This is a genomic window from Bacteroides sp. AM16-13 (genome assembly GCF_003602705.1).
Lineage (GTDB): Bacteria > Bacteroidota > Bacteroidia > Bacteroidales > Bacteroidaceae > Bacteroides > Bacteroides xylanisolvens.
Genome location: NZ_QTLK01000015.1, coordinates 116,782 through 162,743, shown reverse-complemented (window position 1 = coordinate 162,743; position 45,962 = coordinate 116,782). Strand labels below are relative to the sequence as shown.

The 45,962-nt window shown below is 40.8% G+C and carries 43 protein-coding genes, 2 tRNA genes and 1 pseudogene (1 of these 46 running past the window's edge); 25 read left to right on the top strand and 21 right to left on the bottom strand.

The features are described from left to right. Positions 1–380: 380 nt before the first annotated feature. A complete protein-coding gene (dapA, locus tag DW173_RS14150) occupies positions 381–1,274 on the bottom strand; it encodes a 4-hydroxy-tetrahydrodipicolinate synthase (RefSeq protein ID WP_004312921.1) in 894 nt (297 codons plus the stop codon). A gap of 59 nt (positions 1,275–1,333) precedes the next feature. Next, complete coding sequence (ligA, locus tag DW173_RS14145; RefSeq protein WP_008022364.1) at positions 1,334–3,334, bottom strand: NAD-dependent DNA ligase LigA; 2,001 nt, start codon at positions 3,332–3,334, stop codon at positions 1,334–1,336. Positions 3,335–3,409: 75 nt separating this feature from the next. Here ligA and trmD point away from each other — a divergent pair, with 75 nt between their 5' ends. Then, positions 3,410–4,087, top strand: coding sequence for a tRNA (guanosine(37)-N1)-methyltransferase TrmD (gene trmD / locus DW173_RS14140; protein WP_004312919.1), 678 nt, complete (start codon positions 3,410–3,412; stop codon positions 4,085–4,087). Between the two features lie 215 nt (positions 4,088–4,302). On the opposite strand, the gene DW173_RS14135 is transcribed toward trmD, so the two are convergent. The 5 genes from DW173_RS14135 to DW173_RS14115 all read right to left on the bottom strand — a co-directional run bounded on the left by DW173_RS14135 (position 4,303) and on the right by DW173_RS14115 (position 9,559). Continuing rightward, positions 4,303–5,214, bottom strand: coding sequence for a dihydroorotate dehydrogenase (locus tag DW173_RS14135; protein WP_004312918.1), 912 nt, complete (start codon positions 5,212–5,214; stop codon positions 4,303–4,305). Next, positions 5,202–5,978: a dihydroorotate dehydrogenase electron transfer subunit gene (locus tag DW173_RS14130; RefSeq protein WP_004312917.1), complete on the bottom strand. Its 777-nt coding sequence runs from the start codon at positions 5,976–5,978 to the stop codon at positions 5,202–5,204. The genes DW173_RS14135 and DW173_RS14130 overlap by 13 nt, the downstream gene beginning before the upstream one ends. A gap of 76 nt (positions 5,979–6,054) precedes the next feature. After that, positions 6,055–6,525: a helix-turn-helix domain-containing protein gene (locus tag DW173_RS14125; RefSeq protein WP_009041041.1), complete on the bottom strand. Its 471-nt coding sequence runs from the start codon at positions 6,523–6,525 to the stop codon at positions 6,055–6,057. Positions 6,526–7,738: 1,213 nt separating this feature from the next. Then, on the bottom strand, positions 7,739–8,758 hold the full coding sequence (gene holA / locus DW173_RS14120) for a DNA polymerase III subunit delta (RefSeq protein ID WP_004312915.1): 1,020 nt from the start codon (positions 8,756–8,758) through the stop codon (positions 7,739–7,741). Between the two features lie 24 nt (positions 8,759–8,782). Further along, a complete protein-coding gene (locus DW173_RS14115) occupies positions 8,783–9,559 on the bottom strand; it encodes an AMP nucleosidase (RefSeq protein ID WP_004312914.1) in 777 nt (258 codons plus the stop codon). Between the two features lie 63 nt (positions 9,560–9,622). Here DW173_RS14115 and DW173_RS14110 point away from each other — a divergent pair, with 63 nt between their 5' ends. After that, positions 9,623–10,072 carry a type I restriction enzyme HsdR N-terminal domain-containing protein gene (locus tag DW173_RS14110; protein WP_008022371.1) on the top strand — a complete coding sequence of 150 codons (450 nt, stop codon included), beginning with the start codon at positions 9,623–9,625 and terminating at the stop codon, positions 10,070–10,072. 169 nt (positions 10,073–10,241) lie between these two features. Here the strand turns inward: DW173_RS14110 and DW173_RS14105 are convergent, their stop codons facing one another. The 5 genes from DW173_RS14105 to DW173_RS14085 all read right to left on the bottom strand — a co-directional run bounded on the left by DW173_RS14105 (position 10,242) and on the right by DW173_RS14085 (position 18,251). After that, positions 10,242–13,394 (bottom strand): efflux RND transporter permease subunit, encoded by a 3,153-nt coding sequence (locus DW173_RS14105; RefSeq protein WP_049702821.1) that lies wholly within the window; start codon positions 13,392–13,394, stop codon positions 10,242–10,244. 140 nt (positions 13,395–13,534) lie between these two features. Then, entirely contained in the window at positions 13,535–14,668 is a 1,134-nt protein-coding gene (locus DW173_RS14100) for an efflux RND transporter periplasmic adaptor subunit (protein ID WP_049702820.1), read from the bottom strand. 34 nt (positions 14,669–14,702) lie between these two features. Further along, complete coding sequence (locus DW173_RS14095; RefSeq protein WP_049702819.1) at positions 14,703–16,100, bottom strand: efflux transporter outer membrane subunit; 1,398 nt, start codon at positions 16,098–16,100, stop codon at positions 14,703–14,705. 220 nt (positions 16,101–16,320) lie between these two features. Next, on the bottom strand, positions 16,321–17,151 hold the full coding sequence (locus tag DW173_RS14090; RefSeq protein ID WP_004312909.1) for a zinc ribbon domain-containing protein: 831 nt from the start codon (positions 17,149–17,151) through the stop codon (positions 16,321–16,323). A 5-nt stretch (positions 17,152–17,156) separates the two neighbouring features. Next, positions 17,157–18,251, bottom strand: a complete 1,095-nt coding sequence (locus DW173_RS14085) for a Nif3-like dinuclear metal center hexameric protein (protein WP_008022379.1) — start codon at positions 18,249–18,251, stop codon at positions 17,157–17,159. 280 nt (positions 18,252–18,531) lie between these two features. Here DW173_RS14085 and DW173_RS14080 point away from each other — a divergent pair, with 280 nt between their 5' ends. Both DW173_RS14080 and DW173_RS14075 read left to right on the top strand, forming a co-directional pair. Further along, positions 18,532–19,035, top strand: coding sequence for an RNA polymerase sigma factor (locus DW173_RS14080; RefSeq protein WP_004312907.1), 504 nt, complete (start codon positions 18,532–18,534; stop codon positions 19,033–19,035). Positions 19,036–19,267: 232 nt separating this feature from the next. Further along, positions 19,268–19,681 (top strand): DUF4891 domain-containing protein, encoded by a 414-nt coding sequence (locus DW173_RS14075; RefSeq protein WP_049702817.1) that lies wholly within the window; start codon positions 19,268–19,270, stop codon positions 19,679–19,681. A gap of 53 nt (positions 19,682–19,734) precedes the next feature. Here the strand turns inward: DW173_RS14075 and DW173_RS14070 are convergent, their stop codons facing one another. Genes DW173_RS14070 through DW173_RS14060 form a run of 3 tightly spaced genes read right to left on the bottom strand, consistent with a single transcriptional unit; the run spans position 19,735 to position 21,476 of the window. Beyond that, complete coding sequence (locus DW173_RS14070) at positions 19,735–20,013, bottom strand: hypothetical protein (RefSeq protein WP_049702816.1); 279 nt, start codon at positions 20,011–20,013, stop codon at positions 19,735–19,737. After that, positions 20,010–20,804, bottom strand: a complete 795-nt coding sequence (locus DW173_RS14065) for an ABC transporter permease (protein ID WP_009041047.1) — start codon at positions 20,802–20,804, stop codon at positions 20,010–20,012. The genes DW173_RS14070 and DW173_RS14065 overlap by 4 nt, the downstream gene beginning before the upstream one ends. Before the next feature lie 51 nt (positions 20,805–20,855). After that, positions 20,856–21,476: an ATP-binding cassette domain-containing protein gene (locus DW173_RS14060; RefSeq protein ID WP_004312876.1), complete on the bottom strand. Its 621-nt coding sequence runs from the start codon at positions 21,474–21,476 to the stop codon at positions 20,856–20,858. Positions 21,477–21,631: 155 nt separating this feature from the next. Between DW173_RS14060 and DW173_RS14055 the strand changes: the two genes are divergently transcribed. The 9 genes from DW173_RS14055 to DW173_RS14010 all read left to right on the top strand — a co-directional run bounded on the left by DW173_RS14055 (position 21,632) and on the right by DW173_RS14010 (position 29,180). Further along, positions 21,632–22,543: a helix-turn-helix transcriptional regulator gene (locus DW173_RS14055; RefSeq protein WP_008022385.1), complete on the top strand. Its 912-nt coding sequence runs from the start codon at positions 21,632–21,634 to the stop codon at positions 22,541–22,543. Positions 22,544–22,565: 22 nt separating this feature from the next. Further along, positions 22,566–22,805 (top strand): hypothetical protein, encoded by a 240-nt coding sequence (locus DW173_RS14050; protein ID WP_008022386.1) that lies wholly within the window; start codon positions 22,566–22,568, stop codon positions 22,803–22,805. 369 nt (positions 22,806–23,174) lie between these two features. Next, positions 23,175–23,348 carry a hypothetical protein gene (locus DW173_RS23980; protein ID WP_008022387.1) on the top strand — a complete coding sequence of 58 codons (174 nt, stop codon included), beginning with the start codon at positions 23,175–23,177 and terminating at the stop codon, positions 23,346–23,348. 501 nt (positions 23,349–23,849) lie between these two features. Then, entirely contained in the window at positions 23,850–24,701 is an 852-nt protein-coding gene (locus DW173_RS14035; RefSeq protein WP_004312880.1) for a hypothetical protein, read from the top strand. A gap of 33 nt (positions 24,702–24,734) precedes the next feature. Further along, positions 24,735–25,400 (top strand): hypothetical protein, encoded by a 666-nt coding sequence (locus DW173_RS14030; RefSeq protein WP_004312881.1) that lies wholly within the window; start codon positions 24,735–24,737, stop codon positions 25,398–25,400. 135 nt (positions 25,401–25,535) lie between these two features. Continuing rightward, positions 25,536–26,288 (top strand): restriction endonuclease, encoded by a 753-nt coding sequence (locus DW173_RS14025; RefSeq protein WP_004312882.1) that lies wholly within the window; start codon positions 25,536–25,538, stop codon positions 26,286–26,288. Positions 26,289–26,520: 232 nt separating this feature from the next. Further along, positions 26,521–27,063: a ferredoxin domain-containing protein gene (locus DW173_RS14020; protein WP_008022389.1), complete on the top strand. Its 543-nt coding sequence runs from the start codon at positions 26,521–26,523 to the stop codon at positions 27,061–27,063. 87 nt (positions 27,064–27,150) lie between these two features. After that, positions 27,151–28,266 carry an agmatine deiminase family protein gene (locus DW173_RS14015; RefSeq protein WP_120144586.1) on the top strand — a complete coding sequence of 372 codons (1,116 nt, stop codon included), beginning with the start codon at positions 27,151–27,153 and terminating at the stop codon, positions 28,264–28,266. Positions 28,267–28,295: 29 nt separating this feature from the next. Then, a complete protein-coding gene (locus tag DW173_RS14010) occupies positions 28,296–29,180 on the top strand; it encodes a carbon-nitrogen hydrolase (RefSeq protein ID WP_015531126.1) in 885 nt (294 codons plus the stop codon). Positions 29,181–29,479: 299 nt separating this feature from the next. On the opposite strand, the gene DW173_RS14005 is transcribed toward DW173_RS14010, so the two are convergent. From DW173_RS14005 to DW173_RS13995, 3 genes are all read right to left on the bottom strand, one after another. Continuing rightward, positions 29,480–29,869, bottom strand: a complete 390-nt coding sequence (locus DW173_RS14005; protein WP_032811763.1) for a GtrA family protein — start codon at positions 29,867–29,869, stop codon at positions 29,480–29,482. After that, positions 29,866–31,629, bottom strand: coding sequence for an aspartate--tRNA ligase (gene aspS / locus DW173_RS14000; protein ID WP_008022394.1), 1,764 nt, complete (start codon positions 31,627–31,629; stop codon positions 29,866–29,868). The genes DW173_RS14005 and aspS overlap by 4 nt, the downstream gene beginning before the upstream one ends. A gap of 108 nt (positions 31,630–31,737) precedes the next feature. Further along, the gene (locus DW173_RS13995) at positions 31,738–32,763 is read right to left on the bottom strand and encodes a diacylglycerol/lipid kinase family protein (protein WP_165861535.1); all 1,026 of its coding nucleotides are present in this window, start codon (positions 32,761–32,763) and stop codon (positions 31,738–31,740) included. A gap of 219 nt (positions 32,764–32,982) precedes the next feature. On the opposite strand from DW173_RS13995, the gene spt reads away from it, so the two are divergent. Both spt and DW173_RS13985 read left to right on the top strand, forming a co-directional pair. Next, a complete protein-coding gene (gene spt / locus DW173_RS13990) occupies positions 32,983–34,167 on the top strand; it encodes a serine palmitoyltransferase (RefSeq protein WP_004312889.1) in 1,185 nt (394 codons plus the stop codon). 68 nt (positions 34,168–34,235) lie between these two features. Beyond that, positions 34,236–34,397 (top strand): annotated as a pseudogene (locus tag DW173_RS13985) (ATP-binding protein); the annotation flags it as partial. Positions 34,398–34,460: 63 nt separating this feature from the next. Here the strand turns inward: DW173_RS13985 and DW173_RS13980 are convergent. Beyond that, positions 34,461–34,655 carry a hypothetical protein gene (locus tag DW173_RS13980; protein ID WP_008022408.1) on the bottom strand — a complete coding sequence of 65 codons (195 nt, stop codon included), beginning with the start codon at positions 34,653–34,655 and terminating at the stop codon, positions 34,461–34,463. Positions 34,656–35,547: 892 nt separating this feature from the next. Between DW173_RS13980 and DW173_RS13975 the strand changes: the two genes are divergently transcribed. From DW173_RS13975 to DW173_RS13950, 5 genes are all read left to right on the top strand, one after another. Next, on the top strand, positions 35,548–36,300 hold the full coding sequence (locus tag DW173_RS13975) for a class I SAM-dependent methyltransferase (RefSeq protein WP_120069716.1): 753 nt from the start codon (positions 35,548–35,550) through the stop codon (positions 36,298–36,300). Positions 36,301–36,414: 114 nt separating this feature from the next. Then, positions 36,415–36,489, top strand: a tRNA-Pro gene (locus DW173_RS13970). A gap of 34 nt (positions 36,490–36,523) precedes the next feature. Further along, a tRNA-Pro gene (locus DW173_RS13965) sits at positions 36,524–36,598 on the top strand. A 130-nt stretch (positions 36,599–36,728) separates the two neighbouring features. After that, positions 36,729–37,091: a membrane lipoprotein lipid attachment site-containing protein gene (locus DW173_RS13960; RefSeq protein WP_008022411.1), complete on the top strand. Its 363-nt coding sequence runs from the start codon at positions 36,729–36,731 to the stop codon at positions 37,089–37,091. Between the two features lie 259 nt (positions 37,092–37,350). Further along, entirely contained in the window at positions 37,351–37,719 is a 369-nt protein-coding gene (locus DW173_RS13950; RefSeq protein ID WP_008640183.1) for a hypothetical protein, read from the top strand. A 65-nt stretch (positions 37,720–37,784) separates the two neighbouring features. Here the strand turns inward: DW173_RS13950 and DW173_RS13945 are convergent, their stop codons facing one another. Next, positions 37,785–38,495 carry a tRNA1(Val) (adenine(37)-N6)-methyltransferase gene (locus DW173_RS13945; protein WP_008640182.1) on the bottom strand — a complete coding sequence of 237 codons (711 nt, stop codon included), beginning with the start codon at positions 38,493–38,495 and terminating at the stop codon, positions 37,785–37,787. Between the two features lie 215 nt (positions 38,496–38,710). On the opposite strand from DW173_RS13945, the gene lon reads away from it, so the two are divergent. Genes lon through DW173_RS13930 form a run of 3 tightly spaced genes read left to right on the top strand, consistent with a single transcriptional unit; the run spans position 38,711 to position 43,404 of the window. Further along, positions 38,711–41,176, top strand: coding sequence for an endopeptidase La (gene lon / locus DW173_RS13940; RefSeq protein WP_120144585.1), 2,466 nt, complete (start codon positions 38,711–38,713; stop codon positions 41,174–41,176). Beyond that, positions 41,173–42,303, top strand: a complete 1,131-nt coding sequence (tgt, locus tag DW173_RS13935) for a tRNA guanosine(34) transglycosylase Tgt (RefSeq protein WP_004315350.1) — start codon at positions 41,173–41,175, stop codon at positions 42,301–42,303. The genes lon and tgt overlap by 4 nt, the downstream gene beginning before the upstream one ends. Before the next feature lie 3 nt (positions 42,304–42,306). Next, complete coding sequence (locus tag DW173_RS13930; protein WP_004315349.1) at positions 42,307–43,404, top strand: LptF/LptG family permease; 1,098 nt, start codon at positions 42,307–42,309, stop codon at positions 43,402–43,404. 250 nt (positions 43,405–43,654) lie between these two features. Here DW173_RS13930 and DW173_RS13925 read toward each other — a convergent pair whose 3' ends face one another. Further along, positions 43,655–44,158 (bottom strand): thioredoxin family protein, encoded by a 504-nt coding sequence (locus DW173_RS13925; protein ID WP_004315348.1) that lies wholly within the window; start codon positions 44,156–44,158, stop codon positions 43,655–43,657. Positions 44,159–44,424: 266 nt separating this feature from the next. Here DW173_RS13925 and serB point away from each other — a divergent pair, with 266 nt between their 5' ends. Next, a complete protein-coding gene (serB, locus tag DW173_RS13915; protein WP_008017556.1) occupies positions 44,425–45,654 on the top strand; it encodes a phosphoserine phosphatase SerB in 1,230 nt (409 codons plus the stop codon). 46 nt (positions 45,655–45,700) lie between these two features. Further along, positions 45,701–45,962, top strand: the beginning of a protein-coding gene (locus tag DW173_RS13910; protein ID WP_008022427.1) for a DEAD/DEAH box helicase. It continues 1,001 nt past the right edge of the window; only the first 262 of its 1,263 coding nucleotides appear in the window; the start codon lies at positions 45,701–45,703; its stop codon lies beyond the right edge, outside the window.

Genomic DNA, 45,962 nt, shown 5'->3' with positions numbered 1-45,962 from the left:
TATGCATGAAGGGAATTGACTAAACTTAATCCCCCAAGAATTACAACTGAGCCAAAGCAGAGCTTTCGATAGGCTAAAGCTATGCTTTTCTATGTCTAAAGCGCCGCTTTACAGAACAAAAACAACCTATATCATCTACGCAAGCTTAGAGGATAACGCAAAATATAATCCACCACAACAAACAACAGCTTTTAAGAAGCTCCTTCATCTCTAAATTCCTTATTCATAGGCTATTCAGAAGAAAGATGAAGGAGAGAATAAAAATAAAAAAATCATAGGCTGATTTAAAATAAATATCCCAATGATTGAATTTAATCATTGGGATATTTATTTTAAACACTTCGATGTTTATTATGAACTAGTCAAGAGTCCATCTTTTTTCAGCATTTAATATTTAATTCATTCAAAACCTTACGTATTGCCTCAAATGTAGTAATACGAGTAGGAACCAGCGGCAAACGAAGCTTATTTTCAATCATCCCCATCGCATTTAACATTGATTTTACGCCTGCCGGATTTCCATCGACAAATAACAGGTTAAATAATTCCGTAAATCGATGATGAATAGTCAACGCATTGGCAAAGTCTCCTTGAAGCGCCAAACGTGTCATGCGACTAAATTCACGAGGAAAAGCATTACCAATCACCGAAATCACACCAACAGCACCTAATGTTATGAGAGGAAAGGTAATACCATCATCTCCAGAGATTACATTAAAGTTTTCCGGTTTATTTTTAATAATATCATCCATTTGCGTGATATTGCCGGATGCTTCTTTAATAGCAACTACGTTATTGAAATCACGGGCAATCCGTAACGTAGTTTCAGCAGTCATATTTACTCCCGTACGTCCCGGAACATTATACAATACGATGGGGAGCTCCGTAGCTTCCGCAATCGCTTTATAATGCTGATAAATACCTTCTTGAGAAGGCTTATTATAATACGGCACCACAGACAATATCGCATCAACCCCTGTAAAATCATCGTTTTTCAATGTTTCTACAATAGCGCGAGTATTATTACCACCTACACCCAACAGAATAGGAATTCTTCCGTTGACGCGGTCAATTACCATCTTTTTTATAGTTTTCTTTTCTTCCTCGGTCAGAGTCGGTGTTTCAGCTGTAGTTCCCAGCACACACAAGAAATCCGCATTATTCTGCAATAGATAGTCCACCATACGCATCAACGCGTCATAGTCAACGCTCTCATCCTCTTTGAAAGGAGTAATCAGTGCTACCCCCATTCCTTTCAATTTAGTCTGTATCATGAGTTTTAATTATAATCTCTAATTTATTTAGCCGCAAAAGTACGAATATTTTTCTTATCTTACGATATAAGTTTCAGAAATTCGTCTTCGCTTAATATGGTTATTCCAAGTTTTTTTGCTTTTTCGAGCTTTGCAGGTCCCATATTATCTCCAGCCAGTATAAAACTCGTTTTCGCGGAAATGCTTCCAACATTTTTTCCTCCGTTTTTCTCGATAAGTTCCTTATATTCGTCACGCGAGTGATGGATAAACACACCGCTGATAACAATAGACTGCCCTGCCAACTTATCAGTGTATCCACTCAAATCTTCCTCTGTGCGATAAAGTTGCAATCCAGCCTCCTTTAGCCTGTTAACCAACTCACGATTAGACTCATTAGCAAAATAAGCAAGTATACTTTGAGCTATTTTTTCTCCGATTTCATCGATACTTACCAATTTTTCAAGATCTGCCTGCTGTAAATCATCGATATTCTCAAACGACTTCGCAATCTTTTTAGCCACAGTCTCACCAACAAAGCGGATTCCTAAAGCAAAGATTACACGCTCGAAAGGAACTGTTTTACTTTGCGCAATTCCCGTTACGATATTCTCTGCCGATTTTTCACCCATACGATCCAAACCTTTTATATCATCAACTGTAAGTTTATACAAGTCGGCCGTATTTTCAATTAATCCCAAACGATAGAACATATCCACCGTTTCCGGCCCTAATCCATCAATATTCATAGCCTTTCGACTAATAAAATGCTCTATTTTGCCTTTGATTTGAGGAGGACACGCTGTTTCATTCGGGCAATAATGAGCAGCTTCTCCTTCATATCTGACTAGTTTACTGCCACATTCGGGACAATTAACGATGAACCGAACCTTCTCACCAAGCATAAAACTACGTGCATCTTTATCAACCCCTGTAATCTTAGGAATAATTTCACCGCCTTTTTCTACATAAACCATGTCTCCAATATGCAAATCAAGCCCCTCGATAATATCCGCATTATGCAAGGACGCACGTTTTACAACCGTCCCTGAAAGCTGCACAGGATCCAGATTAGCTACTGGTGTAACAGCTCCGGTTCTTCCTACCTGATAAGTCACCTTATTCAAACGGGTCAACGCACGTTCTGCCTGGAATTTATAAGCAATAGCCCATCGAGGAGATTTAGCCGTAAAGCCCAAATTCTTCTGCTGCCTCAAACTATTCACCTTTAAAACAATCCCATCTGTGGCAACCGGCAGATTTTTACGCTCTACATCCCAATAATTGATAAATTCAAAAACCTCCTCTAATGTCTGGCACTTACGCGTCAAATCAGAGATTTTAAAGCCCCATTTTGCCGCTTCCTGAAGATTTTCATAATGTCCGTCACAAGGCAGGTTATCACCCAGCAAATAATACAAATAAGCATCCAGTTTGCGGGAAGCCACAATAGAAGAATTCTGCAACTTCAATGTACCGGAAGCCGCATTTCTCGGATTGGCAAAAAGCGGCTCTTCACGCGCTTCTTTCTCTCGATTCAACTCTTCAAACACTTCCCATGGCATAAGAATTTCTCCACGTATCTCAAAAGAAGCAGGATAATTATCACCATGCAATACAAGCGGAATAGAACGGATCGTTTTCACATTATCCGTCACATCATCCCCCTTTTCTCCATCCCCACGGGTGACGGCACGAACCAACTTTCCATCTTCATAAGTCAGCGAAATAGAAGTACCGTCATATTTCATTTCACAACAAATCTCGAAATCCTCATTCAATGCCTTACGGACACGGTCGTAGAAGTCCGTCACTTCCGCTTCCGAATATGTATTTGCCAATGACAACATAGGATATTTATGAGCCACTTGCGTGAAATTCTTGTTTAAATCGCTACCTACACGCATCGTAGGCGAATTTTCATCTTTATATTCCGGATGTGCCTGTTCCAAATCCTGAAGTTCACGCATCTTGTCGTCAAACTCTTTATCTGAGATTTCAGGAGCATTCAACACATAATAATTATAATTATGCCGGTGAAGTTCGGCACGCAATTCCTCTATTTTTTCCTTTATATCCATATTTATTCGATTGTTTAAGGCAAAAATACATGTTTATCTTTGAATATTTGTACTTTTGCGAAAAATTAAAAGATTATGCGTATTGATATTATAACAGTTTTACCCGAAATGATTGAAGGTTTCTTCAATTGTTCTATCATGAAACGAGCTCAAGATAAAGGACTTGCAGAGATACATATTCACAATCTGCGTGATTATACCGAAGATAAATATCGCCGTGTCGATGATTATCCTTTTGGAGGGTTTGCCGGAATGGTTATGAAAATAGAACCCATCGAGCGTTGCATCAATGCTCTGAAGGCAGAACGCGACTACGATGAAGTTATTTTCACGACCCCCGACGGAGAACAGTTCAACCAGCCGATGGCCAACAGCCTCTCGTTGGCACAGAATCTCATTATTCTTTGCGGACATTTCAAAGGTATCGATTACCGCATCCGAGAACACCTGATTACTAAAGAAATCAGCATTGGAGATTACGTATTAACAGGAGGAGAATTGGCAGCAGCGGTGATGGCGGACGCCATCGTACGTATCATCCCCGGAGTCATTTCTGATGAACAGTCCGCACTTTCCGATTCTTTCCAGGATAATTTGCTGGCAGCACCTGTATATACACGACCTGCGGATTATAAAGGTTGGAAAGTCCCCGATATTCTCTTATCCGGTCATGAAGCAAAAATCAAAGAATGGGAACTGCAACAATCCCTGGAACGTACCAGAAAACTTCGTCCCGACTTATTGGGAGAATAAAATAAAGTGTAAATAAAAACGACGGTGAAGAATATGTAAATCTTCACCGTCGTTTTTATTTTGCCTTCAGTTTATAAAGATCTTGCTGATAGCTAATCTTAAACACAGACCTATTTTTCATCCGCTGTTTCCAGCCTGCTTATTCTTCCTTTATTCAAAAGACAAATAGCATTTTTCTCGCAGACTTAGTGCGAATGGTTATTGTATGTTTTCAATTACACCTCAAGTGCACCAATAATTTCCTTTACAGACTTACACCCGTGTCTTTCCAGGTAATTATTTATACCATCTTCCACTTTAATAGTGACAGCAGGATCTATGAAATTTGCCGTACCAATCTGGATAGCCGTTGCACCTGCAAGCATGAATTCGACAGCATCTCTCCAGTCCATAATACCCCCTAAACCAATGACAGGAATATTTACCGCCTTAGCAACTTGCCACACCATACGCAATGCGATAGGTTTTACGGCCGCTCCCGACATTCCTCCTGTTATCGTTGATAAAATAGGGCGTTTACGTTCCGCATCAATCGCCATACCCAGCAATGTATTGATTAATGACACGCTATCTGCACCACTTTCTTCTGCCGCGCGAGCTATTTCGGTGATATCCGTAACGTTTGGGGAGAGTTTTACGATAAGTGTCTTTTTGTAAGCAGAACGCACTGCTTTCACTACTTCTGATGCCCCTTTTGCTGACACACCAAAAGCCATACCTCCTTGCTTCACATTGGGGCAAGAGATGTTTAGTTCTATAGCAGGAATTTTGTCAAGTTCATTAATGATTTCAGCCGTTTTTACATAATCTTCGATCGCAGACCCCGAAACGTTTACAATCATATTCGTTTGAATGTCTTTTATACGAGGATATATATGCTCCACGAAGTAGTCAACACCCTTATTTTGCAGTCCTACAGCGTTTAACATACCAGAAGGAGTCTCTGCCATACGCGGATAAGGATTCCCTTCACGTTTGTGAAGAGTCGTTCCTTTTACAATAATACCACCTATTCGCGTTATATCAATGAAATCAGAGAACTCTTCACCATATCCAAATGTACCGGATGCCGTCATTACCGGATTCTTCATTTGTAATTCACCAATGTTTACACTCAAATCTGCCATAGTAGTTTATTTATATTAAAAACAGGACCTTCTTTACATACACACAAGTGACCTTCTGTCGTATTTTCCACACAGCACAAGCATGCTCCGATACCACAAGCCATTGTATTTTCCAAAGAAACTTCACATTCTATCTGATTACTTTTGGCATATTTTGCCACAGCCACCATCATTGGTTTAGGACCACAAGTGTAAATCTGCTCAAATCGTACCTTATTTAATATAGAATGTTGAGTTACGTATCCTTTTTCGCCATGGCTACCATCTTCCGTAGTAGTATACACCTCTCCATATTTAGCAAACTCTTCCAGCTGCAACAAATCTTTGTCGCTACGGGCACCTAACAAGAACGTAGGTTTGTGGCCTTTTTTAGCCAATTGTTCACCTAAATACAACATGGGAGCTGTTCCGACACCTCCACCAACTAATAAGAGCTTATCAGAAGCCTCTTGAGGCATTGTGTATGCATTTCCCAGCGGAAGCACCACATTAATTGTATCACCAGAATTAGCCTCTGCCAGACGTCTTGTTCCATCACCAACCAGCTGGATCAGAAACCAGACCTCATTTCGCTGTTTATCTACAAAATTAATAGAAATAGGACGACGCAAGAATGTAGTAGGCGAACCGTCCACCCGGATTTCTGCAAACTGCCCAGGTAACATTTCGGGCAGTAATGACTGAGACGTCAATTTTAGCAATACATAGTTTGCATTCAATCTGATATTCTCGGTCACTGTCAGATCTAAAATAAATTTCTTCATGTATGGATATAAAAGTATAAATTCGTATTCCGGGTGCAAAGATACAGGAAATTGCTCAAACCACCGATTTTACTCTTTATTTTTCAGGCCTAAACGTCTCATAGGTATTATCATCAAAAAATATTCTTATTTCCGTGATTTTCCTGGCAGGCTTTTCTATATACCTAATCTCTTGTTTTACAATCTCTTTAGGGGAATTTTCAGCGTTTCTTAATGGCATTTCCTTGCGATTTTCCGGAATAGCCGGCTCTTTGGACGAATTTATGAGATTCTCGTCGAATAAAGAAGGCAGATAATCGCTATTAGAAGAAGAAAAAGATGTCTCTTCTTCAGATACCATCATTTCGCCCTCTCCATAAAGCAACCATTCAAGATTTACATAGTCATACTTTTGATGAACCTTCATTATGACATCTAAACTGGGTTTATTCCGGCCATTTAAAATATGAGAGAGAGTAGATTGTTGTACTCCGATTGTTTTAGCAAAAACTTTAGGAGGAACTTTTTCTCTCTCCATTATCATTCTGATTCTGTCTTTTATCTCCATACTACCTTCTTTTTAGTACAATTGTATGTGTTATGCACCTGATTCACAAAAACACGTATTACATCATTGATAATACAAAGGTAAATATTTAGATTCACAAAAGCAAATTACAAATATAAAAATATTAATATCACAAAAATACACCGTTCTATACAAATCGAATATTACGTTTGTATATCAAACAAAAACAGTAAATACAAACATAAATCTTTAATTAAATAAATATATATAAAGTGCAGATATATAGATGTATAACTGATATACATATAAGCCAAAATAAAGTTATTCACAAATATACACACCACCTAAAAGAAGCTTTTATAGTATAAATTGATGTAATAATACATATCATACTGAATTACAACAAAATAAGCGGACATTTCTTATTTGTTAATTGTCATACAACTACATTTGTATATATAATATTAATATTGTAAACGCACAAATACACTATTGTGAATAATCCTTTTGGATTACATTTGTATTGAATTCACATTCCTGTATTACACATTGGTAACATGCTAAATGTACAAAAGTAAATATCGATAGTTGCAAAAGCAATAAAAGGAAGGAATCAACCCATACTTTACCAATGTATATTACTATTTTTGTCTAATCATCCTTTACAATTTTCTCTAAAAAGCAAATCCTTGCGATATTTCTGTACCAATCTCCAGATATTTATTTTTTTTCGATTCTAGAAGGCTTATTTTTCGCATAAATAAATGATATACAAGAATTTAAGCCCAATAAAGTGAATCTATATTTCTATTAAACTAGAAAAAAATCATGCTGTAACAATCCAATATAGTCTGAACTATCAAAATGACATTAATGGGCAGCTTTAGAAAAAGAGAAAATCTCCATTCTCACTATAAAATGGTAGCATCAAAATCTAAAATGCTTTTTTGATAAAACTCAAGGATCAGTAAACTTTTCTCGTTAAAAAATTCAAGCTTTAGATTTAATGAAAATGTATTTTCTGAAAAGATAGGGCAATATAAAATTAAAAAAACTGTTTGTGTGATTAGCCAAACAGTAACTCTATAAAACGATGAAATAACTAATTTTATTTGTAAAAATAATCACAGAAAATAGTGAGAGGCCTTTTTGAGATAAGTATAATTGCGGGAATATAAAAAAGACATATACTCCCCATTTCTATCTATGGTAAAAGTATATGTCTGATGATATATGTAATTCTTAATTCGAGTTAATGCAAAATTTTAAACACCAGCTCGCGAAGAATATCTCCATCTGTCATAGAACTGTTTTGGACTCCTTTAGATTTTGCATCAGCATATCGTATTTCTCCAACAATTTGCATCGTCTTTACTCCACTATATTTTCTCATTGCCGCCATATAATCCCGAGCCTGCCATGGAGTTCTTAATCCTAGCATGTTTGCAATTCCTTGCTCTGATTTATCCGGCGCATAATAAGTCAACATCAAGTTGGAGTAAAAGCTAAATAATAGAGACAGCGTCATTTGGATTGGATTTGTTTTCGGATTTTCCTCAAAATATTTTATTATTTTGTTCGCTTTCAATATATCCTTTTCCACTAAAGCACTGCGCAATTCAAAGTTATTATAGTCTTTGCTTATGCCGATATTCTTTTCTATCTGTTCAGGAGTAACACGTTTTTGTCCGGCAGGTAAAGTGATAATCAGCTTTTCAAGTTCTCCGGTCAGACGACTTAAATCCGAGCCTACAAAATCAGCAAGCATAGAAGTTGCCTTCGGTTCCATATCAACCCCTTTTCGTTTCATATATGAAGCGATAAAACCGGGAAGTTGCGCATCTTTGATTTTTTTAGACTCAAACAATACACCCGTTTTTTCCACCTCGGCAGCTAACTTCTTTCTACGATCCAAAGTTCCATGCTTATGGCATATCACTAAGATAGTGGAAAGTAAAGGCTTTTGAAGATAATATGACAACTCCTCCATATTACGCACGGCCTGTGCTTCCTTAACGACTACTACTTGATGTTCTGACATCATGGGATAACGCTTTGCGGCATTTATAATCGTTGCCACATCCACGTCAGCACCATACACAACAGTCAGGTTGAATTCTTTTTCCGTTTCACTCAACACATTATCCGTTATGTAATCTGCAATCAAGTCGATATAATACGACTCTTCTCCCATCAGGTAATAGACAGGGCGATACTGCTTTGCTCTCAATTCCTTGAGGATGTCATCACAGGTCAATTCTTGTTTTGCCATATATATTTTTTCAGAAAGACCGGATTACCAGTCGAATTTCAAGTGTTTAACAGTTTTCTTTTCATCAATAATCATACGCAGAGAAGCAATGCCAATTTCAACATGCTCTTCTACATAATTTCTGGTCACCAAATTATCGCTTTTATCCGTTTTCACTCCATCGGGAGTCATTGGCTGATCGGATACCAATAATAATGCACCGGTAGGAATATGATTGGCAAAGCCACAACTAAACAGAGTTGCAGTTTCCATATCGACTGCCATAGCCCGTGTCTTTGTCAGATATTCTTTGAACGCATCATCATGTTCCCAAATACGACGGTTAGTGGTATATACAGTACCGGTCCAATAGTCGCGGCCTTTGTCACGAATGGATGAAGAAACGGCACGCTGCAACATAAATGCAGGCAACGCAGGAACCTCGGGAGGAAAATAATCATTGGAAGTTCCCTCCCCACGGATAGCCGCAATAGGAAGAATCAAGTCACCAAGCTGGTTTTTCTTGTCGATACCACCACATTTTCCGAGGAATAAACATGCTTTGGGGCGAATAGCACCCAGCAAGTCCATGATGATAGCAGCGTTGGGACTTCCCATACCGAAGTTAATCATTGTGATACCTTCGGCAGAAGCAGAAATCATATTTGCGTCCCTTCCTAAAATAGGAACATTAAACTGATTTGCGAAAATCTCAACGTACTTGTTGAAGTTAGTCAACAGAATATACTCTCCAAAATCCTCCAGGTTACGTTTTGTGTAACGCGGCAGCCAATTAGCTACGATTTCTTCTTTTGTTTTCATAATTATCTATTAAATTTGTGCTCCCAATAATGGGAACCATTATTTAACTTACAAAAATAATAAATGTTATCGTTAAACCTACCAGTATTCGACACTAAAATAAACGTACGAAACGGAAAAAATGTAATTTTCGACGTTATTCGTAAACGATATGTCGCCCTTACCCCTGAAGAATGGGTACGGCAACACTTTGTTCACTTTCTTATTGCACACAAAGGATATCCGACTACCCTTCTTGCCAATGAAGTAATGGTGAAGTTGAACGGTACTACCAAACGATGCGATACAGTACTTTACCGGAGGGATTTATCAGCCCGGATGATTGTAGAATATAAAGCACCACACATTGAAATAACACAGGCCGTTTTCGACCAGATCACCCGGTATAATATGGTACTGAAAGTAGATTACCTGATTGTCAGCAACGGAATGCAACATTATTGCTGCCGTATGGATTATGAACATCAGAGTTATACGTTCCTCCAGGATATTCCTGATTACCATTCTTTATAAAATAATCTGCTGTATTCGCCTTTAAAAAACAGCCTTGCCGACAAGAATAAAATAGCGTCACTATCCTGAGGGGATAGTGACGCTATTTGCCTACTATGGTGACGCTATCCCGAACAGATAGCGTCACTATACCAACTACCCTTTCAGACAGTCTTCAAACAGCTTTTTACTACTGCGTTGCAGCATCTTTCCCACTACCATCATCTGCTTTCTTTTTACTGAACCGCTCTTGCAATTTCTGCATCAATTCGTAAAAATTAGGAATATAAATGGTAGCCAATAAAGTATTCATAGCCATACCAAACACAACAGCGGCCCCCAATGCTATACGACTTTGCGCACCTGCGCCGGTAGCGAACAACAACGGCATCACTCCTAGTACAAAAGCAAAAGATGTCATCAAGATCGGACGCAAGCGGACATGTCCCGCTTCAAAAGCAGCTTCCCGAATCGAATTACCTTCGGCACGGAAATCACGGGCAAATTCCACAATCAAAATACCATTCTTTGCCGAAAGCGCAACAAGCAGAATGATACCGATTTGCGTATAAATACTGACCGGAGTTCCCATAATCAGACAGCCAATCATAGCACCCAATAATGCAACCGGCAATCCGATAACGGCTGCCACCGGGCTGGTCCAACTCTCATACTGTGCAGCAAGTACCAGGAAAGCAACAATTAGAGCCATCACGAGTACAATGGTAGTTGTATTTCCTGCCTGTGTTTCCTGATAAGCCACAGAAGTCCATTCATATCCAAACTCATCTCCCAGCTGTTCCTTAAATAATGCTTCCACTTCCTGTATGGCCTGCCCGGTGCTACTTCCCGGAGCAACATTACAAGTCAGAGAAGCAGTCGAGTACATATTATAACGGTTTATTTGATCCTGTCCTAACTGTTCCTCCACTTTGGTGAAAGAAGAAAAAGGTACCATCTCTCCTGCCGCATTCGGCACACTTAGTTTCAAGACATCATCAATCACGCGCTGTGCCTGATCCCGTGCCTCAATCTTCACTTGATAGATACGGCCGAATTCAACAAAATCATTCACATAAGCCGCTCCCATATAATAGCCCAATGTAGAGAAAACATCATTCAAGGCAATCCCCATAAACTGCACTTTATCACGATCAATATTCAAGAAATACTGCGGAACATTTGCCTGATACTGACTGGACACAGATCCTAAAGCTGGCTTAGAATGATAAGAAGCAAGCAACGCATTGATAGCTTGTTGCATTTCCGTCGGTCCCAGGTTACGCCGGTCTTCCAACTGAAGTTGCAAACCGCCGGAAGCACCCAGTCCCGGAATAGCCGGAGGAACCATCGCAAATACTTCCGCAGCCTGAATAGTCATATACGCTTCACCATTAAAACGGTTGACTACGGCAGCAGCCGTATGCTCCTTCCCTTTCCTTTCATCCCAGTTTTTCAGTACCACAAAATAAGTTGCCGAGTTGCTCTGCTCGCCGCCACCCATTATCGAGAAGCCGGAAATGCCAATATAATTCTTCACTTCCGGATAAGAATCCAGAATTGCATTAACCTTATCTCCCACTGCCTGCGTACGTTCAAGGCTGGCTGCAGGCGGAAGTTGAACAACAGCAATAAAATATCCGTCATCCTCGTCCGGAATGAAAGTAGACGGCCAATGCATAAAGAGCAATACAGCAATAACAGTCAAGGCACCGTAGGAAACAAGAGCCATTCCGGGACGCTGAAGCAACCATTTGACAATCTTGTCATACACTCCTTGCGTCTTGTCGTATGCTTTATTGAAACCTTTGTATATAAAGAAGTTAGAAGGTTTGCTCTTTTCAAGAAACAACGCACAGAGCGCAGGAGTCAACGTCAACGAATTGAAACCGCTCAACACGGTAGAAGCGGCAATGGTCAATGCAAACTGCTTATACAACTGCCCTGAAATTCCACTAATCATCATCGTTGGAATAAACACAGCCAGCAATACAAGCACTACCCCGACAATCGGGCCTGTAATCTCTCCCATCGCTTTCGTTACCGCTTCGCGGGGGGAGTACTGCCCGGTTTCCAGTAACCTCGAAGCATTCTCCACCACCACTATCGCGTCATCCACCACAATGGCAACTGCCAGAATCAGCCCGAACAACGTCAGTGTATTGATAGAGAAACCAAATGCCGCCATCACGGCAAATGTACCAATCAACGATACCGGGATGGTAATACAAGGAATAATCACAGCCCTCCAATTCTGCAAGAACAGGAAAATAACGAGAATCACCAGCAAAGTCGTTTCAAAGAATGTGACCATCACTTCATCAATAGAAGCATGGATCACATCGGTCGTATCCAAAGTGACATTATACGAAACTCCTTTCGGGAAACTTGCCGCCAATTCCTCCATTTTAGCCTTCACTCCTTTGGATACATCCAGCGAATTGGAACCCGGTTGCTGATAAATAGCAATGGCAGCCGTAGGTTTTCCATTCAATCGTGACACTACGCTATATGACGCAGAACCCAAGTCGATGCGTGCAATATCCTTCAGGCGAAGCATCGCTCCGTTCTGTTCGCGGCGGATAATAATATCGCCGAACTGTTCTGGAGATTTCAATCGCCCCTGGACATTCAATGTATACTGAAAAGCATTATTATTATCCTGCCCGATAGGTTGACCGATATATCCGGCAGATACTTCCACATTCTGCGACTGGATGGACTGATAAACCTGTTGCGGTGAAATATTCCGTATACGCATAGCCTCCGGATCGAGCCAGATGCGCATCGAATAGTCCCCCGCTCCCATAACATTCACAGCACCCACTCCGGGCACACGTGTCAGCTGGTCTACTAAATTCAGTTTGGCATAATTAGTCAGATACAGGCTGTTGTATACAGAATCCTGCGAAGTCATTGTCAGGAACATCACAATGTTCGAAGACTGTTTCTGCACAGTGACTCCTTGCACTACTACCGGTTCCGGCAGTGATGATTGCGCGATACTTACCCTGTTTTGTACCTGCACAGTTGCCATATCGATGTCCGTACCGACAGCGAATGTAATGGTCAGAGAATACGCTCCCGAAGAGGAAGAATTGGAAGACATATAAAGCATACCATCTACACCATTCACCTGCTGTTCGATAGGAATACCCACTGTTTGGGCAACAGTTTCAGCATTTGCCCCGGGATAAACGGCAGAGACCTGCACCGTTGGCGGCGTGATCTCCGGAAATTGCGCCACAGGCAATATATTGAGTGTGACCAGACCGGCTACTACAATAAGCAGGGCAAGGACAGTAGCAAATATCGGTCGGTTGATAAAAAACTTAGAAAACATAATATATAGGTTTAAAAGCAGCCTCTCCACAGCCTTCTCCCAAAGAGAAGGAGCAAGAAAGTTACTTTTGTTAATTAATCGGTTTTAAGTACATCACCTTTATTGATTTCATTTGTTAATCAATCAGTTAGCAAAGGACTTTACTTTCCTCTCTTGGGGAGAGAATCAGGGAGAGGCTTTATCTTCATTCCGTCTCTGACTTTCATCAAAGCCTCTGTGACATACTGTTCTTGCGGAGAAAGTCCTCCCACTATCTGCCGTAAAGTGCCGTCGACCAACTGCCCTATTTCAATATGCCGGTAATGAACTATATTCGAATCATTTACAACATATAAATATTTGCCCAACTGATCGGTCCCGATAGAACCTTCCTTCACCAACACCGCATTTTTAGCTTCTCCATAAGGTAAAGTAATGCTTACATACAACCCACTCTTCAATATCCCTTTCGGATTATCAAAATTGGCACGAACCGTCAGCGTTCCTGTATTCAAATCTACATTGGGTGAAAGATAGTCGAGGGCAGCCGGATAAGTTTCAGTTCCCTCCTTTCCCAGTTGAACCATTATTTTCTGCGGAAGATTGGCAGGTAATTGTTGGTTATCCATAGCCATCGTCAACCATTGATTATCAGCTACATTGAAGTAAGCATACATCTGATTATCCTTATAAATAGTAGCCAATGTAACCGGCTGCAACGAGCCGCCTACATAACTTCCTACATCTACCGTCGCCTTACTGATAGTGCCATCAAACGGCGCACGAACATAACAATATCCCAAGTTTGTACGGGCGGTGCTCAAAGCAGCTTCCGCATTGCTGACAGCTGCAACCCCTTCTGCCACAGACGATTCCGCCTGAAGTACCTGTATCTGACTGACAGCATCACTCTTTACAGCCTCTTTCATACGACTATAATTATTACGGGCATATTCCAGTTGAGCCTGGGCGGTTTTCAGCTCTGCTTCTGCCTGCTCCACCTTGTCTTTATATAAGGTAGGTTCAATGATAAACAACAATTGTCCTTGTTTCACCCGTCCGCCGGGGACATACGAGGTAGACTGCAAGGTTCCGTTCACTCGTGCCACAAGATTCACCGTTTTTTCAGTTGTCAGATAGCCCGGGTAATCTTTCGTCAAAGTAATATCCTCCACTATGGGTTTGGTCACGCTAATTTCCGGAGTTGGCATACCTCCCATCGCTCCTGTACTTTTCTTCTCCTTACAACCTGTCAATATAGGCAGTGCAAGAAAGATATACATCAGTTTTTTCATATCTGTTAGGTTATATATTTTTTGATTGATTTTTTTATTCTCTCCAACCGCCTCCCAAAGCCTTGTAGAGGGCTATCAGTTGCAAAAGTGAACTCCCTTGTGCCTGTACCAGCTGATTCTCGTAAGATAACAGAGAACGTTGCGCATCGAGTACGTTTTGGAAAGGCGAGAGTCCCTGCTTGTACAATTCCAGTGAAAGTTTCAATGTCTCAATCCCTTGATTACGCACTTCCCGCAGGGCGACAATCTGTTTGATTGAATTCCGGTAGCCATTCATAGCGTTGTCAGTCTCCTGTACGGCAGTCAAAACCGTCTGGTTAAACTGATTAATCGCTTCATCCAGTTGCGCTTTTGCCAGTCGGGTTGCGTTCACCAACTGTCCTCCGTTGAAAATAGTCCAGCTCAATGACGGAGCGATTTCATAAGTCATACTTTTACTTTTGGTGAGATCCTTCAAATCACGGGCGGCATACCCAAATGATCCTTTCAAGAAAACTTTCGGCAACCAATCCGCTTTCGAGGCTCCGAGCAATGCCGCTTGTGCATTCACGCTCAATTCCGCACCTCGTACATCAGGCCGTCTCAATAACAAATCGACAGGTAGCCCCACTCCGATCGGTTCCATGTAATCGGGCAGTGTTCCGCCGGATTCGAGAACCGGACGAATGTCCTGCGGATACATTCCCAATAAAACGGCCAATGTCGTTATATACTGATTGATACCCGCTTCCAGTTGAGGAATGGAGGCTTTCGTATTATACAACACAGACTTAGCCTGTGCCACATCGAGCTTGGCAACAAGTCCGGTATTATAGCGTACTTCCGTGATTTTCAAAACTTCCTCCTGCGAAGCACTGTTTTTCTTCACCACTTCAAGTTCTTGTTGCAATTCCCTTAGATTGATATAGGCCGAGGCTACCTCCGCAGCCAACGAAACCATAACACCTGTGTACTCTTCCTTACTGGCGGCAAAATTCTCTTTCTGTGCTTTTACCCGCTTGCGGATACTGCCAAAGATATCCAACTCCCAACTCATACTCAACGAAGCATCATAATAATGATCCGTTGTTTGAGGTAGCGAACTGGTATTTCCACTTGTTTCCTGACGAGTCCACCCTGCATTCAGTCCGATGGAAGGAAAGAAATTACTACGTTCTATCCAAAGATTGGCACGAGCGGCGGCTATACGGTTAATTGCCATCGCAACGGAATAATTACGATCTACTGCCAGAGCTATCAAAGAGTCCAGTTTGGCGTCTTGAAATGACTTCCACCAATGGTCATCCACCGGAAGTATCTGTTGAAACACTTCCCCGCTCTCTTCCCAATCGTTAGGGAGCGGAGCTTTCAAATAACGGTTTGCAGTCTGTCCAACCGCAGTTACAGTTGAAAGAAACATAAGGAGCGATGTGCCCCACACTCGTATACTCATATCAGTTCAGGTTTTTATGAAATGAAAAGATAACAACTAAAGGGTAAGTTTGTTTACCGGAGTAAAATTGGAGTAAAACTCCCACGCGACGCAATATTATTTTGAAGTATTCGATTCCCCTTTATACGGGCACTTACTAAAACAAAAAAAGCCCCGCATTGCTGCAGGGCTTACTTTATATATCAAAATAGTAACTTTACTTACTACTTCACTGCTTTCTTTATTCAGCAGTTTTTCTTCTGATAGCTCTTTTGGTAGTAGTTGCCGGAGCTTCTTCCACCTTGTGTTCGATTTGCACACCAGCCAATTCCGGGTCAATCATAATACGTCCGCAGTATTCGCAAACGATTACTTTCTTACGAGAACGGATATCCAGTTGTCTCTGGGGCGGAATCTTGTTAAAGCAACCACCACATGCGTCACGTTGCACATACACAATACCCAATCCGTTACGAGAGTTCTTGCGGATACGTTTGAAAGACTGCAACAGACGTGGTTCAATCTTAGTTTCCAAGTCTTTAGCTTTGTCTCTCAATTTCTCTTCTTCCTGTTTGGTTTCAGAGATAATTTCATCCAGTTCGCTCTTTTTCTGCTCCAGGTCTTTCATTCTTTCGTTAAGAATCTGATCGTTCTTGGTCACTTCAGCCTCTTTTTCTTCTTTATCAGCAGAATATTCTTTGATTCTCTTTTCGCAAAGTTCGATCTCCAATGTCTGGAATTCGATTTCCTTTGTCAAGAAGTCATATTCACGGTTGTTGCGAACATTGTCTTGTTGTGACTTATATTTTTCTACTGAAGCCTTTGCTGTTTCGATTTCTACTCTCTTGCCGGCAATAGCAGATTTCAGTTCATCCACTTCAGCTTTGATCTTGTCGATACGGGTACTCAAACCGGCAATTTCATCTTCAAGGTCTTGCACTTCCAACGGAAGTTCACCTCTCAATGTCTTGATTTCATCAATCTTAGACAACATCGTTTGCAGTTGGAACAGTGTCTTCAGTTTCTGTTCTACCGTCAACTCATTCGGATCTTTTTTTGCTTCTCTAGCCATTTTACTTATAAATATTTTATGGGATTCGTATTTATTTTACTCAATTGGAGTGCAAAATTAGGAAATAAATCCCGGATTATGGAATAAAAAATTTCTTTTGTATATTGTTCGCTTTCGTAATGACCAATCTCTGCCATCAGAATATCTTCTTCATGGCCGAAATAATCATGATATTTAATTTCGCCGGTAATAAAAACATCCGCTCCCGACCGGATTGCCTGTGGAAGCAAAAATGCACCTGCACCGCCGCACAATGCCACTTTCTGTATCTCTCTTCCCTTCAGCTTATTGTGACGCAAACATCCCACTTCGAATGTCTTCTTGATGCGTTTCAAAAATTCGAGCTCTGTCTCCGATTCATCCAATTCACCGACAATTCCCGATCCCGCCTGCGACCAGTCGTTCAATAAAGGATAAATGTCGAATGCCGGTTCCTCATAAGGATGGGCAGCCAATAAAGCCTTGATGGTTTCCGCCTTTTTAAAGGAAGGAAGAATCGTTTCAATCCTCACCTCCTCTTCGTGGTGCAGTTCTCCGATTGTTCCACAGAAAGGATGCGTTCCCTCTTTTGCACGGAAAGTTCCCTCTCCTTTCAGATTGTAACTGCATGAATCATAGTCGCCTATATTTCCGCATCCGGCAGCAAACAGTGCTTCGCGTACCGCGTCAGCTTGTGCGTAAGGGACAAACGTCACCAACTTAACCAAGTTATTCTCTTTCGGCTCAAGCACTTTCAAATTCTTCAATCCGATTTTTTCGGCTATCTTATAATTGACTCCACCTTGCGCATTATCCAGATTGGTATGCGCCGAATAAATCACAATATCATTCTTTATTGCTTTCAATATACAGCGTTCCACATAATCCTTGCCCGTAATGGATTTATACCCTTTAAAAATCAGCGGATGATGAGATATGACGAGATTGTAACCCAACGCGATCGCTTCATCCAACACGGCTTCAGTAACGTCAAGACACAACAAAGCCCCTGTTGCTTCCGCTTCTGTCAATCCGATTTGCAGGCCGGCATTATCAAAGCCGTCTTGCAATGGCAGAGGCGCGAATCGTTCAAGGGCGCTTACTATTTGCTTAATTTTCATTATTTGGTAGAAAATTTGGTTGCAAATATAATAAATAAAAAAGGAATAATCATACTAAACGGTCGTTTTTTAGAGAATTTATCGTTATCCGTTTTCTTGAGACCACCGTAAAAGATATCAAACACCACCCGAAAACTATCAAATAAGACCTAAAAACTATCCGATGATAGAAATTCCCCTAAATTCCGTCGGATTCTCCCCTAGCGGGATCGAAAAAATACCTTAAACTTGCAACATCAAAATTTTAACAACGAATACTCACATTTTAAAAACAACACATATGAAAAGTTTAAGCTTCAGAAAAGACTTGGTAGGCGTTCAGGAAGAACTACTACGTTTCGCATACAAACTGACAACAGACCGCGAAGAAGCGAACGATTTGCTGCAGGAAACCTCACTAAAAGCATTAGATAACGAAGAGAAATATACACCTGATACAAATTTCAAAGGATGGATGTATACCATCATGCGCAATATCTTTATCAATAACTATCGCAAGGTAGTTCGTGACCAGACATTTATTGACCATACGGACAATCTCTACCATCTTAATTTACCGCAAGATGCAGGGTTTGAAAGTACGGAAAAGACATACGACCTGAAAGAGATGCACCGCGTAGTCAATGCTCTTCCGAAAGAATACAGAGTTCCGTTCGCCATGCACGTTTCCGGATTCAAATACCGCGAAATTGCAGAAAAACTGAATCTTCCGTTGGGCACTGTAAAGAGCCGTATCTTCTTCACGCGCCAGAAATTACAGGAAGAACTGAAAGACTTCCGCTAAACCCTAACTATATCTACATCAGTTTCAGATTAAACAATTGATTTCATTTTTCAGTTTTATCAATAGGCAAAAGGCAAAGAGAGTGTATATTCTTTTTGCCTTTTGCCTGTTTTCATCGGACAAATATGGATAAAAATCAGTGCCGGAATAAAAACTAATTATAAAATTCTGCGTAAAACTTCCGTTATTTATTGAAAATCTGTATTTTTACTTCCACTAAATAATAAATACGATGAAAACAATTCTGACTCTACTGTTGCTGATAGTTGTGACGACCTCCTGTCAACTCAAAAAGAGTGATAATACGGAAACGGCTGTAACCGAGTCTACAGAAATTGACAATGCCGAAGATTGCACGGCAGATACGGTCAAAGCTACTGCTATCTTCTGGATTGATAAAGCAGAAACCAAACACTGCAAAGAGTACGGCTTTCGTACCATCAAAGCCCATGTTCTCATTCGTGAAGATGGAAAGGTCGATTTGATGTCATTCGTCAAAAAACAATCCCCGGCTGTAGAGACGTACATACGCCATCATCTTTCCAAATTTAAAGTGTCGGAAAAGATGTTTGAAAGCGGATATGTGCAACCCGGAGAACAATTCGTGCAACTTCGCTGCTTATGGGGAATGTTGAAAGGCAAGTAATCAATGTGCTCACAACCGGAGCTAAAAGCAAAGATAACCCGTTGTCTTAGCGTCTAGTTTTTGCTTTTCATCTGTACCTTGTTTTTCAGCGCATACCGTTCGTCTACCACCCTGTCGGTAGGAAAGAAAGTAAAAATAAGCCGCCACTCTCCTTCTTTATAGATAAATTTACGCCCGCTGGCTCCACGAAGAATTGCTTTGTGCTTTTCCCACAGGAACGATTCGATGTGTTCCGGCATTTCAGTACCGGATGCCGAAAACTCCACTGTTATAAAAAAATGCGGAATAGAAGTTTCAGCCACTTTACGGAATATCTGATCGGTAACTGTCATTTTCTGGGTTCTTTGGTTACCTCTAATAATTTCCCGTATGCGTCAAAAGATCGGCGTGAAGCCAATGAAATAGTTATCATCAGCGACAGCATAGATGCCGTAAAAGTAATCACCATAATCATCATCTGATACTTGATGGCAACATTCGGACTGCTTCCTCCCAAGATTTGTCCGATCATTGTGCCGGGAAGAGCAACCAATCCCATCACGGAAATGTTCGCAATCAGCGGACTGAAGGATTTAATAATGGCCTGTCGGATAAATGGAGCCTGTGCTTCCTGCCTTGTTGCTCCGTTCCCTAATAAATAACGATACAACTGTTGCTCACGTTTCAATCCGCTATAATACGTATTCAAAGCTATCACATTGCTCGAAAGCATATTACCCATCAGGATACCGAATATCGGAATAAAGTATTGGGCGCTAAATATATTGTCCAATTGAAGAACAACACCGATAAAGTACAAGCCTACCAGTACAACACTACAAAGAAATCCTACCGTAATAGGGATTAATAAGATACGATGTTTCAACTGGGTACGCACCAGTGCTGTCTGTCCGGCTACGAATATCATAATTATCACCCAAAGGAAGTTAATCCAGGGATTGTTCCATAAAAAGAGATATTTCAGATACATGCCGATAAAGAACAGTTGGATAATCATCCGTACTGTACCAATCAGGGCAGGTTTCAGTAGTCCCGTTTTAAACTTCCAAAGATAAAAGAACGGGATGGCAAGCAGAAGCAAGCCTATAAAAAGATTATAATATGATATATCAATCGTTCCCACAGTGTATTCTTAACAATTCTATCCGATTCGTATTAGAGTTCTCTCCAATCGTTACAACTCTATTAAATAATGACAACCCGAAGCAAAATCCTTATCATGCGATACGGCCAGCACTGCTGTTCCCCTTTCCGCCTGTCGCCGGAAGAAAGACAAGACCCTACCGGTCGAATCGGCATCCAAAGCAGAAGTAGGTTCGTCTATAATAATCAGAGGTTTATTGAGCATAGCGGCTACGGCGAGCATGATGCGTTGACGCTGACCGCCCGACACTTCATTCACTCTCTTGGTATATAATTCATGTTCCAGTCCCAATTCATCAAAACAGGCAAAAAGCCTTTCTTCCGAAAAAGGGACAGAACGGTTCACTTTCAGTCCGAACGGGAGAGCTACCATCTCTTTCACCCATTCGAAAGGCAATGCCAATTCCTGGGGAATCCATGCAATCTGCCGCCTGACTGTATCAATAGTCGATTTATCCAGTACCATTCCTCCTATCCTGATTATCCCTTCTTTCAACGGAACAAAACCCATTATCGCATTCAGTAACGAAGTCTTTCCACAACCAGATTGTCCTACAATACAGGCAGTTTCTCCCCTTTCCAATTTCATATTAAAACCGGAAACAAGAACCTCTGTCCCAAAAGCAATACAAATGTTCTCAATATGTAGCATTTAATCGTACCTTTTGAAAATTTCACCAAAAGTATAAAAAAACAAGGGCATACGTATCAAAATCCCTTTGTTTTCTTAGAAATTTTCTTAGAACGACATGTTTTGTCGTCACGTGACATTATCTTTGCTCTTGATAATTAAAATTAATACCAAATATGGGCAAGAAACGGGAAGGAATGCAACGAATGCTGGTCATTATCAATAAATTAAAAGGACCGCAACAGTATGTGCCACGTAAAGAATTGGAGAACTACGTGACACATCGCATGGAAGAACGAGATGGAACACCTGTAGACATAAGAACTTTGCAGCGAGACTTCAAAGATATAGAAGATCTATTTGGTATCCGCATCTGTTTTGATAAGAAACAAAACGGTTATTATATCAATGAGGAAGACGATTTGAAAAAGGAGCAGTACGAACGGCTTCTGCTAAACTTCGACCTATTGAATGCTTTGGACAAAACTTCCAACCTACACACCTATGTTCTTGCCGAACATCATCGACCAAACGACAGTGAATGTCTTCCGGCATTGATAAAAGCCATTAAATTCTTTCACCCGGTAGAATTCAGTTATATTTATGTACGTGAAGGAGACAAAGTACGCAAAAAGAAAGTCTTACCTTATTATCTGAAAGAAGACCAGCAAAGATGGTATCTCCTCGCCTATGACAACAACATATTAAAAACTTTCAATATAGACTGTATCCGCAATCTCCAAATCCTTTATGAGGAAACCTTCAAAAGGAATATGAATATTGATGCAAACAACTTATTTAAAGACAGCTACGGCATCTGGAATCAGACAGATATTCCAGTAGAAAATATTGAACTAAGCTATAGTGCATTAGATGGCAGTTTCTTGAAATCGATTCCTTTGCATCATTCACAAGAAATCATTATGGACAATGAGATGGAATTTCGAATCAGATTACGCCTTCGTATTACTAATGATTTTGTAATGGCATTGCTCTCACGTAGTAGTTCACTTACAGTAATTGAGCCGTTACATCTTCGGGAACGGATACGGAAAATTTATGAGGAAGCAATAAAAAGACATTTATAACATAACGTTTAACATTAAAACTATGAATCTATTTAAAGCATTATTTGGTAGCAGTTTTTTTCAGCAAGAAATGAAACGTAATCAACAGTATCGCGACAACTACGCCTGCTGCGATGATATTGACGTAAACATTGATTTTGCAGAAGAGATTGAAGATGAAATACAGAATGAAAAACTGTTTTTGTCTGACTATATACCTGAATCTTATTTATATGACGATGAGAATGGAGAAATGGATGATGAGATAGATTTGATAGAATAAGAAACGAAGACTATACTTAAACCTAAAAAAAACAATACCCTAGAGTGTTATATTGCAAAATATATCTATATTTGCACTGTCATCATAAGCAATTATATGACATTACATTTTATTAGATGAAAGTGTTTTGCTTTTATCCTTATTCGGGAAATCTGGTAAATTTCAAAAGGAACAGGGATAACAATAACACTCATCACTTGTATTTTCGTATGTGTTCCTATGCGCATATCTATACAAGTGTGGGGTATTGTTTATTTGTTCCTTAGGTTTACCAGAACCTCCCGATAGATAAACAGACGACTCCACACTTTCTTTTTTATGTATAACCTCATTTTAGGGAGTCGAAATGATATTATAAATAGGATGTTTATGGAAAAAATTTCGGCAATTCCCAAACCTGAAATTGGAGTTAGAATTCTTCTTTCTCGAAAAATTGGTGTAAAAAAACATGATGAAGACTTTTTAATTCTAACAGTGCTATTCTGTTTATTCATGTTATGTTGGATATTTGCGTTTTTAAATTTTATAGGAATAGATGTTTAATAATATAAACTTTGATTATATGGAAAACAATAATGAAATAAAAAAGATTGATTCTTCAATGGTTGAATGTCCCTTTTGTAAGAATGTGATAGAAGCTCCTTCTAAACCGGACGTTATATTCAAATGTCCCAAATGTTATAAGGAGCTTATTACTTATGATAAAAGTAATGAGCCTACACTAAATTATTCACAAAATTCCACAACTCTCAATTGTAAAAATATGTCCTTAATTTATTGTAAAGATTGCGGGAAGCAAATATCAGATAGTGCTTCAAACTGTCCATTCTGTGGTTGTTCACAAAATAACATCCCATCTAATAATAACGAAATTAGTCTAAGTTATCTGTTCGTCAGCTTCTTAATACCACTGATTGGTCTGATTTTGTGCTTTACTTCATGGAATCGCCATGAAGGAAAAACAAAATCTGCTTTGATAGGTACATTAGTCGGAATCATATTTACAGCAATACTTTATTCTATTATCTAAACATATTCATTCTCATGAATAATTCTGATAAGTTCATTTTATTTAGTATCATAGTTATAATAGGATTACTAATCATCTGGGGTGTTTCTTTTCAGAAAGATTATCTCCCTGAATTCAATCCCAATGCAAGTGAAGAACAAAAGACAAACTGGATTAAGGCAAAAACAAAAGAATATATTAAAAACAATTTGTACAATAATGAAGAATATATAGCATTAAAATGGGAAGGAAGTGGTTATACTGATGATTTAGGTCATACAACTACGTATAGCACTTTTCATATACCTTCCGTTGAATGGAATACATTGCGCCTTTCACATACATTCAAAATAATCAATAAAAAAGGTTGTGAATCTCATTATTGTAAACATATTGAATTTGACAAAAAAGGGAATATTACAAATTTTGTCAATCGTATTGATGGAGAAGATTATACAGGGATAGAACAAATTACAGGTATGATACAAGGTCCATTAAGAAATAGTAATAACGAGGAGCTTATAATATGGGGAGAGGATATAGTAAGAAAACATATTTCAGAAAATCTGAATAACTCACAAAAATATATTCCTATAGAATGGACACTATATACAAAATTAACTTTAGAACGAAAAGTCTTTGATGCGTTGGATTTTACATTTTCTTCTATTAAACAAGTTGCTGATTTTCATCCTAACTGGATACACGCAGCATTATGTATTGAGCATAAATATATAATAGAAGGAAGAGATGGATATAAGCAAACAAAGCACAGCGTATTCATAATATCTCCCAAAGGAAAAGTTAAAGAAGTTTCCTACGGATATTTCTCTATTAGTAAAAGTGCAGAGGAACAGTACAAGCTATTATTTACCAATTTTTATTGATATAGAATTTGTCATGCTTTAATATTATTGTTTATGAGAAAGTATATTTTTTTATTCCTGCTTTTATGTTTTACAACAAATGTTTTAGGACAAAATACGGAAAGTTCTCAAACGGAACAACATCAATTAGTTGAATGGTCAAAAAACTGTATCAAGGAGTTTTTCAATGCAGTATCATTATCGGATACTCTCATTCATGAACCTATTGAATGGATCTTAATTGTGCAAGACGCACGTTATCCCATAAAATTGAAAATGGAGGAGCAAAAAACAGACACACTTCGCGGTTGTATAAAACTTCTTGATAGCAGAGGAGTGTTTGACCAATATTTTGAAATATCAGAAGCCCCTGATGCATTTATAGCTGTATCATTGGTTCATAATATAAAATCCAAACGTACAGGTTTAAAAGTAGAATCAGGTGAAATTACATTCGTTCTTGATAATAAAGGAAAGGTATTGGAAATCAAGGACTATGTTAGACCTATGGCAATACGCCAAATGACGACAATGCTAGTGCTTGATAAGACAAAGCAACTATTAGCTGAAAACTTAGGTAAGGATATATTAAAGTTGGAATGGAAATTTCAATCTGATACTCAAAACTGGGTATTAGAAAATGATAATAAAATTATTTACCGATTGACACCTCTTGAAATTATCTATTTTGCTCAAAAATTTATGAGAAAAAGAAATTAGATTTATTTCTATTCAATCAATAGTTCGTTAAACATTTCCTTAACACTTATGCTACGTAAAGAATTGGAGAACTACATGACACATCACATAGAAGAACGAAAACATAACTTTCATCATTAAACTAATTTTATTTATATGAAACCAAGAGAATATGAAGAGTATATCCGAGAATTATTCAATAAACAAGGATATACCACTGAATTAACTCCACAAAGCGGAGATTATGGAATTGATATTTTTGCCACAAAAGGAAGGGAAAAGATAGCGATTCAAGTAAAAATGTACGGAAACTCTAGAAAAGTAAATAGAAGCATGATAATGGAGTTACATGGTGCAAAAGATTATTTTGGATGCAATAAAGCTATTTTAGTTACCAATGGAGAAATCATGCCTGATGCTATAGAAGTAGCCAACCGTCTACAAATAGATTTGCAAATAATTGATTATCCTGACAAAACAACCAAAACAGCAGAAGGTACCCTTTATTCATCAGCCTCCCCCAAAAAAGTACAAGATATAGAATCTAAGAGCTCAAACATTTTTTTTACCAATGAGGAATACACGTTCGATTCCATTTGGGAAACATACATTATGCCACTCAAAGGGAAAACTTTGTATAATAACCGAGGAAAAGAAAATATAATCACAAACGTAGATTGGGCAGGAATAACAAGAATAACCTCACAAGGAAACCCAGGTAAAATTGAAATAGAACATTTCAAAAATGCCATTAAAATACTATTAAAAAAAGGAGAAATCACTCGGGATTATATCAACCAGAATTGCGTAAAACGAGCTTCTTCCGGTATTGTATTAATCTTGTCACAAGTACCATTCTTTAAGTTGGATGAAAACCCCTTAAGACTTACTTTTAAGTTGAAAGAATAAGTTTTACTTTCAAAAATGACAGTATCATACCTTGAAAAATGAACTTTAAGCGTAAGCACTCAGCCTGTTTCCTCTTTGATAAAATGAGATATTCGATGCGAAGGTTACGGACAGTGAAAGTGTAAACTACGAAAGTGTAAAGAAGCGATTTTCCCTTTTTTCTTTCATCGTTTAATGTAAAGTTTTCCAATTTTCATTTATCTTTGCCTCACTAATTAATTCAAGAAAAGTTATGATACTGAACGAAAGAGATGCCCGTCATGAGCATGTATTACAAGTAGCCCGCCAGATGATGACGGCTGCGCGTACTGCTCCGAAAGGAAAAGGAATCGATATTATCGAAGTGGCCCTAATCACGGATGAAGAGATTAAACAACTATCGGACACTATGATAGCTATGGTAGAAGAACACGGAATGAAATTTTTCCTTCGTGATGCCGACAACATCTTAAGTGCCGAATGTGTTGTATTGATAGGAACACGCGAGCAGACACAAGGCTTAAACTGCGGTCATTGCGGCTTCACCACCTGCGACGGACGTACAGAAGGAGTTCCCTGCGCATTGAACAGCATAGATGTAGGTATCGCCATAGGTTCCGCCTGCGCTACGGCAGCCGATTTGCGTGTAGACACACGTGTGATGTTCTCTGCCGGACTAGCAGCACAACGTCTGAACTGGCTGAAAGACTGCAAGATGGTAATGGCCATCCCTGTAAGTGCATCCTCCAAGAATCCGTTCTTTGACCGGAAGCCAAAGCAGGAAGCGAATTCATAATAATGCGTAATGATGCGTAACAGGCACACTGACGACTGACGCAGACAATAAACTGATTTTATAAATAACTAAATAGATAATAGTCTAATGGGAATCATGGTTGGACTTCCCAGCCCAAGTGGCTCGGAGAAAGATTTGCAGTTGAATTTCGGCAAAAACATGACCGTGCAGGTAGAAATGAGAGCCCCTCATTTGCCCGCCGAATGGCATACGCAGAGTGGTATACAGTTGACATGGCCACACGCCGGTACAGACTGGGCATACATGCTGGCAGAAGTGCAAGAGTGTTTTATAAACATAGCCAGGGAAATAGCGAAGCGAGAGTTACTATTGATTGTCACCCCCGAACCGGAAGAAGTGAAAAAACAGATAGCCGCTACCGTCAACATGAATAACGTCCGCTTTCTGGAATGTGCCACCAATGACACATGGGCACGCGACCACGGAGCCATCACCATGATAGACACCGGCACCCCTTCCCTGCTCGACTTTACATTCAACGGCTGGGGACTGAAATTTGCTTCCGAACTGGATAATCAAATCACCAAACAAGCGGTAGAAGCCGGAGCCTTGAAAGGCCAGTATATAGACCGCCTTGATTTCGTTCTCGAAGGAGGCTCCATCGAAAGCGACGGAATGGGCACACTGCTCACTACCTCCGAATGTCTGCTTTCTCCCCAGCGGAACGGGCGACTGAACCAGGTAGAGATAGAAGAATACCTGAAATCAACCTTCCACCTGCAAAAGGTTCTTTGGTTAGACCACGGCTATCTTGCCGGCGACGACACTGACAGCCACATCGATACTTTGGCACGTTTCTGTTCTACCGACACCATTGCTTACGTAAAATGCGACGACAAAGAAGACGAACACTACCAAGCATTACTCGCAATGGAGGAACAGCTGAAAACATTCCGCACCCTAGCAGGCGAACCCTATCGCCTGTTAGCCTTACCGATGGCGAACAAGATCGAAGAAGACGGCGAACGCCTGCCCGCAACTTACGCCAACTTCCTGATTATGAACGAAGTTATTCTCTACCCGACATACCATCAGCCAGCGAATGACCAAAAAGCAAGAGAAGTGTTACAACAAGCATTCCCAGACCATCAAATAATCGGAATAGACTGCCGTGCCTTGATTAAGCAACACGGTTCCCTGCATTGTGTCACCATGCAATACCCATTGGGAGTTATAAAATAACAAATGAATCAACTAAGAAATTATTCATCATGAAAAAGATAAAAGTCGGAATCATCCAACAATCCAATACCGCAGATATTCGGGTCAACCTGATGAACCTCGCAAAGAGTATCGAGGCTTGCGCTGCTCACGGTGCGCAACTGATTGTGCTTCAAGAGTTACACAATTCACTTTATTTCTGCCAGACAGAAAACACCAACCTGTTTGATCTGGCTGAACCCATTCCCGGACCATCCACAGGCTTTTATTCCGAGTTGGCAGCCGCCAATAAAGTAGTCCTTGTCACCTCTCTTTTTGAGAAACGTGCCCCCGGACTATATCATAACACCGCTGTTGTGTTCGACCGCGACGGAAGCATTGCGGGTAAATACCGGAAAATGCATATTCCCGATGATCCGGCTTACTACGAAAAATTCTATTTCACTCCCGGAGACATCGGTTTTGAACCCATTCAAACCTCTTTAGGAAAGCTGGGCGTACTGGTATGCTGGGATCAATGGTATCCGGAAGCTGCCCGCCTGATGGCACTGAAAGGTGCGGAACTTTTAATTTATCCTACTGCCATCGGCTGGGAAAGCAGTGACACGGACGACGAAAAAGCCCGCCAACTCAACGCCTGGATTATTTCGCAGCGTGCCCATGCCGTTGCCAATGGTCTTCCTGTTATCTCCGTCAACCGTGTAGGACACGAGCCCGATCCTTCCGGACAGACAAACGGCATCCTATTTTGGGGAAACAGTTTCGTAGCAGGACCGCAAGGAGAATTCCTGGCACAAGCCGGAAACGATCATCCGGAAAACATGGTAGTGGAAATAGATATGGAACGCTCGGAAAACGTCCGCCGCTGGTGGCCTTTCCTCCGTGATCGCCGGATTGACGAATACGAAGGACTTACCAAACGCTTCCTCGACTAAAGTTCAATGCTGAAGTTCCCCAATAAAGTTCACTCCCAAAGAAATGAGAGAGGATATTTATAAATATCACAATACCAAAAAGGAACTGTCTAACGAAAATTCTAAATATTGAAAATCACCCACGCTACAGATAGTTATAGCGTGGGTGAAATTATTAATGAGGGACTTGTCAGACAGTCCCTATTATATTTATTATGTGGGAAATGTCCCTGCTACAGTAAGGAAATAAGAAGGGCACAGAGTCAAAATCTAAATTTAAAACTCTGTGCCCTTTCTATATATTATATTTAATAACTATTTCATTGAAAAGTTATTTTCTTGTTGGCTAGGAAATTAGCTCCTCCATAAATAAACAATCCCAAGAATTGAGCCAGATATTCATTCACGTCCAGTCCTTCTACCAATAAGATAAGAAATAAAAACTGTGCGGTGTAAGCCACGGCAAAAGCAGAACAAAAGAGCAGTATCTGTTTCCAGATACTATTCTTTTTATTTTCTACAGGAAATATCCAGTATTTGCACCAGAGAAAGTTATGGATTTGAGCTATCAGATACGCTGTTATATTAGCCACCATATAGTCGCCGTCAAATGACATTTCTTTCATCATTAACCATACAACCAACGCCATAATCAAAGCGTTCATTGTACCGATGACTATAAAACGGAATATGCGTACAGATTCTTTCACTCGCCCTCTTTCAAATCTACGATCAAATTCAGTTCATCAAGCTGGCTCTGGTCGATTGCAGAGGGTGCGTCCAGCATTACATCACGTCCGGAATTATTTTTCGGGAACGCAATACAGTCGCGTATAGAATCCAATCCTGCAAACAAAGACACCCAACGGTCGAGTCCGTATGCCAAACCACCGTGAGGAGGCGCACCATACTTAAAGGCATTCATCAGGAAGCCAAACTGTGCCTCTGCCTTCTCCGGAGTGAATCCAAGAATCTCAAACATCTTCGCCTGCAATTTTGCATCGTGGATACGGATAGATCCGCCGCCAACTTCCACACCGTTGATTACCATATCGTATGCATCTGCACGTACAGCTGCCGGATCAGTGTCCAACATCGGAATGTCTTCCTCTTTCGGATGAGTAAACGGATGATGCATAGCCATCAGGCGTCCTTCCTCTTCGCTCCATTCGAACATCGGGAAGTCAATCACCCAAAGGCAAACAAACTTATTCTTATCACGCAATCCCAGTTGAGCACCCATTTCCAGACGAAGCTCGCAAAGTTGTTTACGTGTTTTCATTACATCGTCGCCAGACAGAATCAGAATCAAATCACCCGGTTTAGCTCCGAATGCTTCTTTCATTTGCTGGAGCACCTCCTGCGCATAGAATTTATCTACACTCGATTTCACCGTTCCGTCGGCTTCCACACGGGCATAAACCATTCCTTTCGCACCAATCTGCGGTTTCTTTACAAATTCGGTCAATGCATCCAGCTGCTTGCGGGTATAAGTCGCAGCACCTTCGGCACAGATACCACCCACATAAGCCGCATTATCGAATACAGAGAATCCGTGACCTTTCATGATATCCATCAGTTCCACGAATTTCATGCCGAAACGCAAATCCGGTTTATCGCTACCATAATATTTCATGGCGTCCGCCCAAGACATACGTTGGAATGGTTCATTCAGTTCCACACCACGAAGAGTCTTAAACAAATGTTTAGCCATTCCTTCGAAAGTAGTGATAATATCTTCTTGCTCAACGAAGCTCATTTCACAGTCGATCTGTGTAAATTCCGGCTGACGATCGGCACGTAAGTCCTCGTCGCGAAAACATTTCGCAATCTGGAAATAACGGTCGAAACCGGAAACCATCAACAACTGTTTCAAGGTCTGCGGAGACTGCGGAAGTGCGTAGAACTGTCCCGGATTCATACGTGACGGCACCACGAAGTCGCGTGCGCCTTCAGGAGTAGAACCGATCAAAACGGGCGTTTCCACTTCGATGAAACCCAGACTATCCAGATATTTGCGAACTTCAATTGTCATTTTATGACGCAGTTCCAAATTGGAACGTACAGCGTTACGGCGTAAATCCAGATAACGGTATTTCATGCGGATATCATCACCCCCATCCGTGTTATCTTCGATAGTGAACGGAGGAGTCATGGCAGTATTTAGTACGTTCAGTTCGGAAACAATGATTTCAATGTCTCCGGTAGGAATGTTTGCATTCTTGCTGAAACGTTCATTAACCGTTCCTGTCACTTGAATGACGAACTCACGTCCCAATTTATTAGCACGTTCACAGAGTTCAGCATTAATTTCTTCATTAAAAACCAATTGGGTAATTCCGTAACGGTCGCGAAGGTCAATGAAAGTCATCCCTCCCATCTTACGGCTGCGCTGTACCCATCCGGACAGCGTGACTTGCTTGTTTACATCAGAGATTCTAAGTTCTCCACATGTGTGCGTTCTAAACATATATTTTTTATTTAAACGATTATCACTCGCGTTTTTATTTTGATCGAACCAAAACTGCGCAAAAGTACGCAATAATTTGTAATTCGGTGTCAGTAATCCGTTATTTTATCAGACTTTCTTTGTCAGCTTTTTCAATATTTTCTTGTTTCTATCTGTTATATTGTCGACGATGGCTTCATTCATCAATTTGATGCCATTCATATATTCCTGCGCTCTTTGGAGCACATTGGCTGCGTCCTTTTCCGATGCTCGTGGCACTACCACGCGCAATCCTCTTTGAATCAGTTGAATATTTACATTGGCATCCGTTTCCATGGGGTCACCATCAAAATGCACGACGCCCGGAGTAGTCCGACGGATGCACAACTGTTTGCAGCGGAAAGTCTTGATACGGCTATTCTGATCGATTGTTTTATTGAATAATTGAAAGGCCAATGAAGGAACGTCCAATACGGTGAACGGTTCGAGAATGGTCACATCCAGCAAACCATCTGTCAGAGTGGCTTGTGGTGCGATATAAGCATTGTTTCCATATTGCGACGCGTTTCCGCAGGCAATCAGGAAGGCTTTATACTTGGAGACTCCGTTTTCCGTTTCCAGTTCGTACGTTTCCGGCTCATATTTAAGACTTTCCTGCAGGGTTTTCTCCAGATAAGTCAATAGCCCCCGTTTACCGGCATGCGCAAACTTCAGACTGACAAACGCGTCGAATCCCACTCCGCAAGTGCAGAAAAAATCTGTACCGTTGATCTTACCATAATCTATCACGTCCATGCAACCTTCGTTCAGCACTTCCAATGCTCTCTTCGGTTCCATCGGTATATGCAGATGCCTCGCCAGTCCATTGCCCGATCCGCAGGGAATAATTCCCATTGCGGTATCAGTATGCACCAACGAACGAGCTATTTCATTGATCGTTCCGTCCCCACCGATAGCCACTACTATATCTGTTTTCTCTTCGGCAGCTTTGGCAGCTATTTCTACTGCATGACCGGCTCTTTCCGTATACACTACTTCCCAAGAGTATCTCGCCTTGTCTATTTTTTCGTCCAGCAAGTTAAGAATCAATTCTTTACTTTGTGTTCCCGAAATAGGATTGACGACGAATTTTATTTTTTTCATTCTTTCGTTCATGCTATTCTTGTCGATTGTAGACGACAAAAGTAATATAAATATCTTAAATTTTAATCTATTAGAGGTTTCTAATCATACGAGAGCAACTTTTTTCTCTTAAAAAGAACAGATAAAAGCAAATTTTGTTATCTTTGCCCCCTGTTTTTAAACACTTGTTAAGATAAAAGGATGTAAGATCGTCAGCGAACGATCTGAGTATGAGTATAAAAATTATAATTCATGGGATTATTACAAGAGAAGTTAGCTAAGTACGACCTGCCACAAAAGTTTATGGCACAGGGCGTTTACCCATATTTCCGTGAGATAGAAGGAAAGCAGGGTACAGAGGTAGAAATGGGCGGACACGAAGTGTTGATGTTCGGTTCCAATGCATACACTGGCCTTACGGGAGATGAAAGAGTGATTGAAGCAGGTATCAACGCCATGCATAAATATGGTTCCGGTTGCGCAGGCTCGCGCTTCTTGAATGGTACGCTTGACCTGCACGTTCAGTTGGAAAAAGAACTGGCTGCCTTTGTAGGCAAAGACGAAGCACTCTGCTTCTCAACCGGTTTTACGGTGAATTCCGGAGTTATTCCTGCTTTGACAGACCGCAATGATTATATCATTTGCGATGACCGCGACCACGCATCTATCGTAGATGGCCGTCGTCTCTCCTTCTCTCAACAATTAAAATACAAGCATAACGATATGGCGGATCTGGAAAAGCAACTTCAAAAGTGCAATCCGGATTCAGTGAAACTAATCATAGTGGACGGTGTGTTCTCTATGGAAGGTGACTTGGCAAACTTGCCCGAAATCGTACGCTTGAAACATAAATACAACGCTACTATCATGGTAGACGAAGCTCACGGCTTGGGCGTATTCGGAAAACAAGGACGTGGCGTCTGCGACCATTTCGGTCTGACTCACGAGGTTGATTTGATTATGGGTACTTTCAGCAAGTCACTGGCTTCTATCGGCGGATTTATCGCTGCTGATTCTTCTATCATCAACTGGTTACGTCACAACGCACGTACTTATATTTTCAGTGCATCCAACACTCCGGCTGCTACTGCATCTGCTCTCGAAGCTCTCCACATCATCCAAAATGAACCGGAAAGACTTGAAGCATTGTGGGAAGCTACCAACTATGCATTGAAACGTTTCCGTGAAGCTGGCTTTGAAATCGGTGCAACAGAATCACCTATCATCCCTCTTTACGTACGTGACACGGAAAAAACGTTTATGGTTACCAAATTAGCTTTTGATGAAGGTGTATTCATCAATCCGGTTATTCCGCCGGCATGTGCACCGCAAGATACTTTGGTGCGCGTAGCATTAATGGCTACTCATACAAAAGATCAAATAGACCGTGCTGTAGAAAAGCTAGTTAAGGCATTTAAAGCATTGGATCTTTTATAATCTACGAGAAATAAATCACTCATATCAAGTGAATAAAATAAAAGTCTGACACAAATCAATGTGCCGGACTTTTGAATAAGATTTTCGTTCCTTTCTTCATAACCAAAACATCCGGTTCGGGTATCGGATTGAGCCTGTGCAAACAGATCATGGCTTTGCATGACGGAAGTATCAACGTAAAATCTGAATTAGGGAAAGGAAGCTGTTTTATTCTTACTTTCCCTAAATGAGAGCCACCAAAAGTCTTCCAGATCCTTTAATACGATGGATTAATCTGGGCAGTAGAGGATAAATCATCCTCTGCTGCCCAGACTATTTGTATCCGGATTTAGCTCCTTAACAGCTTCTTTGACTGCTTTATGAGTCGGCTTGCGATATACTTCCGCCTGTTGAACGGGGACAATCTCATTCACCATTTTTTCATATCCTTTTTGCTCTAACAAGTGGACTTCTTTTTCACCTGTTTCTTTTTGTTTTCTTGTTTTCATAAGGCTTTTCATTTTAAAATTCTTATTTATAGAACAGAAAACATCGATAGATAGTTCATACTCACAAATTATTCGTGTACAAAGAAACCACACCCCAATATACCACACTATGGACTTGTTCATTCCGATACAAGATTTAAATTGAATAGCTACATAGTGAAAAAATATCCATCATGCTATCATTCATTTTAATAGTATTCTCATTATCAAAAGAATAAGTATGACAGATAGCTTTTTAAAAAGGTATCTATCATACTTTTATTGCAAAAAACGGCTATCTATCATGCCTATACTTTGTCTATTTTTAGTGTAGCATTAGGTGAGATTACCCATTTAAAGGCATAGGGATGCACGTTTTATAGGATGATAACCTGTATTTGACAGCTTAATAATCTATTAGGAACGGTGGTATTTATATAGCCCACGTATGCAGGCTGTACAGCCCACACCTGCAAACCATACAGCCTACAGATGCGGGCTGCACGGTTTACAGGTGTGGGCTATAAACTTATCGCCATTAAAGTTGAATTATTAAGCCGTGATCATCGGATTTATACGGATTCATTGCAACAAAAACAAGCTATCTTATGCATATAGGGCCTTTATTCGACTATTCTATTGATGATAGATAACCTGTTTTTGCTGGTAAAAGTATGATAGATACATTTTTTTAAAGCTATCTATCATACTTATTCTTTTGATAATGAGAATACTATTAAAATGAATGATACTTATGATAGATGTTTTTCACTATGTAGCATTTAATTCAAATCTGCGCTCTAATGAAACAAACTTTTGAGACGGTTGCCCTGATTTATGTATACCTTTTCTATAAATATATAAATTAAATCATATATTTGTGCTTTCATTCAACTCATCCTCTTATTAAATTATGAAAGAAAACAAATACGACAATAGCGATTTCTTCAGTCAATATTCTCAAATGTCCCGCTCGGTGGAAGGCTTGAAAGGAGCCGGAGAATGGCATGTATTGCAGAAAATGCTCCCCGATTTTGCAGGGAAAAGAGTTTTAGACTTAGGCTGCGGATTCGGTTGGCATTGCGTCTATGCGATAGAACACGGAGCGACACACGTTACCGGAATTGATATTTCGAAGAAGATGCTCGAAGAAGCCCGGAAAAGGAATCCTTCTCCATTCATTGAATACCAATGCATGGCTATCGAGGACTTTGATTTCCAGCCGGATACTTATGACATTGTCATCAGTTCGTTAACCTTCCATTATCTCGAATCTTTTACGGATATATGCCGGAAAATCAATAACTGCCTGACTCCGGGAGGCACCTTCGTCTTCTCCGTAGAACATCCGGTATTTACAGCCTATGGCAATCAGGAATGGCATTACGACCAGGACGGGAAGCCTATCCATTGGCCGGTAGATCGCTATTTTACGGAAGGCAGGCGCACAGCAATCTTTCTGGGCGAAGAAGTTGTCAAATACCACAAAACGCTGACTACGTATATAAACGGACTCCTTCAAACCGGATTTGAGATATGCGAACTTATAGAGCCACAACCGGACGAAAGATTGCTGGATACCATCCCGGGCATGAAAGATGAATTACGGCGTCCGATGATGCTTTTGATCTCTGCCAAGAAAAAAAGTAAAGACGCAAAGCTATGAGATTCAAGGCATTGAAAAATAATAGATAAAAAACATTCGTTTAGCTATTGTTAATTAAAAAATACTCCCTATCTTTGCACCGCTTTTGAAAAGAACAACCCTTCAAAAAAGTAGCGGGGTGTAGCGCAGTCCGGTTAGCGCACCTGCTTTGGGAGCAGGGGGTCGTGGGTTCGAATCCCGCTACCCCGACTACAAAAAAGAGGGAGTTCGGTTAAAAGTTTTTCGGGGTGTAGCGCAGTCCGGTTAGCGCACCTGCTTTGGGAGCAGGGGGTCGTGGGTTCGAATCCCGCTACCCCGACGAAAAAGAAAACGCTGATAATTAAGTTGCAAACTTGGCTATCAGCGTTTTCTTTTTTACTCAAAAACTCCAAAAGCCATCGAAGAAACAACTAAACAAGCTAAAACAAAACAACTTATAAATTATTATTATGAAAAACATTTTATTTACACTTTTTGCTATTCTGATCTTAACTAGCTGTAGTAAAGATGATGATAACTGGATCGAGCTTAACGAAAACAATATCGTGGGTAATTGGTCGACAGGCATTAAAGGCTCGCATAAGTTTTTAAATTTCGGAGACGATGACAAAGGCTCTTTTGGAATTTATAGCAATGCAGATCCCATTTCTTTCCAAACGTTCAAATACAAAGTCGAAGATAGTAAGATTTACATCTATGATGTATTCCCAAAAGGTAAGTCACCATATTATTTGGACTGTAAAATATCAAATAATAAACTCAAAATTGAAAATGGTGAGGAATCTGGTACTTACGAAAAATTAGAATACTAACAACTTCCAAACTTAAAAATGCTTAGAATTGATCGTATAACAAAAAAATAATATTTATGAAAACAGCTTTTTTATTGGGCAGCATAGGATCAGGACTAATTCTATTATGCCACCTTTATTCGTTTGTCCAAATGATCATCATGAATCGCCCCGATTATTTGTATCCGACATATTACATCCAATCCATTATCATCTTCATAGCATGGACTTTGATTTTCATTTGCTTTATGATCGCTTACCAAAAACAAAATAATAAATCATGGAAGGATTAATACAATTTACAGGTATAGTGATGATTGCATTTGGAATACTGCAAATCATCCTTTTCTTTAAAATTTGGGGAATGACTAATAACGTCAAACGCATTTGGAAGAAAATAGATAATAAAGACTTTCTTTCCGATGCTTGTGTTTCTTATATAAAAGGCAACTTGGAAGAAACTGAAAGGTTGGCAAATGAAGCTTTTCTGCAGGAAGTAGCTTTGCTTTCTAAATCATCTGAATCTTATGAAGATTGGATCGATAATTATATAAAAATAAAAGAAAAATATACCCGTATCTTCAAGAAAATAGATAAGCCAGCTCCTGACTTTAATAAATACAAAGAACCGAAGATGTATCTACTTTAAGCAATAGAGAAAAAAATAAGGCTGACATAACAAGTATAAGCCTTATTTTTTTACATATATCCATATCACATATTCAAATAATACTCCCTCGTCAACGCTATATACTCCTCACTATACTGATGACGCGCCAATTCCGTCAACAGTTCTTCTATCACACACTCCCGATTGGAAAAAGAAAAAGCAATCAGCGTACGTTTTGGAATACCGCCGGGCTTAGTAATTACATTGAGCTGACGAATCGCATACAACTTATTCATAGAAGCTATCGCCTTTACCCGATCAACCACATCCGTCGGAATCACGACCGTAAAAAGTCCGTCTGCTGCCAATAACCTATTTACCCCTTCCAGCAATTCTTCGTAGGTTAGAGAATCATTGTGACGGGCAGCAGCCCTCTGCCGATCCGGACACTCCAACGAATCGACAAAATAAGGGGGATTTGAAACAATCACATCAAATTTATCCGAAGACCGGTATTTCTTAAAGTCAGCCTGCACCACTTCTATCCGCTCCTGCCAAGGAGAACGAGCCACATTTTCCCTGGCCTGTCCGGCCGCCGCCTCGTCTATCTCCAATGCCACAATCTTTGCGTCTGGCAAACTGCGTTGAGCCAACATTAAAGCCACCAAGCCCGTCCCCGTACCAATATCCAATATCCGGCGCGCGCGCTCAACCGAAGCCCAAGCTCCCAAAAGCACCCCATCCGTACCAACTTTCATAGCACATTGGTCGTGCCACACTGTAAATTGCTTAAATTGAAAATAAGGATTCGACATTTTATCCGTTTGTCTTAAAGCTGTTTTATTCTACTATTTTATTGCAAATCGCCAAAAATAAATAATAATTATGGAATACTCCCTCTACAAGCCGATATTTTGGCATTGTTTTTGTGTTTTTATTCTGCGCAGTGCTTTATTATTAGAGAGAATCAATTAACTTTGCAAACGATTTATGCATATCAGTATGACATAAACTAAATTAAAACGAAAAGATGAAAGAAAGATATTTATTGGAAGATGGAAGCGATAACGGCTTCTCGCTAATCACTGACTATGATGGGAACGATGAACAGGCATTTGATGTAAATGTGAAATCTGGTGAAATTCTTCCGGTACTCCCTCTACGTAACATGGTGTTGTTTCCTGGAGTATTCCTGCCGATCACAGTGGGCCGTAAGTCTTCTCTGAAACTCATACGAGACGCTGACAAGAAGCATAAAGATATTGCCGTAGTATGTCAGAGATCGGCACATACAGAGGACCCGAAGTTGGAAGATTTACACAATATCGGTACCGTAGGACGAATTGTGCGGATATTGGAAATGCCCGATCAGACAACGACTGTCATCCTTCAAGGAATGAAACGTCTGAACCTGATAAACATTATCGAAACCCATCCGTATCTGAAAGGTGAAATAGAACTTTTGGAAGAAGACATTCCAAGCAAAGACGATAAAGAGTTTCAAGCCTTGGTGGAAACCTGCAAGGACTTGACAATGAGATATATCAAATCGTCAGATGTGATGCATCAGGATTCGGCATTTGCTATTAAGAATATCAACAGTCCGATGTTCCTAGTCAATTTCATCTGCTCGAACCTGCCGTTCAAGAAAGACGAGAAGATGGACTTGTTAAGCATCCACTCATTACGTGAACGCACATATCACTTACTGGAAATCCTGAACCGCGAAGTGCAACTGGCAGAAATCAAGGCATCCATCCAAATGCGTGCCCGCGAAGATATTGACCAGCAGCAACGCGAATACTTCCTGCAACAGCAAATCAAGACTATCCAAGATGAACTAGGTGGCGGCGGCCAGGAGCAGGAAATAGAAGAAATGCGCCAAAAAGCAGAAAGAATGCGTTGGAACGCAGAAGTCAGGGAAACATTTATGAAAGAACTGGCTAAACTGGAACGCACCCATCCACAATCTCCGGATTACAGCGTACAGCTTAACTATCTGCAAACCATGCTCAATCTTCCGTGGGGTACGTATACAACTGACAATCTGAACCTTAAAAACGCAGAAAAGACGTTGAACAAAGACCATTACGGACTGGAAAAAGTGAAAGAACGCATTTTGGAGCATTTGGCTGTATTAAAGCTGAAAGGTGATATGAAATCACCGATTATCTGCTTATATGGCCCTCCGGGAGTAGGTAAAACATCTCTTGGAAAATCCATTGCATCTGCGCTCAAACGGAAGTATGTACGTATGTCTTTGGGCGGCGTACATGACGAAGCTGAAATCCGCGGACATCGGAAAACTTATATCGGCGCCATGCCCGGACGAATCATCAAGAGCTTGATTAAAGCCGGTGCATCCAATCCTGTCTTTATCCTGGATGAAATAGACAAGGTCAGCGCCGACCGTCAAGGCGACCCCTCTTCCGCATTACTGGAAGTGCTTGATCCGGAACAAAATACTGCTTTCCACGATAACTTCCTGGATGTAGACTACGACCTCTCAAAGGTATTGTTTATAGCAACAGCCAACAACCTGAACACAATCCCCGGCCCATTGCTCGACCGTATGGAATTGATTGAGGTAAGCGGATATATCACGGAAGAGAAAGTAGAGATAGCCCGTAAGCATCTGCTTCCCAAAGAGCTGGAAGCCAACGGACTTAAAAAGACAGCTATCAAGCTTCCCAAAGAAACGTTGGAAGCTATCATCGAGTCATATACCCGTGAGAGCGGCGTTCGTGAGCTGGAAAAGAAGATTGGTAAAATCCTTCGTAAATCAGCCCGTCAATATGCTACGGACGGTTATTTCGCCAAGACAGAAATCAAACCGTCGGATTTGTATGACTTCCTGGGAGCACCGGAATATACACGTGACAAGTATCAGGGAAATGATTACGCAGGCGTAGTCACCGGATTGGCATGGACAGCCGTCGGAGGCGAAATCTTATTTGTAGAAACGAGCTTGAGCCGTGGCAAGGGCGGACGTCTCACACTGACCGGTAACCTGGGAGATGTGATGAAAGAATCTGCCATGCTGGCACTTGAATATATCAAGGCACACGCTTCTATCCTGAATCTGGGCGAAGAAATCTTCGACAACTGGAATATCCATATCCACGTTCCCGAAGGCGCAATTCCGAAAGACGGTCCGTCGGCAGGTATCACGATGGCTACTTCTCTGGCTTCTGCCCTGACTCAAAGAAAAGTGAAAGCCAACATTGCCATGACAGGCGAAATTACCCTTCGCGGCAAAGTGCTTCCCGTGGGTGGCATCAAAGAGAAGATATTGGCAGCCAAGCGTGCCGGAATCAAGGAAATCATCATGAGTGCCGAAAACAAAAAGAACATAGATGAGATTCAGGAGATTTATCTGAAAGGACTGACTTTCCACTATGTAAACGATATAAAAGAGGTATTTGCCATTGCGCTGACCAATGAGAAAGTGGCGGATGCTATTGATTTATCTGTTAAGAAACCCAGCCAGGAATGACATTTGAGTTACAATATACAGACACTAAAAGTAATGCCCGTGCGGGTCTGATTACCACAGACCACGGGCAGATACAAACACCGATCTTTATGCCGGTGGGCACACTGGGCACGGTTAAGGGAGTACATCTGACCGAATTGAAAGAGGATATTCAGGCGCAGATTATTCTAGGTAATACCTATCACCTCTATTTGCGTCCGGGATTGGACGTGATCGAGAAAGCAGGCGGGCTGCACCGTTTTAACGGTTTCGACCGCCCGATGCTGACTGACAGCGGTGGTTTCCAGGTATTCTCTTTGGCCGGAATCAGAAAGCTGCGTGAAGAAGGAGCTGAATTTCGTTCGCATATCGACGGAAGCAAGCACGTCTTCACTCCGGAAAAGGTGATGGACATAGAACGCACCATCGGCGCAGACATTATGATGGCTTTTGACGAATGTCCTCCCGGTGACTCGGATTATGAGTATGCCAAAAAGTCATTAGGTTTGACGCACAGATGGCTCGACCGTTGTATACAACGTTTTAATGAGACGGAACCTAAATATGGTTACAACCAGGCTCTCTTTCCTATCGTGCAAGGTTGTGTCTATCCCGACCTGCGCAAACAATCAGCAGAGTTTATCGCGTCCAAAGGGGCCGACGGGAACGCTATTGGCGGTTTGGCAGTAGGCGAACCAGTAGACAAGATGTATGAAATGATCGAGATTGTTAATGAAATACTTCCCAAAGACAAACCCCGTTACCTGATGGGTGTCGGAACTCCTGTCAACATTCTTGAAGGAATAGAGCGTGGCGTGGATATGTTCGACTGCGTTATGCCTACACGAAACGGACGAAATGGCATGTTGTTCACCAAGGATGGCATCATCAATATGCGAAACAAGAAATGGGAAACCGACTTCTCTCCCATCGAAGCCGACGGGGCTTCCAGCGTAGATACGTTGTACAGCAAGGCTTATTTGCGCCATCTTTTCCATGCGCAAGAGCTACTGGCCATGCAAATTGCCTCGATACACAACCTGGCATTCTATCTGTGGCTGGCAGGAGAAGCAAGAAAGCATATTATTGCCGGAGATTTCTCGACCTGGAAGCCAATGATGGTCAAAAGAGTATCAACTAGATTATAAGAAATGAAAAGCAATCGATTTATAAAACGGCTGGACTGGTATATCATCAAGAAGTTCTTGGGGACATACGTATTTGCTATTGCATTGATCATTTCTATTGCAGTGGTATTCGATTTCAACGAAAAGATGGACAAATTGATGGAGCATGAAGCTCCCTGGGATAAGATCATCTTTGAATACTATATGAACTTTATCCCCTATTTCTCCAATCTGTTCAGTCCGCTGTTCGTTTTCATTGCTGTTATTTTCTTTACCTCCAAGCTGGCAGAGAACTCTGAAATCATCGCTATGTTCTCCACCGGCATGAGTTTTAAGAGGATGATGCGTCCTTATATGATTTCGGCCGCTATCATTGCGCTAACCACCTTCACGCTAAGTTCGTACGTGATTCCTAAAGGAAGCGTGACGCGTCTGAACTTTGAAGACCGGTATATCAAACCCAAGAAACAAAACTCGGTAAGCAATGTACAGTTAGAGGTAGACAGCGGGGTTATAGCCTACATTGACAACTATAACAACGCCATGAAAACCGGTAACCGTTTTTCATTGGATAAATTCGTCGACAAGAAGCTGGTTTCGCATTTAACTGCACGCCGTATCACTTATGACACTGCAACTGTTCATAAATGGACAATTCACGACTATATGGTACGCGAATTAGATGGTTTAAAAGAAAAAATCACTAAGGGAGACCGGATTGACTCTATTATCAATATGGAACCTTCTGACTTTCTCATCATGAAAAATCAGCAGGAGATGTTAACCAGCCCCGAACTAAGTGACTATATAGAAAAACAAAAGCGAAGAGGATTTGCCAACATCAAGGAGTTTGAGATTGAATATCACAAACGCATTGCCATGTCGTTCGCTTCTTTCATCCTTACCATCATCGGTGTATCGCTTTCATCCCGGAAAACAAAAGGTGGTATGGGGCTCCACTTGGGTATCGGATTAGGGTTAAGTTTTTCTTATATCCTGTTCCAGACGATCACCTCCACTTTTGCTGTAAATGGAAATGTGCCTCCTGCCATTGCAGTCTGGATTCCCAATATCCTTTATGCAGGTATCGCATTCTTCCTGTATCAGAAAGCACCCAAATAACCAGAAAGCAACAAATAAAAGGATTGCAAGCCTTCTGCAGTCTTCAGGAACTCGATCCGCAGACTGTCCCAAGGTTTCGGATATACCGCAGAAAGAAAGATATAAAAATAAGAAGTTCCGCCTATTCCTGCTAATGCAAGTGTAGGCGGAACTTTTTTGTTGTATCCATTTCCTCTTTTGTCTATTCTCCATTGTTTTCACCTGACGGTGATCCGGAAAATCCCTCTTTCTCCTTACATTCCTAAAATCGTTAACCGATTTCTTTTACATAAGCAGAAAGATCTGCAGCAGAGATGTTTTTGGCTATAATTACACCATTTCCATCCAATAAATAGTTAGTGAATCCCCGATTTAAACGGTATTTCTTAAATAATCCGGAATCCTCGCCTTCTGTTTCCACGAAACAAGTGGGCGTAACTATTTGATCCTTACGAACGGTTTCCTTAAATATTGACTGATATTCGTCAAATGAAACAGAAACCATTTCCACATTATGAGAAGAACGAAGCGCATTGCTTAAACTTACGTTTTGCATCCGGGACTGCGCGTCATAACTTGCCCAAAAACTTAGCAACACATATTTGCCTTTCAAATTTCCCAACTTAAAGGCGGGTTGCTCATTTGACGTAGATTCGATCTTAAAATCAGGGGCTACGTCGCCCTCACTCAAACCTCCGGTAGGTTTGTCTTTCTCAACGAAAGCGGTCAAGGAACAAATCAGTAATACAACAAAAATCCATTTTACATGCTTCATGTAATTCGGTTTTAGTTAATACTATCCGGGACTGTCCTTAAACAGTGGTTTCTTCCCGAAACGTTGTCTTTTCAGGCATCAGGCGAAGAGGAATCCGCTGATTATCAGAGCCTTTATTTTTGAAACCGGGTGCAAAGGTAAGTAAATATTAAATTAACTTCCAAGTAAATAAGCAAAAATCTCACTTTTTGGGTATAACTTTTTATGTTATTTAGCATAAAAACGAACTTTTTTCTCTACTTTTGCAGAGTTAAAGTCTATTTTTTATGCAACCATCAAATACTGAATTGATTCTGATTCGAGTTACCGGCGAAGATCGTCCGGGACTGACTGCTTCTGTGACTGAAATCCTTGCCAAATATGATGCTACGATCCTTGATATCGGCCAGGCAGATATTCATAATACATTATCGTTGGGAATTCTGTTCAAGAGCGAAGAAAGACACTCCGGATTCATTATGAAGGAACTCCTGTTCAAAGCTTCTTCATTGGGAGTGACCATCCGATTTGAACCTATCACCACCGAACAATATGACAACTGGGTAGGCATGCAAGGAAAAAACCGCTATATCCTGACAGTATTGGGACGCAAACTTTCCGCCCGCCAGATTTCTGCCGCTACAAGCATATTAGCCGAACAGGGCATGAATATAGACGCTATCAAGCGTCTGACAGGTCGCATCCCGTTGGACGAATGTCAGACTGATACACGCACCCGGGCTTGCATCGAATTTTCAGTAAGAGGTACTCCGAAAGACCGCATTGCCATGCAGGAGAAGCTGATGAAACTGGCCAGCGAACTGGAAATGGACTTTTCTTTCCAACAGGATAATATGTACCGCCGTATGCGCCGCCTGATTTGTTTTGATATGGACTCTACCTTAATCGAGACAGAAGTGATTGACGAACTGGCTATCCGTGCCGGTGTAGGCGACGAAGTGAAAGCCATCACGGAAAGCGCCATGCGTGGAGAAATAGACTTTACAGAGAGCTTTACCCGTCGCGTAGCCTTATTGAAGGGGTTGGACGAATCGGTAATGCAGGAAATAGCCGAGAACTTGCCTATCACAGAGGGTGTAGAGCGACTGATGTATGTATTGAAGAAGTACGGTTACAAGATCGCTATCCTTTCGGGAGGATTCACTTATTTCGGCCAGTACCTGCAAAAGAAATACGGTATAGATTATGTCTATGCCAACGAATTGGAAATCATCGACGGCAAACTGACCGGACGTTATCTGGGGGATGTAGTAGACGGAAAACGAAAAGCCGAACTGCTCCGCCTCATTGCACAAGTGGAAAAGGTGGATATTGCACAGACCATCGCCGTAGGAGACGGAGCCAACGATCTTCCTATGCTAGGAGTTGCCGGACTGGGAATCGCCTTCCACGCCAAGCCCAAAGTGGTGGCAAATGCCAAGCAATCAATCAACACCATTGGACTGGATGGAGTACTCTATTTCCTCGGATTCAAAGATTCTTACTTGAATATGTAATTAGACCAAAAAATAGATTATCTTTGCTGACAAATAAAATAAAAGAATGAAGTTTTCCGAACTACAATTAAATGCAAATGTGCTTGAGGCGCTTGATGCCATGCGATTTGACGAATGTACGCCTATACAAGAACAAGCAATTCCAATCATACTTGAGGGTAAAGATTTGATCGCAGTAGCACAGACAGGGACAGGTAAAACAGCCGCGTTTCTGCTTCCTGTATTGAACAAATTATCTGAAGGTAAACATCCGGAGGATGCGATTAATTGTGTCATCATGTCTCCTACCCGGGAATTGGCCCAACAGA

Bases quoted from the DNA above. Each gene is read 5' to 3' on its own strand.
- dapA (WP_004312921.1), bottom strand. From the start codon at position 1,274: ATGATACAGACTAAATTGAAAGGAATGGGGGTAGCACTGATTACTCCT.
- ligA (WP_008022364.1), bottom strand. From the start codon at position 3,334: ATGGATATAAAGGAAAAAATAGAGGAATTGCGTGCCGAACTTCACCGG.
- trmD (WP_004312919.1), top strand. From the start codon at position 3,410: ATGCGTATTGATATTATAACAGTTTTACCCGAAATGATTGAAGGTTTC.
- DW173_RS14135 (WP_004312918.1), bottom strand. From the start codon at position 5,214: ATGGCAGATTTGAGTGTAAACATTGGTGAATTACAAATGAAGAATCCG.
- DW173_RS14130 (WP_004312917.1), bottom strand. From the start codon at position 5,978: ATGAAGAAATTTATTTTAGATCTGACAGTGACCGAGAATATCAGATTG.
- DW173_RS14125 (WP_009041041.1), bottom strand. From the start codon at position 6,525: ATGGAGATAAAAGACAGAATCAGAATGATAATGGAGAGAGAAAAAGTT.
- holA (WP_004312915.1), bottom strand. From the start codon at position 8,758: ATGGCAAAACAAGAATTGACCTGTGATGACATCCTCAAGGAATTGAGA.
- DW173_RS14115 (WP_004312914.1), bottom strand. From the start codon at position 9,559: ATGAAAACAAAAGAAGAAATCGTAGCTAATTGGCTGCCGCGTTACACA.
- DW173_RS14110 (WP_008022371.1), top strand. From the start codon at position 9,623: ATGTTATCGTTAAACCTACCAGTATTCGACACTAAAATAAACGTACGA.
- DW173_RS14105 (WP_049702821.1), bottom strand. From the start codon at position 13,394: ATGTTTTCTAAGTTTTTTATCAACCGACCGATATTTGCTACTGTCCTT.
- DW173_RS14100 (WP_049702820.1), bottom strand. From the start codon at position 14,668: ATGAAAAAACTGATGTATATCTTTCTTGCACTGCCTATATTGACAGGT.
- DW173_RS14095 (WP_049702819.1), bottom strand. From the start codon at position 16,100: ATGAGTATACGAGTGTGGGGCACATCGCTCCTTATGTTTCTTTCAACT.
- DW173_RS14090 (WP_004312909.1), bottom strand. From the start codon at position 17,151: ATGGCTAGAGAAGCAAAAAAAGATCCGAATGAGTTGACGGTAGAACAG.
- DW173_RS14085 (WP_008022379.1), bottom strand. From the start codon at position 18,251: ATGAAAATTAAGCAAATAGTAAGCGCCCTTGAACGATTCGCGCCTCTG.
- DW173_RS14080 (WP_004312907.1), top strand. From the start codon at position 18,532: ATGAAAAGTTTAAGCTTCAGAAAAGACTTGGTAGGCGTTCAGGAAGAA.
- DW173_RS14075 (WP_049702817.1), top strand. From the start codon at position 19,268: ATGAAAACAATTCTGACTCTACTGTTGCTGATAGTTGTGACGACCTCC.
- DW173_RS14070 (WP_049702816.1), bottom strand. From the start codon at position 20,013: ATGACAGTTACCGATCAGATATTCCGTAAAGTGGCTGAAACTTCTATT.
- DW173_RS14060 (WP_004312876.1), bottom strand. From the start codon at position 21,476: ATGCTACATATTGAGAACATTTGTATTGCTTTTGGGACAGAGGTTCTT.
- DW173_RS14055 (WP_008022385.1), top strand. From the start codon at position 21,632: ATGGGCAAGAAACGGGAAGGAATGCAACGAATGCTGGTCATTATCAAT.
- DW173_RS14050 (WP_008022386.1), top strand. From the start codon at position 22,566: ATGAATCTATTTAAAGCATTATTTGGTAGCAGTTTTTTTCAGCAAGAA.
- DW173_RS23980 (WP_008022387.1), top strand. From the start codon at position 23,175: ATGGAAAAAATTTCGGCAATTCCCAAACCTGAAATTGGAGTTAGAATT.
- DW173_RS14035 (WP_004312880.1), top strand. From the start codon at position 23,850: ATGAATAATTCTGATAAGTTCATTTTATTTAGTATCATAGTTATAATA.
- DW173_RS14030 (WP_004312881.1), top strand. From the start codon at position 24,735: ATGAGAAAGTATATTTTTTTATTCCTGCTTTTATGTTTTACAACAAAT.
- DW173_RS14025 (WP_004312882.1), top strand. From the start codon at position 25,536: ATGAAACCAAGAGAATATGAAGAGTATATCCGAGAATTATTCAATAAA.
- DW173_RS14020 (WP_008022389.1), top strand. From the start codon at position 26,521: ATGATACTGAACGAAAGAGATGCCCGTCATGAGCATGTATTACAAGTA.
- DW173_RS14015 (WP_120144586.1), top strand. From the start codon at position 27,151: ATGGGAATCATGGTTGGACTTCCCAGCCCAAGTGGCTCGGAGAAAGAT.
- DW173_RS14010 (WP_015531126.1), top strand. From the start codon at position 28,296: ATGAAAAAGATAAAAGTCGGAATCATCCAACAATCCAATACCGCAGAT.
- aspS (WP_008022394.1), bottom strand. From the start codon at position 31,629: ATGTTTAGAACGCACACATGTGGAGAACTTAGAATCTCTGATGTAAAC.
- DW173_RS13995 (WP_165861535.1), bottom strand. From the start codon at position 32,763: ATGAACGAAAGAATGAAAAAAATAAAATTCGTCGTCAATCCTATTTCG.
- spt (WP_004312889.1), top strand. From the start codon at position 32,983: ATGGGATTATTACAAGAGAAGTTAGCTAAGTACGACCTGCCACAAAAG.
- DW173_RS13980 (WP_008022408.1), bottom strand. From the start codon at position 34,655: ATGAAAACAAGAAAACAAAAAGAAACAGGTGAAAAAGAAGTCCACTTG.
- DW173_RS13975 (WP_120069716.1), top strand. From the start codon at position 35,548: ATGAAAGAAAACAAATACGACAATAGCGATTTCTTCAGTCAATATTCT.
- DW173_RS13960 (WP_008022411.1), top strand. From the start codon at position 36,729: ATGAAAAACATTTTATTTACACTTTTTGCTATTCTGATCTTAACTAGC.
- DW173_RS13950 (WP_008640183.1), top strand. From the start codon at position 37,351: ATGGAAGGATTAATACAATTTACAGGTATAGTGATGATTGCATTTGGA.
- DW173_RS13945 (WP_008640182.1), bottom strand. From the start codon at position 38,495: ATGTCGAATCCTTATTTTCAATTTAAGCAATTTACAGTGTGGCACGAC.
- lon (WP_120144585.1), top strand. From the start codon at position 38,711: ATGAAAGAAAGATATTTATTGGAAGATGGAAGCGATAACGGCTTCTCG.
- tgt (WP_004315350.1), top strand. From the start codon at position 41,173: ATGACATTTGAGTTACAATATACAGACACTAAAAGTAATGCCCGTGCG.
- DW173_RS13930 (WP_004315349.1), top strand. From the start codon at position 42,307: ATGAAAAGCAATCGATTTATAAAACGGCTGGACTGGTATATCATCAAG.
- DW173_RS13925 (WP_004315348.1), bottom strand. From the start codon at position 44,158: ATGAAGCATGTAAAATGGATTTTTGTTGTATTACTGATTTGTTCCTTG.
- serB (WP_008017556.1), top strand. From the start codon at position 44,425: ATGCAACCATCAAATACTGAATTGATTCTGATTCGAGTTACCGGCGAA.